Source organism: Parabacteroides johnsonii DSM 18315, assembly GCF_025151045.1.
In the GTDB taxonomy this organism is placed as follows: Bacteria; Bacteroidota; Bacteroidia; order Bacteroidales; family Tannerellaceae; genus Parabacteroides; species Parabacteroides johnsonii.
In genome coordinates this window covers 922,743-980,413 of the sequence record NZ_CP102285.1, presented here as the reverse complement: position 1 = coordinate 980,413, position 57,671 = coordinate 922,743, and the positions used below count along the sequence as shown (strand labels likewise).

31 protein-coding genes and 1 pseudogene (1 of these 32 only partly in view) are annotated in these 57,671 nt (G+C 40.5%); 11 read left to right on the top strand and 21 right to left on the bottom strand.

The annotated features are described in order from the left end of the window. Positions 1 to 424 precede the first annotated feature (424 nt). The 17 genes from NQ564_RS04075 to NQ564_RS03995 all read right to left on the bottom strand — a co-directional run bounded on the left by NQ564_RS04075 (position 425) and on the right by NQ564_RS03995 (position 35,814). Positions 425 to 2,230, bottom strand: coding sequence for a glycoside hydrolase family 88/105 protein (locus NQ564_RS04075; RefSeq protein ID WP_008147692.1), 1,806 nt, complete (start codon positions 2,228 to 2,230; stop codon positions 425 to 427). 38 nt (positions 2,231 to 2,268) lie between these two features. Beyond that, positions 2,269 to 5,856 (bottom strand): glycosyl hydrolase family 28-related protein, encoded by a 3,588-nt coding sequence (locus tag NQ564_RS04070; RefSeq protein ID WP_129649813.1) that lies wholly within the window; start codon positions 5,854 to 5,856, stop codon positions 2,269 to 2,271. 137 nt (positions 5,857 to 5,993) lie between these two features. Continuing rightward, positions 5,994 to 6,899, bottom strand: coding sequence for a hypothetical protein (locus tag NQ564_RS04065; RefSeq protein ID WP_008147680.1), 906 nt, complete (start codon positions 6,897 to 6,899; stop codon positions 5,994 to 5,996). Between the two features lie 5 nt (positions 6,900 to 6,904). Continuing rightward, complete coding sequence (locus tag NQ564_RS04060; protein WP_129649811.1) at positions 6,905 to 8,422, bottom strand: SGNH/GDSL hydrolase family protein; 1,518 nt, start codon at positions 8,420 to 8,422, stop codon at positions 6,905 to 6,907. Positions 8,423 to 8,430: 8 nt separating this feature from the next. Next, on the bottom strand, positions 8,431 to 10,854 hold the full coding sequence (locus NQ564_RS04055; RefSeq protein WP_165352358.1) for a right-handed parallel beta-helix repeat-containing protein: 2,424 nt from the start codon (positions 10,852 to 10,854) through the stop codon (positions 8,431 to 8,433). An 11-nt stretch (positions 10,855 to 10,865) separates the two neighbouring features. Beyond that, positions 10,866 to 14,765: a hypothetical protein gene (locus NQ564_RS04050; protein ID WP_129649807.1), complete on the bottom strand. Its 3,900-nt coding sequence runs from the start codon at positions 14,763 to 14,765 to the stop codon at positions 10,866 to 10,868. Between the two features lie 75 nt (positions 14,766 to 14,840). After that, entirely contained in the window at positions 14,841 to 16,598 is a 1,758-nt protein-coding gene (locus NQ564_RS04045) for a right-handed parallel beta-helix repeat-containing protein (protein WP_008158342.1), read from the bottom strand. Between the two features lie 49 nt (positions 16,599 to 16,647). Beyond that, the gene (locus NQ564_RS04040; RefSeq protein WP_087375494.1) at positions 16,648 to 17,877 is read right to left on the bottom strand and encodes an MFS transporter; all 1,230 of its coding nucleotides are present in this window, start codon (positions 17,875 to 17,877) and stop codon (positions 16,648 to 16,650) included. A gap of 6 nt (positions 17,878 to 17,883) precedes the next feature. Continuing rightward, positions 17,884 to 18,933, bottom strand: coding sequence for a glycoside hydrolase family 130 protein (locus tag NQ564_RS04035; RefSeq protein ID WP_021862614.1), 1,050 nt, complete (start codon positions 18,931 to 18,933; stop codon positions 17,884 to 17,886). Positions 18,934 to 19,039: 106 nt separating this feature from the next. Next, complete coding sequence (locus NQ564_RS04030; RefSeq protein WP_021862613.1) at positions 19,040 to 21,349, bottom strand: GH92 family glycosyl hydrolase; 2,310 nt, start codon at positions 21,347 to 21,349, stop codon at positions 19,040 to 19,042. A gap of 137 nt (positions 21,350 to 21,486) precedes the next feature. After that, a complete protein-coding gene (locus NQ564_RS04025) occupies positions 21,487 to 22,941 on the bottom strand; it encodes a hypothetical protein (RefSeq protein WP_129649805.1) in 1,455 nt (484 codons plus the stop codon). Positions 22,942 to 22,952: 11 nt separating this feature from the next. Next, positions 22,953 to 24,620, bottom strand: a complete 1,668-nt coding sequence (locus NQ564_RS04020; RefSeq protein WP_008147650.1) for a RagB/SusD family nutrient uptake outer membrane protein — start codon at positions 24,618 to 24,620, stop codon at positions 22,953 to 22,955. A 12-nt stretch (positions 24,621 to 24,632) separates the two neighbouring features. Next, entirely contained in the window at positions 24,633 to 28,013 is a 3,381-nt protein-coding gene (locus NQ564_RS04015) for a TonB-dependent receptor (protein ID WP_157632031.1), read from the bottom strand. Positions 28,014 to 28,316: 303 nt separating this feature from the next. Then, on the bottom strand, positions 28,317 to 29,306 hold the full coding sequence (locus NQ564_RS04010) for a FecR family protein (protein WP_008147646.1): 990 nt from the start codon (positions 29,304 to 29,306) through the stop codon (positions 28,317 to 28,319). 54 nt (positions 29,307 to 29,360) lie between these two features. Then, positions 29,361 to 29,951 carry an RNA polymerase sigma factor gene (locus NQ564_RS04005; RefSeq protein WP_008147644.1) on the bottom strand — a complete coding sequence of 197 codons (591 nt, stop codon included), beginning with the start codon at positions 29,949 to 29,951 and terminating at the stop codon, positions 29,361 to 29,363. A gap of 65 nt (positions 29,952 to 30,016) precedes the next feature. Continuing rightward, complete coding sequence (locus tag NQ564_RS04000; protein WP_204246130.1) at positions 30,017 to 33,763, bottom strand: beta-galactosidase small subunit-related protein; 3,747 nt, start codon at positions 33,761 to 33,763, stop codon at positions 30,017 to 30,019. Between the two features lie 98 nt (positions 33,764 to 33,861). Beyond that, on the bottom strand, positions 33,862 to 35,814 hold the full coding sequence (locus NQ564_RS03995) for an alpha-L-arabinofuranosidase C-terminal domain-containing protein (protein ID WP_008147640.1): 1,953 nt from the start codon (positions 35,812 to 35,814) through the stop codon (positions 33,862 to 33,864). Positions 35,815 to 36,003: 189 nt separating this feature from the next. Here NQ564_RS03995 and NQ564_RS03990 point away from each other — a divergent pair, with 189 nt between their 5' ends. The 10 genes from NQ564_RS03990 (at position 36,004) to NQ564_RS03945 (ending at position 48,917) form a co-directional block, all read left to right on the top strand. Then, positions 36,004 to 37,083, top strand: a complete 1,080-nt coding sequence (locus NQ564_RS03990) for an aldose epimerase family protein (RefSeq protein WP_008147637.1) — start codon at positions 36,004 to 36,006, stop codon at positions 37,081 to 37,083. 50 nt (positions 37,084 to 37,133) lie between these two features. Continuing rightward, a complete protein-coding gene (locus NQ564_RS03985) occupies positions 37,134 to 38,417 on the top strand; it encodes an MFS transporter (RefSeq protein ID WP_087375495.1) in 1,284 nt (427 codons plus the stop codon). Positions 38,418 to 38,517: 100 nt separating this feature from the next. Beyond that, on the top strand, positions 38,518 to 39,663 hold the full coding sequence (galK, locus tag NQ564_RS03980) for a galactokinase (RefSeq protein ID WP_021862415.1): 1,146 nt from the start codon (positions 38,518 to 38,520) through the stop codon (positions 39,661 to 39,663). Positions 39,664 to 39,690: 27 nt separating this feature from the next. Further along, positions 39,691 to 40,383, top strand: a complete 693-nt coding sequence (locus tag NQ564_RS03975) for an NUDIX hydrolase (protein ID WP_008147630.1) — start codon at positions 39,691 to 39,693, stop codon at positions 40,381 to 40,383. Positions 40,384 to 40,609: 226 nt separating this feature from the next. Next, a complete protein-coding gene (locus NQ564_RS03970) occupies positions 40,610 to 41,296 on the top strand; it encodes an L-ribulose-5-phosphate 4-epimerase (protein ID WP_008147626.1) in 687 nt (228 codons plus the stop codon). Positions 41,297 to 41,330: 34 nt separating this feature from the next. Next, complete coding sequence (gene araA / locus NQ564_RS03965; protein ID WP_008147625.1) at positions 41,331 to 42,842, top strand: L-arabinose isomerase; 1,512 nt, start codon at positions 41,331 to 41,333, stop codon at positions 42,840 to 42,842. Between the two features lie 3 nt (positions 42,843 to 42,845). Beyond that, a complete protein-coding gene (locus NQ564_RS03960) occupies positions 42,846 to 44,525 on the top strand; it encodes a ribulokinase (RefSeq protein WP_008147623.1) in 1,680 nt (559 codons plus the stop codon). Between the two features lie 58 nt (positions 44,526 to 44,583). Continuing rightward, positions 44,584 to 46,611, top strand: coding sequence for a transketolase family protein (locus NQ564_RS03955; protein WP_008147622.1), 2,028 nt, complete (start codon positions 44,584 to 44,586; stop codon positions 46,609 to 46,611). A 98-nt stretch (positions 46,612 to 46,709) separates the two neighbouring features. Further along, a complete protein-coding gene (gene rpiB / locus NQ564_RS03950) occupies positions 46,710 to 47,141 on the top strand; it encodes a ribose 5-phosphate isomerase B (protein WP_008147620.1) in 432 nt (143 codons plus the stop codon). A gap of 99 nt (positions 47,142 to 47,240) precedes the next feature. Further along, the gene (locus NQ564_RS03945) at positions 47,241 to 48,917 is read left to right on the top strand and encodes a sodium:solute symporter (RefSeq protein WP_008158411.1); all 1,677 of its coding nucleotides are present in this window, start codon (positions 47,241 to 47,243) and stop codon (positions 48,915 to 48,917) included. Positions 48,918 to 49,147: 230 nt separating this feature from the next. Here NQ564_RS03945 and NQ564_RS19440 read toward each other — a convergent pair. The 4 genes and pseudogenes from NQ564_RS19440 to NQ564_RS03925 all read right to left on the bottom strand — a co-directional run. Next, positions 49,148 to 49,374: pseudogene (locus NQ564_RS19440) on the bottom strand (IS30 family transposase); the annotation flags it as partial. A 313-nt stretch (positions 49,375 to 49,687) separates the two neighbouring features. After that, the gene (locus NQ564_RS03935) at positions 49,688 to 51,247 is read right to left on the bottom strand and encodes a DUF7824 domain-containing protein (RefSeq protein ID WP_008147611.1); all 1,560 of its coding nucleotides are present in this window, start codon (positions 51,245 to 51,247) and stop codon (positions 49,688 to 49,690) included. A gap of 51 nt (positions 51,248 to 51,298) precedes the next feature. Continuing rightward, complete coding sequence (locus NQ564_RS03930; RefSeq protein WP_008147610.1) at positions 51,299 to 53,119, bottom strand: helix-turn-helix domain-containing protein; 1,821 nt, start codon at positions 53,117 to 53,119, stop codon at positions 51,299 to 51,301. A gap of 158 nt (positions 53,120 to 53,277) precedes the next feature. After that, a complete protein-coding gene (locus tag NQ564_RS03925; RefSeq protein ID WP_008147609.1) occupies positions 53,278 to 53,484 on the bottom strand; it encodes a hypothetical protein in 207 nt (68 codons plus the stop codon). 719 nt (positions 53,485 to 54,203) lie between these two features. On the opposite strand from NQ564_RS03925, the gene NQ564_RS03920 reads away from it, so the two are divergent. Then, a protein-coding gene (locus NQ564_RS03920) for a LamG-like jellyroll fold domain-containing protein (protein ID WP_129649801.1) crosses the window boundary here: on the top strand, positions 54,204 to 57,671 show its 5' end (the start). The gene runs 6,102 nt beyond the window's last position; the window shows 3,468 of its 9,570 coding nt (coding positions 1-3,468); its start codon is at positions 54,204 to 54,206; the stop codon falls past the right edge of the window.

Here is a 57,671-nt window from a genome sequence, read left to right as displayed (position 1 = left end):
AATCTCTGGAATAACCGCAGAAAATAGAGGATATATCACTAAATATACCCGTATGTAGGGTGTTTGAAGAGGCATAAGAGAACAGATAAAAAAATAGGATAATGCAAAGAAAAGTGGATTTGTGAAGTAGTACGGCTACCAAATCGTTATTGCTGTTTCTCAAACACTTCGTTAAAAAATCATTTATCAAACGGTCATAATCATAAGCATCCAATAAAGTACATATTGTAGATTCATAAAAATAGAAAACTCTTTTGATCAATTTTGTGCTTATTGAGAAGGGATACAAAAACCAACCAATACACAGCACACTGATCATCAATAATTTGACTTATTTTTATATTATTTACTGAATATCCCTAATATTTAGCCTACGATAAGCTCCAATCTTCTTATAGAATTGTTTAAAGATTTAACAACTACTTTATTTTTCTACTAATTTATGGATTTCCATTGCAGCAAAAAGAACAGCGAAAAGACCATGCGTATCATCTTCATAAAAAGGACGATTTATATAATAATTAACATCGTCTGTACACATAGTCCCATAACAGATATTATAAACAGTCCCATTTTTATCAATTTGCGTCTTAATTGCATTCCAGGCTTTTTCCACTACGGGTTGATAAATCTTACGATCCAGCCATTTTTCACGGATACCTCTAGCCATAGCCATTACAAAAATTGCTGTCCCGGAAACCTCATCACGTGATTCCGGATAATCCACTACATTCGGCCAAAAGCCCCGCTCATTCTGATAACGAATTAAAGACTTAGCATGTTTACGAAAATGTTTTAATATTTCCCTATAGTGTGGATGATTTTCAGGCAAATACAATAATACTTCGCTCATAGCCCACATTCCCCAACCATTTGCACGAGACCAATGAGGCATCTTTTTATCACTATCTGAATAACGAGCATGTACATATAAATCAGCAGTCTCATCCCAAACAATCTTATTGAAGTCTAATATTTGGTTGGCAGCATCATTAAAATAATACTCCCGATCTGCATCTGTATTTGAAAACAAAGCAGCTTGAATCAAAAAAGGAATCCCCATAAACATATCATCCACCCAAGTTGTATATTTTTGAGGTGTCACACGAGTAAAAAGACTGTAACCGGGCAAACGAATCTGTTTTTCCTTAGCATAAACCAACATACTATCAATAAACGAAAGATATTCAGCCCGATTTACAAAAGAAGCTTCCTTCCGCAAGCGATAAATAAAAGGGAGAGACGGAGCCAATTTAAAATCGAGTAATGGGGTATTAGTAAGTAGTCCGTTCGGCACATTATCTTTCCCCAATACATTCTTTTCATACGAAATAAAAGGAACACTTCTCAACTGAAAATCACAAAATTCATCAGCATATTTACCATACTTCGTTTTTCCCGTCATCTCTGATAAAACCTTCATAGCCCAAGCCAAACCACCATTATGGTAATTCCAATGATAATTAGTACCCCAAGGCTTAGAGTCAATCAAATTTCCTATTATATCAATTTTAGGTATTGTCCAAGTAACCGGTCCTTTCAAACCGGCATACATAAATCCAAACTCTTGATTTTTCTCAGGAGGATATATGGGGTTTAACCCTTTTTCACCCGAAAAAGGGCCGATTATCAACCAATTTGTTACAGAAGCAATCGATTTATCCACCTGTTCCATCCGATTCAGTCCAATTTCAGGATAATCCTGTTCCTCAACCACAGCTCCTTTCATCGTAGGAGGTTGTAAATAAACTTGCCATTTTTCACATCTGCCAACTGATTTGATGAGAAGAGTATTTATTCCTTTTTTCAACTTCAAGGCAACACGAAAAGGCAACTCGATGCTACGTTCTTCATATAAAAACACCAATTCACGACACCCCTCTTTCCGATACACCTCCTGTCCATTTAACCAAATCATACAAGCGTCATTATGACCTAGTTGGACAATAAATTCTCTATCTTCCTGAGTGGTTAGTTGCGTATAAGCATACGCAACTGCCGGTCTTCCAACCGTATAATTACGACCAAAATCGACCTTCTGAATACCATTAAATATATTACTATTGCTTTCCAGTTCCAGCTTATAAGCAAATGGTGTTTCCTTCACCAATCTATCTCCAATCAAACAAGCCACATCCAAGGCACACATAGAAGAATCTATTTTTTCCTTCGAAACACATGGAATGCTCAAACTTGCAAAGAGTAAAAAAAGAGCCAATCGTACTTTCATAATTGTCCAACAAAAATTTAAAACATAAAAATATTCTATCAATTTGAATACCAAATCATATTACTTGAAACAGAAACCGGACGATTATCAGAAACCGTTCCGTAAAACTCAACAGCATTCTTCCCTAAATTTTGAAGAGGAATTAAAACCTCATAGTGATTTTTCTTTATACATTTAGCTGATACGGTCATCCATTTACGCTTAGTCGGAACTTCTCCCACAAAAGCATAATTAACTGTTGCTTGCCTTATTGGAGTATCGCTATCAACGACAAATGATACACAAACAAAAGATGTTCCTCTTTTTTCAGCCTTGATCGTCTTAATCTTAGGGAATCGCTTTCCATTTCCTTTCAAATAATAATCAAAATAAACTTCTTCCATTTCTGTCCAACCAGGTGAGCTTTCCTTCTTGTTTTCCGTTCCTCCAGGTAAGTCTATTTTATGACTGACATTTTGTGAGAAAACATGGTTAACGGGAGCCGAAATATGCTGAAGTGTATTTTTTACAGCTTGAGGATAAAACCAATTATCATTTGTTGCCGCTGCTATAAAAAATGGATTCTGAATACAATAAGCTCGCCTACCGGCATCCAGCCATCTCAACCAAGTAGCTTTATGGAAAGGATCCATTGTATCTAACTCCTTCAAAAATACCGTACTTGCATCATAAAATCCGGAACCAAAAACAGAAAAAGATGCAGCCACAGAAGAACCGGCAAGCCCAGAAATCATAGTTGTCAAATATCCTCCCCATGAAATTCCAACAACACCAATTTTATCAGGAATAACATCCGGTTGCTCTTTTAACAAATAAAGACCTTGTAAAGAGGCTAAAACTGCATCAAAAATTGTACTTGAAGTAATATCCGGTTTAACAATAAAACGATTCTCACCATACTTCAAATTATTCCATGGCCCCTTACTATTCGGGGTATTATCAGTATTGGCAACTCCCGGTTCATCCACCGTTACCACCACATATCCCTTGGTTGCCCATTTTTTTGCTTTTTCCACTTCTGCAGCACCCCCGCCTCCATGTAGTACCAATAATCCGGGATAACGACCGGGACGTTCCGGACGAGCAATGGCAGCAAAGATTTTTGTCGAATCTATCCCTGTATTTGTTTTATACTCACGAGAATTAAATACCACTTTATCAATAATCACTCCATTTTGTACTTCTGAACCTAAATGCATATGCAAAGACGGAGATTTACCCAAATAGGGAGCAAAAGGATCTACCTCTTTTACCTCCGATGTCTTAAATAGTCGAGCTGAATTTCCATCTTCTATAATAATATTGGTCAACCGACCTGCATTTTTATCCATAGGATCTTTAATTACGGTCTGCGTAACTCCTCGTTCGCTAAGCCGATAAGCATAATCCATATTAATGGATGTATTTCCATCAAATACAGTTCCGACAATACCCTTCACATGATTTAAAGCATCCATTGTCGTAGAGCGAACTTCATTCCAATAGCCTTCTCCGGGAATAAACGAACTCACGTTCGGACGAGAAGAAATAATCGTATTCCGACGAAATTCAATTCCCAAACTACCAATACCGGTCAAAGTGTCATTTTTTTGAATTGCCAACACAGAACAGATTGCTGCCGGTCGTTTTTTACCGGTTCTTATAACCGTATTTCCTTCCACAACAGCATTCCACATCAAATTATAACGACCAACCTCGACCCGCTGATCCGATCGCAAATAAATCCCCTCTGAATTATTCAACTGATTTTCAACAATTGCAATATCAGTTCCTCCACAATAGAACCAAATACCACGATTATTTTCCTTCAAAATATTGCCCTTCACCAACCAATCTTCAGCAGACCAATTTGTAACAACATAATTACTACTTTCATCAGGAATCACCGCCCAAGGTCTTTCGATCCAAATGGTATGCTTATCATTCTTCTTTATCCGTCTCCACTGTCCAGCTCCTTTTCCTTTTATAATAGCGACAACGGAACAAGTCGAAAGATCAGAAGTACGAAGTTGATTCCAATTTTGTGTCCTATCTGTCACTGAAAATTCAGAAGCCTTTTCTACTCTCCCTAACGACTGACCTATAGGATTGCCTCCTTGGCTCAAAATTGTTTCCCCCATATTACGATCCACAATAGAATCCCCCTCCACATCCAATAGGTTATTCATAACAACCATATCTTTTGAAAAGTCAATATTAAAACCACCTGTTTCTCCCTTAAAAGCCTGTAAGTCACCCATTCGAGTAATATGATTATTTTCTATAATCCCATTAAAACTATTACTGAAGCCAAAACGTCCGGCACTGTAAAATACACGATTATTACGGATCACAAAATTAGTAGATCCATCGCAATGCCACATCCAAGGCCAAGTTATATTTGCATAACTTCTGAAATTACAATTTGCAATTAACATCTTATCCACATATCCCCATGAAATACCCCATGCAACAGACAAATCAAAATGACAATTAACTGCAAAAAAACAAGATCCGGAAGCCCCTTTCGCCTTATTTAACGGACAAATCGTTTTCATACTATGCCGCCACAGTCCAGATTCATTTACATTCTGAACCTTTAAATCAGACAGTCCGCTCAATTTAGTATGCAAAGGCCATAAAAAAGCGACTCCCTCATTGGTATAATCCGGCCATCCTCCAACACCAATCGGATCGGGATAAGAAGGAGGAATACCAAAACCATACTGAATAATAGTCTGCTCAGGCCCCTCACCTTTCAGCACAACATTAGAGCGCATAACAAGTCCGCAGCCTTTATCGAAAACTAACTTATAAACCCCGGCAGGTAAGTAGACTACTCCTCCCCCTGCTGCATGAGCCTTATCTATTGCATCTTGTAGTGAAATCCGATCATTAGATATCCCATCTCCTTTTGCCAAATGCTTTAATCGAGAATCCGTTCGCACATTATAGACATTTTTATAAAAAACAAAATCACTGCCCCAAGGTACTTGTAAAGAAAAAGGATCTTCGCTTTTTTCACGGGCAAACAAACGTTCTTCCGCCAGAGAATTTCCATAAGCACCTCCGGCTCCATTATTCACCATTACTTGATAGTGAGTTCCTGCTTCTAAATCAAAAGGAGCTTGAACCGTCAACACATAAGGTTCAGCCTTCACCACAACAGCCTGATGCTGCTGCTTCGAATTCGGATGAATAAAAGTCACAATAGGTTTACATCCCGGTAATGACAAATTTCTACCAAAAATACGAAACACATAACCCGGCATTACTTCTTCAAATTCTATAGTCACCGCTCTACTCCTGTTTAAAAAAAACGGTTCACTATACAGCTCTCCTTCTTTAACCCAAACAGCGATTAAGACGTTTTTCCTGTAACTCATCTCTAATGGAAAAACACCGGTCACACAGCCTTCATCCGCACTAATCATTTTAATCGGGAATGAAGGAGATAATGAGTTTTCATTGCCTTTAACTACAGTTCCCCATAATTCAACATTTTTACTCCACCCACTTCCCTGAACATTAAAAGCATCACCCGGCAGAGCGGTTTCATTATGATTAAAAACCATTGGCTTTTGCTGTGCATATATTCCATTCAAAACAGAAAGCAGCAACAATAACAAAAAATTGATCTTATACATATTTTCTCATTTTACATAATAAACACGACAATAACACAAATACTCCATATTTATTTTATTACCATAAAAACCGTTTCGTTAAATACTACTCTAAGGATTGTTCCTCACTAAAAAAGAAACCCGCCAATCTGAATAAATCATTTTTCACCATTAACCAGCCTCCTAACGTAAGATAGAACATTCTTTCGCTCATCATCCGTTTCGATTTTGTTTTGTCTCTCTCGCAAAAACCAACAGACTTTCCAAACAATAGTATCTTTGGGAGACAGAGAAACGTACTCTCCTTGAATTTCCAATTCCATATAAGTTCTATTCTTATGAATATACAATTCCACCTCCGTTTCTCCTGGCGCTTCTTGCTCATAGCTAATATCAGGATATCGTTTGATAAACAGTAAACTATTTGTTTGATGAGCCAACCACCCTTCCTTCCCATTATAAAATAGTTTCTGATGATCATTAACCAACAACGGGGCAAAATAAAACCAAACTATGCCTTCATGCTTAATAATATTCAATTTAGACTGTCTCTTCCCTCCGGCTGGTCCTTCAGGAAAAAAAGTAATCCCCCCGGCAGGCACACGGGTCACTTCCCAGGGAGCATACTTTAAGATTATATCGGATTCATTTATAATTTTATATTCAATGACAAATGACGTATCTCCAACTACCGAATGAATCGTTTTTTCAATCTTACATTTCATTAAATCGTCAACCCCACTACTTAACATCAATGAATTGTTTTCAATTCGTACCGAATATCTGCCACGATCCAAAATAGCAGGTGGAGGCCACCCCCAATCCTGAGGACTTACCCAAAGAGTTGAACCATAATTGATAGGATTTATACTATCTTGCAACAACAATTCATGCCGATTACTCTTTAACGACACAATCCGTCCCCCACAACCTGCATCAATCAACATTTTTTGTCCATTCAAGGTTATCTCATAATACGATCCCGAAAGTTTCTCTATCGAAACTTGAGAAAACATATTGAGAGCATGACCAAGCAAAAATAATATCCAACCTATCCGTTTCATAAAAACTATTTCAAAGGTGGTTGATGTACTTCTATCGCCTCAATAGGTACAAGACCATCACCAATCGGGACTATTTCCAATGTATGGGCAGAATTAGTCAACCCTTGAACAATCGTTGTCTTGTAAACTACTTTTTCATCCTCAATTATAGGAGATTTATAAATATCCACAAAAAGAGGCTCTACTTTCCAAGTCGCCTCAAAGCCCGGCTTGGTGACATTTTTAAAAACTGCTTTAATTTTAGCAAACATAAAATCTTCCATTTGAATTACAACTCTCCCTGATTTTGAAACAAAAGAACGGTCACTGGTTCCGGAACCGTCAAAACCTGTTTTAGAGCCATACACATCGAATGACCAAACTGTTGAATCAGAATTTACTGCTGTAACTTTCAACATCCAGGTTTCCGGAATCAAAGCTGATTTATGTTCAATTCGACGAACAAGAGGGAACCAAGTTCCGGGTCCTGCACTTGGCCGAGTAATTGTATATAATGATTTATTTTGAGAAACAGGTTTACCGTCAATAAAAATACGCGCAGATCCCCTTTTCTTTCCTGGCGGCAATATTCCCGCGACAATATCTACCCGACTGCCCTCAAAATCCAAACGCAATTTCCCTTTTTCACCACAAGCAACCCCATTTTCTATTTTCCAAGGTTCACCTATAAACCGAATCGGATTATCTGCATTTACATCTGACGCCGTATTCACATAATAACTACGAACCATCTTATACCAATCGCTTGGATATAAAGTGTTCACTTGTATATGACGACCTATCAACTGAGCCATCAACCAATTCCCATTTCGATTAGGATGTGTGTTATCACGTAAAAGATCTTTCACCTGTAAATTATTTTCTGTCAAATATCGACTCCAATTTCTAGTAACATTCACTAATTCACAATTATATTTATTCGCTATAAATTGCAAATAGTTATATGAAGAAGGATTGTACTTAATCACATCCTGACTCCCATTAATATGATGATTCATTAAAATGATATCAGCTGTAGTATATCTACGAACATTACTAAAAAAGGTTTCCAATTCTCCATGTTTTTCACCTCCATAAACATGAAATATTATCAAATCAGGACAAGCACGATAAACATCATGAACCGCAGGCCTTATCAACTGTTCACCACCAAAACCTCCGATAGAACGATTTTCAACCCGTATATTTGCATACGGAAATTTTTGCTCTAAATATTCCCGTATATTATCTGTAAAACTTTTACTACCTGTGATAGACTGACCATAAATCAGTACAAAAACAGGTTGTTTTCGTTCAGGGCTGCTTGTCGCTAATAATGTAGATGAACGCATTAAACGGGCACCGAATAAATCCTCATTCTCCTCTGCAACCAACAAAGGCATATTTATTTTAGGAGGATTGTTTTGTTCATACTTTTTTAACTGTTGCAACTCTGCTTGTTCCTGAGATAATACTTTTTGAGCATTAACATTACTCCCTCCCCATAACAGACCACAAAGAATTCCACAAAATACTTTTTTCATATTCATATTCATTTTATATCCGTAACTATATATTTTGCTCCCATTTTTTGTTTTTTATCGATCAAATCAAATATAGGATTCGGCACATTTTCCAGCTGATTCTTTTTTATTATTACATGATGAGTTCCCTTCCCTATAATGAAAGCATTATCTGTATTGATCGCGTTATTATATTCCCAAACACTCCCTAAAATACCCGGTACATTCACCCCGATCTTTGAATTTCCAGCGGCTTGTTCTCCCATATAATTCAAAAAGCCTTCTGCCTTAATCGGACTGTTCGTCACATTTGGAATATAAGCTTTCACCGTATTCCGACGAACAACCACTCCCAATGCTCCAATACCAAATAAATCTTGATCCTTTTCCACTGCTAATAACAAACTTACAAAAGCAGCCCTTCTTCCATCCGTATCTACACACTGATTTCCCGAAACGACCGTATTCCATAAGAGGTTATATCTTTTTTTAGCCATCCGCTGGTCTGCTCTTAAATAAATTCCACTTGAATTTGTAAGTTTATTTCCAACAATAGCTATATCATTGCCTCCACAATACATCATAATTCCCTGATGATTGTCTTTCAGCATATTATCTTTTACTAACAACTGATAAGCAGACCATTGGTTAATAATATAATGGCTCCCTTTGTCCGGAATCACATCCCATGGTCTATCCACTGTCAGAACAGTGTCATTATTATGAATAATTGTACGCCACTGACCGGCACCTTTTCCAGAGACAATTGCTACCATATAATTTGTGGGATGAACAGCATATTGCCAGGCAGTACTTACTCGATCTGTAAAATCCTGCCATTCTTGTTTGCTATCCTTTATTGTTATAGCTGTAGCTTCACTAACTGTTCCCAACGTCATCTGATTGGGATCACCGCCTTGGCTTAAGATTGTTTCTCCTTGATTACGAGCAAGTATTGGATGCCCTTTAACCAAAAAGGAATTATTTAAAATTATCATATCAGTAACATAATCCATATTCAATCCACCAGTTTCTCCCTTGGCTTGATAATCCCCGTTACGAACAAAAACATTATTTTCAAAAAGGGCATGATGACATCCATTCACTCCAAATCTCCCTGCATTATAAAAATAATGATTATCACGAACAATCATATTATATGAATTTTTAAAATCCCATGGCCAAGTACGTGTTGGAGCATTTATACCTCTAACATCAACCGTCATACTTTTAAATTCAGAATTAGATACCAATAGTTTATCTATATTCACCAAAGTCAATCCCCACCCATTACTAAAATCAAAATAGCAATTCTTAACAAAGACCTTTTCACCTCCTTCCGGCATATTTTTCACTGTATGCAGAAAATGACCGCACTCATTCACATTTACAAATGACAAATCAGACAATCCACATGTTGAAATAAATCCCGGAAAAACCAGCCCCATTCCTTCCAAACGACAATCCGGCCAGCCTAATGGCCAACCATACTTTCCCTTAACTCGTTCAGTTGAAAAAGGTTTGCCATATCCATACTTTATAATCGTCTTTTCTTTTCCTGCACCACGTAAAACGACACGCGATTGCATCAATATTCCACACCCGGATTCATATTCGATTTTATAACTGCCTGCCGGTAAATAAACAACACCACCACCTTGAGAAGCAGCCATGTCTATAGCCTTTTGAATGGCCTTTTGATCATTTGTCACTCCATCCCCCATTGCTTTTAACTGCAAACGTTTATCAGTCTTCACATTGTAAACATTTTTCGCAAAATCAAAATCTCCTCCCCAAGGCACTTCCAACCTTAATAAATCATCTTTCTTTTCACGCACAAAAAGAGATTCTTCAAACACAGACTCCCCCATTTCCCCACCGGCTCCATTATTCACATAAAGTTTATAACTTTCACCTACTTTCAAGTTTTCAGGAGTCGTCAACTCAGCAATATTGTCATCAATGCTTTTCATCGTGACATTATACGAAACACCGAATTTATCAACCAGCCGAGCCATAGTATTAAAATCGCCAATCTTCATATTACTCCCAAAAACTCTAAACCTACATCCAGGCATAACTTCGTCAAATTCTGCTGTCTTAACGCGGGCCTTATTAATAAAAACTGGAGAACTCCATACATCATTATTTACGACCCAAATAGCATAAACCCCTGTCTGCTCTGCTTCAGGAATCTGCACTGCAATATAAATATCAGACTGAGTTAATGCCATTAATTCCTTAGAAGGCTTAACTTCTGTTCCTTCATTATTCAATAAAGCATACCAAATTTTTGATTTTTCACCAAATCCATACCCCTGCAAACCGATGGTTTCACCCGGTTCAGCTGATTCTGTATAATTAAAAATAAAAGGAACTTCATCCCCTTTTACAGAACAAATCACCAATAAATTTATTATGAAAAACAATTTCATTAATCTAAACAGTCTCATAACTTTCATATTTATTCAGGATATGTTAACATTTTCATTTTTTCTTCCATAAATGGATTATATTCTATATACCCATTTTCTTGGCTTTCAGGATCACGCCTAAATTTATCACCAGGTACAGGATCCCAGTTCAAAAAACAATCAGGATCAGTACTCAAAATAATACTTTTATCACTTTCTTTATTTCCATTTTTTGCTGTTACACACAATTCATAAATTTCTTTATTTGAAAATTCCATCCTAAACCGTCGTGCACTACCCCTATACACACAATCAAAATGATCAGCACCACGCTTCCGACAATAAAGCACATATTGATCAGCACCCAGCACCTGCCCCCAAGTGACTTCTAATATTCCTTTCTCCAATGTTAACCTTAATCCCTCCGGAGCATGAGCCTTTTCTTTTGAAAAATAGATTGGATAATCACCAGAAGCTTCCCCTATACCACCTTGAGCCTCTGCTACCACACGAGCATGTATCTTACTATTTTGCTTTTGATTGATTATTTTACAATCGATAGATGTTATATTTTTTTTATACAATGCCCACGTTTTTCCATAATCAGAACTTAACCATACTTGATAAGAGGTTGCTCCTGGTACTTTCTCCCAATATAGTTCGCACCAACTATCTCCACTGATACTTTTTGTTATACACGTTGTCCCAGGTATCGCTCCTTCATCTGTCAACAACCAATCATAATTTCCCGCATCCAAGGCAAATAAATATGTACGGTCACCTATCTTCTGCGGATAAGCTTGCAATCCATTCAAATAAAAACCATAAGAAGCATCCAATTCTTCATCCAATACCATTTTTAACAATGCAGGCCGGATTAATTGTATTTTACCTCTATATTTACCATCCACAACTTCTAAACTTACACCATTATTACAATATTTATCATCAAGCATAATCGTAATACCCGGAACCGATATCTGTTTACCATTAAACAATGCAGCCTGATAATGCTCTTTCAATTTTTTACGTATAAATCCCGATGTCCCATCAAACTTGACTCCATTCTTATTATAAAGGATAGGACTACCGCTTCTGAACACCCAATCCTTTTGACCTCCCGGATGATTTACCAAACAAACATTATCGTTATATTGCACATTTAAATCCAATCGATGAGATACAAATGTCAGAAAATCACCTTTTCCTTCAAACCTCATTCCTTTTGTTTCAGGAGTTGATTTATCCTTATGATAAGGACTCGATGAATGAACCACATCCACTTTCGTTCCTTTACAGCCCGGAGTCAATTGTTTGATAAAAGGAAATTCATCGTTGATTCCAACAAACCAAGAGAAACAACCTTCCACTTCAGAACTTGCCACATCATCAAATACTACAATATAATCGTTGTCAGCCATCAATACACTACGAGAGTTATAATGGCTTCGAACTTCTTCATTTGCCAATATAGAAGCAAACTGAGCAAAGCCAAAGTCAAACAATGGTTCTGTCAAATCATTACGTCCTATACTCCTATAACTCCCTAATCCCCTATAAATTCCTTCCTTTCTCACACCGAAATTAGTAGCGCGCTCAACATCACCAAAAGGTCCATCGCCTACATCTTCCGTTCCATTATGGCTATACCTTTTTCCATTTGCATAATAATAGATAATACCATTTCCTCCCTTACCGGCTCTTCCCCAACGATAATTAGGCCCGTCATCTATCTGCTGTAAATTAACATACATCTCATCTTTTTCTCCATAATTTTTTCTAAGAACAAACCCATATCCTGTAAATTTGTCAGAATGCAAACGAGGATTGGTTCCTTTTTCATACGTACGTTCATTCTTTGATGCTATAGCCCAATAATCTGCCTCTTTACGTGACTCAAAACGCATATCATCAGGGTGAGTTTCCCAAAAAATATGTTCTGCTAAAAGAGGATCATAATATTTCAACTCCTGTCCAAACGTATTTAATAAATCCGGAATATTCGGTTTTCTCGAATGAGCACCTTGAGGAGGTATCGCTCTCCTTCCTCCCAATTCAAGAAGAGGAGATGTCAATGTGTTCAACAACCAGTTGCCATAAGCAGAAACGTTGGGATGCAACATCCTATTTTTACCATCATAATAATGATGAAGCAAAAATGATGTTTTCAAAGTAGGGCGTAAAAAAGCCCACGTATAGCAAGATAAATTTTCTGTAGAACGCCCTCCTTTTGCATTCCAAGTATCGACATCCGGTCTTATATGATATCGCATATTTAATTCCATAGATTTATCAAAATGATCAGCAAATAACTTTGCTTCAGGATGATCCGGATATAAAAAGGCTACAGCACCAGCAATTGCTTTTAAATCTCCTAAAAAATTCGGATGTCCACTCAACATTGTTCTCATCGGCATCAAAGCTTCATCCATAAAAACATAATTCATAAATAAATAATATGCTCTTGCCTGTTTATAATCAACTTTGGAAAACTGACTTTCCGATACCTCCAACAAAGGAGTCAATGTCTCTAAGTATTCTCTTGCTCCAACCGGTGTTGGTCCGAAACTTCGCTCTCCGGCAGTAGCCATTTCCTTCACATTCCGCTTTAACCGTTCCAAAACTCCTTTAGGATTAGGCTTCAACTGATGCAGACTCATCTTTTGATAAAAAGGCTGATGCGTTGAATAGTCAGAATCATAATCCAATATCCAGTCCTTCGTCTTATTGAGAGAAATCCATCCATACCAACGACGTAAATAATCTATATAGACCAATGGTTTATTGGTCTGATTAACAATTTCTCTATCCTTTTGATGAGCGTATAAAGCAATAGAGGTAGAACGAGTTCCCTCTACTAATGGATACTTCCAATAAAACTGTCCGTTTTTATAATAATATTCGACAGAAAGGTATTCTTTACTCCCCCACAACGGATAAGATGGATCTTTCCATTTTTCAAAATCATTAATATAAATTCCAATCGATTGATCTGTTTTTTCACTCCAAAACGCCGCAGTATGTAATCTCCACCAAGTCATCCAATTATGGTACGAAGACAATCGAAACGGAAGCATTCCATCTTCTTTATTCCGCTGATCTACATTTGTTTTTGGATGGCTATCTCCATCTTTTTTCAGCGACAAGCCCTCAATCGGCTCCCACTGATAATTTGTATATCCTTTTCCTTCTTTATTTATTTGCGAAGCACGAGTTGGACAATAACGAATTTCCGGTTTAAAATTGTTCCAATCAAGAATCAATGACAATTGGTCATCCTTATTGAACCCCACCATCGATTCATCCATTTCAACATAATCCATTCCGTCAATTAAACGTAGCCTCAAGTCATATTTCTTGGATCCTTCAAAACAAAAACGAAAATGATATTCCCAAAACACATCCCCATCTATTGTTTTCATAACTTGATAATCGGTTAAATTCTCCCTTTCTGGTAATAATAAATTACCCAACCACATTGTATTATTCCCTAATTTTACAATAATAGCACGATCATCCGATGATAATTTTTTATTAATTTCCAAACGTACCTGTCCATTTGAAACAACGTCTGAAAACGCTGATGATCTTATTTTTAAATGACTTGAATTTGTTGATAACGGTTTATCCCCTCTAAGAACTAATTGAAATTTTCTTGTTGTCCCTGAAGGTAAATCTGACAAAAAACATAAAGTAGCTTTACTTATCAAACCTTTATCCATTTCCAAATCAGTCAACTGATAAGAAATTGATTTTCCTGTTTCATCTATTAATTCAAAACTTTTCGGATCACTGACCCGTGCATTAGCAATGTCTACTTTATAACGTAATAAAGTAATCGGCCACTTCATTTCCGAAATATTTAAATAGTCCTTCAATTCTATTGATATTTTATCCTCATTCCATTTATACCATTTTGTTGAAGCCGAAGCAAATAAGGGAATAAACATAAAGAAAACGAACATTAATCTTATCATCCTGCCACACCACATATGATTTCTATTTTTAATTAATTCATACCGTTATCACTCCATAAAGTTGGAAATCACCACACCAACCCGACCTCTAAAACCAGCTATTTCCTTCACCTCACTGTCTTGAGAATTATTATTAACCAGTATATTATCCCGAGTTGTTGCATTCCCTGCACATTGCTCTTTTATTCGATCCACCGTGTCTAAATCTGTAAATACATTATCCTGTACTCGGATATATCCACTATTATTATCTAAAAACACACCATTGACTGGAAAATTATCAGCCCATTCACATCGTCCAAAATCATGCATCCAATTTTCTTTTATACAAGTTCCAGGTTGCAACGCCAACGTATAAATGGCTCCTCCATCATCATGAAGCTGCATCACATGATGAATGTTGTTACGCCGTATGATATTATCTCGCATGACAGAAATATTGTCCCCAAAATGATTCCCCAACTGAATACCCGTATATCGTCCATAACAAATTTCATTATACTGAATAACCGTCTTTGCCACATAGCTGGCTATTATTCCCATCCCATTCGTATAATGCATTCCAACATTCTCTATCAAATTATCCTCAATCACAATCTTTTCACACACATTTGATTTTGGCTGTAATCCTTTTCTATAAGTATCTATTACAAGTCCATTCGCACTTATTTGATCAAAATGAGAATGAATGACACAACTATTTTTCACCCCACTGACAAATACAGCTCCATTATCACCTGCTCCAACAAACTGGCAATGAGAAATTTGAATCTCATTGGCAAACTCTACTTCCAAAATACCTCTTTCCATTTCTCCGGTATATCCTCTCCCTTGTACCCCCTGTGTTCCTATTATCCCGATTGAAGAAGGAAGTAACCAATTCGAATATCCTAATTTTATATTCCGAATATGAATATTCTCTATCGGTTTTTCTTTCGTCCCCATGATCCTCAACACACAATCCAAAACAGGATAAACAACATTTAAAGAATCTATTTTTTTATTCTTAGGAGGATAATAATACAACATAGATGATTGGCTATCAAAAAACCACTCTCTTTCTTGATCTAAATAATTATAGGCATTTTCAAAATAGTAAGGTTTACCGGAAGCCAACATTTTAGCATAAGTCAACTCAAACAGATGTTTACATGCGTTTTTTTCAGGTTTAATGACAAAATTATGATCATTTGAAAAAAAAGAATCTATTCTAAACCGACTCTGATACCAATGATGATTAATCACCATCTCTGATCCAACAGTCAAGGCCATGTTTTCCATATCACTACTAAGAACAGAAACAGTCTGTTCCTTTTCATCAAAACCAACAACCCTATTATAAGGAGAGTAATCTTCTTCATTTGTACGATTTGGGAAACGAGCACGTATTTCCATTTTATCATTTACATACAATTGTCTGAAATTTACTCCACTTGGAAGTGCTGCCTTATAAACTCCATTTTTAACTTGTTTCCATTGAGAAACTGTTTTCCCTCCGGACAAAACAGCAACCTCAGAAGAACTACCCGCAAAAGTCAATGTATCAATATGACTGTTTTTTTCATTTGAAGTTATCAGCAATGGCTCATTTAGTTCATAAACTCCCCCCAATAGATAAACCACCAAATGATCACATTGCTTATTTATCGATGCCAATCGATAACCTATTTTTGCAATATTTCCCGGAGACACACGAGTGTACTCATCACCGTTTCCACTGGGAGATACAAATAAAGTATCCCTCCCATAAACAATAGATGTTTGTAAAAACATCACACAAAAAAGACTAAATAACTTTATATTCATGGTATTCATATTATTAACAATAAATTTCACTTCACAATAGATCTATCTGTCAGTCAACCTCATTTTCTATTTTCTTTAGTATATTTTTAACCATCCAATACGTAATCGCTTGCAACAAAGTCACAATTGGCAATGTAACCATTAAAGCTGCATTATCAGAAACACAAAAAGCCAATACGATAAAAGAGCCACAACCGAACACCCTTCCGATGTACAAACCACATTCATGATTGAAAATATAAGAGTACTCACTTCTATCCTCTTTTTCAGACAAATAATCTATTACCTGCATCTGAATAGGGAAATAAGCCATATCAAACAATGGACGAGCCACAATCATGCACAACAAAAAGAATAAGACCGAATAATAATTAAAAACCAACGAGTTAGTCAATGCTCCTATAAAGAAAAGCCAAACAGCCACAAAATACACAACCAGCCGTCTGTTCGGTTTCAAATTACGCCCTATCACATACATCATTAAAGCCGTAACCAACGAACTGATACTTTGCACGATGCCCAACTCTCCCTCCTCTCCGACCAATTTCATAATCAACATTGCCGGTGCAGTGACAATAAACCCTTGTACCAAACCCTTACCCCATGCGACAAGCAACATTTTATACCATACCGGTTCAAAACGTAAATACACAAATTTTGAAGAAGTAGGTTTCTCATAATCTCCTCTGCAAATAATCAAAGAAGCAATAATTGCCAAAAACATTACTACATAAATGACAAACTCGTACGCCTTATTTATATTGCCTATCCAAGAATAATCTGTCGCATTTGAAATAAACAGCCCTACAATAACAGGTACGACAACAAACGTCAAAGTATTAAAAAAAGTCTCAACTCCATAATAATAATTTCGATTCTCATCTGTTGTACTAACAATCACCAAATAGTCTCGGTTAGACCAGAAAAAGCCGAAAGACATCCCCATCACTAATCCGGCAACAGCTATTCCTTGTATATGCAATTCTGGTAATGATATCATAATCAGCATAGAGAAACCACTTAACAACATCCCGAAAGAATATAGATAATTCGGTTTGATCCACTTTAGCAAAAAACCATTCAACCAAAAAGTAATCGGTATACCGGAATAAACCATCAATTGATACAAAACGACACGCCCCGCTTCGGATGAGTTCCGCATAATATATGCTGCCACAAAAATATCCACAACAGGCAAAACAAAAGCATATATCAAAGATGTAATCAACAATATGCGAGTATTGTGAGGCTGGCTTAAAAACAATTTTAACTCTTTCATATGAATTCAATATGACTCTAAACTATCCAATATAGCTTGTATGGAAGCTGTTGCTTTACAAATCACTTCATCAGAAGCACCGTAATAAATGGTAATTGTATCTCCATCTACCACATGCCCGTTAGTAAAAATGACATCACTAAAAAATCCTACTTTTTCATAATCCGCCTCAGGAACCATCAAAGGATCTTTAGAACGCGCCAACACTTTCGAGGGCTCACTTAAACTCAATAAAAGTCCTCCCAAACAATAACGATTACGCTGGTCCGCACCATGATAAATAACCAACCATCCCTTTTCTGTCTTAATCGGAGCAGCACCAGCACCAATTCGAGCACTATCCCACATCTCAGGTCGTGTTGTTGCCACACATTGATGATTTCCCCAATGCAATAAATCTTCAGACTCTGCCAACCAAATATAATTTCCACCTATTTCCGGACTGCTTGGACGATGTAAAAGGAAATAACGCCCCTCTATTTTTTCATCAAACAATGTACAATCCTTATTGTGCGGAGGCAATATGAGTCCCATATCCGTAAAGTGTACCCAATCCTTTGTCATCTTCATTGCAACACAAACTCCCATCGGTGAAACAGACGTAAAGGTAAGATAATACTTTCCTTCCAAAAATGTCACACGGCAATCCTCTATTCCAAAAGTTGAATAATCATCTTTTCCATATATACCCGGATAATCAGCATCTTCATAAAAATTAATACCATCATCACTAAACATGGGCTGCAAATAAGACAATGTCGTCAAATAATTATCACCTTTATAAGTTAAGACACGAGGGTCTGATAAATCCAAATTTTTATCATCTGTTGCAATGTCCATTATATGAAAACCTCTATCTCCTGCAGTCAATATCGAAACAAAACCAGGCTTCGGTAATGGTCGAACCGCCACTCTAAGCAATAAACCAATTCTATCTTTATAAACAAAAACTCCAGGATTCAACAGACACATAATCTCTATAGATGAATCTGATAATTGTAAGTTTCCAGGGGTTAATATCGGATTCTCTGAATATCTTTTTATAATACTTTTCATAAATCACTAAATACTTAAATTACTAAATACCTTTATCTTTGTGCAGATAATTTCAAATCCACATTAAATATAGATCCAATCTTAACGAAATAATTTATAACATTTATCATCTATGCGATAGATATCCCCACTCTTTATTAGGTATAGAATCCATATTTAAAATCAAAATGCCACCTTTTGTAAAATCATCATGAAAAAACCAATAAGTATTATGAACATTTCCATTCAATTTAGCAGATTGGATATATATATTTTCAGACGAATTATTATTTGTAATAATTTCAAATTGATTACCTCTATAATAGTCTGGGTTCAACTTTATCACAATTCTATCAAATATAGGAGATGTTATTTCATAAACTGGTTTTTCAGCAGCACCACCGTCAACTTCGAATAAACCGATTGCCATCAAGACTCCCAATGCCCCCATTTGTCCCTGATCTTCATCATCTTCATATCCTCCATAGGGAGTGATGTCACCATAGGCGTCTTTCACTTTACGTACCCATTTTTGAGTCAGCCACGGATAACCAGCATGATTAAACAAATGTGCCATTCCTGTTCCGGGCTGATTTGTATAAGCAGTCCATGTCGTATAATACCGATCATGTTTAAAACCATTTTTCTCTCCTTCCACAAATTGTCGGTTCAATCGCTCAACATAGGCATCTTTTCCTCCAAATAACCCTATCAACCCTTGCATGTCATGGGGAACAAAATGTGTATAAACAGCCCCATTTGCCTCCGTAAATCCAAACTCAGAACCAATGGGTTTAAACTCTTTACACCAACTTCCATCTATTTCCCGTGGTTGCATATATTTATTTTCCGGATTCCAAACATTTCTATAGTTCTGGGATCGTCTCATAAACAACTCATAATCGGACCATTTTCCAAAATTAGCTGCAAGCTGTGCTAAACACCAATCCTGATAAGCGTATTCCAACGTCATCGCACAGCCATCTTTGTGCCCGCCTTTACCTCTAATGCGTTCCGGTATCCATCCTTGCCGAACATAATAATCCATCCCCCCTCCAAACGCAGGACTTTCATGCTCGTACCCTGCATGATCACGAATACCTCCAACAAAAGCATTTTTCCGAAGTCCTTCATAGGCTTTTACCACATTATAATTGCGAATTCCTTTATTATAAGCTGTTGCAAAAAAAGAGGCTGCTGGATCTCCGATCATCACATAAGTATAATTTCCCCCAGAAGGCCCACGTGGTATCAATCCCCCATTTTCATACATGCTCACCATCGTATTGCAAAAACCGTCCATCACCTCCGGATAAACCATTGACCAAAGAATATTAAGAGACCAATGACTCCCCCATAACGCATCAAAATTATAATGAGGCCAAGGATTTCCTCTTTTGTCCAAAGGAGCTTGACGGGTCACAGGGGTATCACCTGTCGTATCTAAATATTTTCCATCTACGTCACTCACAATCCGGCGTCCTAACAAAGCATGCCACAAATCCGTATAAAATTTTATCTTTTGCTTTTCAGAACCACCTTTCACACGAATCTTTCCCAATTCCCTGTCCCACTCGTCAAACGATTCTTTTTTCACACGATCAAAATCCCAATCACATAACTCGGCATCCATATTTTTTCGTGCCTGTTCCGGACTATTATAGGAAATAGCCACTTTTAATATGATTTTCTCTCTTTCACGTGTTTCAAATCGGGCAAAAACTCCTATATCTTTTCCGGAAATTTCTGTCAATTCATCCAATACCGTACTATCTCTCCATCCTCCAAAAGCACTCATTCTTTTATTAAAACGAGCAACAAAATAGATTGGGGTCGCTTTAGGTCTTCTACCGGTAGGAGCCATCAGTGACATACCTTCTATTTCACAATCATTTATTTTTTTAACAAAAGAAGAATCCATATCTGCATGGGCAAGAAATGCACCTGTATCAAATAAAACATAAGCCTGATCACTTTCAGGAAAAGTATACCGATGCATACCGACTCGACATGTTGAAGTTAATTCCGCCCACACATCATAATCTTCTAAATATAATTTATGATATCCGGGAACTGCAATTTCTCCTTTATGGCTAAAAGATGATTTGTAAGCCTCCATACCCAAATGCCCTTTGAAATCTCCAACAGTCGGCATTACAGGTATACCCGACAATTGCCAAGCATGCACATGACTGAAACAACGGACATATGTACTATCAAACATATATCCTGATTTCCATGATCCATCCACATTTGTATCAGGACTTAAATTTACCATTCCAAAGGGTCTGCTTGCAGACGAAAAGAAAAACCAACGACTTTTATGGGTATCAATAAAAGGATTTACATACTCAGCAGGGGATTTCTCTATTTGCACATGTCCTTGACACGAAATTAAGAAAAAAGGGAAAAACAAAAGACAAAGTTTCATCATCATATGACATGAGGTCTTTAATTATTGAACATAACAATCCTATAGCACTCGATTGTAGAAAATAAGTTAGTGGCATTTATACCACTAACTTATTAGAAATAGAAATACAAACAAGTACTTATTATTGGTCGCACTATTTTTCAATTATTATAAATGAACCAAGCCGTAGCCTTGCAGTTCTTAGTCGAAGTCACTCGAACCCAACGAGCTGAAAAAACTTCAGGGAATTCATAATGACAATATTCTCCTGGCCCAACATTCAAAGTCTTATATGATTTAAATTCACCATTCCCTACAACATCGACTTCAATGTTAAATGAAACCGGCTCTTTTTTATCATGCCACAAATGGAATGACTTTTTTGTAAAACCATACATCAGATAAGGATCTGAAGGCATTCCTGCAATGACATCGTCATTGGACCAAACACCACCTTCTCCGGTTGGTTTACCCCATGACCATAAATCGTCCGTTTTTCCAAACCAAAGGCCTGCTTGAGGCTGACCGGCAAGAGGATTTCCATCAGCAGGACCAAATTTCATCGGAGTTGCCTGATTTCCTCCCATCACCAGCATGCCTTTCCACGAACAATAATCCGGAATTATACGTAAATGGGAACAAACTGGACGAATCGCCCATAACTGATCAGCATACAAATGGAATCCTATTTCATAAAAAAGTCCGTGGCAATCCATCATTGCACGTTCCGTTTCAACTTCACGGATACGAAACCATTCCGTACAACTTGTTTCATCAAAAGTTTTACTGGCTTTCGGCAATCGATAACGTTTCCATTCTTTTATTTTCGGGATGAAAACTTTCATAATCGCCGAAGCATTATCCCATCCAGTAGCAATAATAGGTGCTCCAAAATGCGATGCACTCCATACCTCAGTAAATGGTTTTTCTTCTAAAACAGTCCAATTTTTTCCGTCCCATTCTGCTAAACGCCCAGCTTTCCATTCTTCATTATAATCTTTCACCGAATAGCTATTGTTACACACTACTACTTTTCCATGACGAGTAAAACCAGATTTAAAATGAGGCTTGGATCCTTTTGGCTCTTTCAACTCATCACACAAATTAAAAAGTAGTTTGGTTTCCAACGTATGCACATCTACTTCAAAGAATTGACCTTCCATTGCCAAAAAATAAACTTTATTAGCAGGATCTGTCAAATGAGCCATAGTTGCAGCTAAACGATGATTTATAACACCTTCAATAGTCCTTACATTTCCATTATGGTCAATAATGTGAGGTCCGATTATCAATTGATTCGTAGGTCCATGCAAAAAACGATTTGCATACGTACCAACAACGCTCTCCGGCCTTTTCCGGATCTCCATTTTATCATTTATTTCATATAAACCTGTTCCGGAACCTGTTCCACTAAAATGGGCAACATATGTTATCACCCACAAACGATTGGCCCAAGGAAACAAGGCTCCTGTTCCAGCTTCTGTTCTTGGAGTCTGATCTGCCACCATTGCCAAATGAGGGTAAACACCACTTACATTTGTTTTATCTTGAGCATATAACTTCAACGTATTCACAAACAAACAAGCAGAAACAATCAACAATATACAGTTCTTCATCTTTCTGAAATTCATTGATATTTGTCATTCAAATTCACCTCATCATCCGGTATAGACCAATACCAAGAAGAATAAGGAGGAGCAACCTGTGAATTCAATTTACTGTCACCTGCAGGAATTGTCATTTGAGTTCCCATCATGAAATCTACAGTCCACCCTTCTCCAGTCATCTCACGTAGATACTCTCGATAAATCACCTCGTGATTAACATTTGAAGCAGTATAAATATCCTGATTTTGAGGATTAGCCCGATTCCAAACAATATTCAGATCATCTGCAGCTCCCTGTAAATCATTACTATTCCATCTTAACCAAGCACGCAGCAAATAAATATCAGCCAATCTAATAAGTGGGAATTTAGAAAATTTTCCATAAGGCTTTGCTCCACGGAAAAATTTATCAATATATACATGAGGTGTCTTAACCATCGAATGACCAGCCAAAGATTCAGTCGTTATATACTCAGGATCTCCTTTTTTAATACCTTCTTTATAAGGTAACATTAAATGATATACCTGTTGATATCGTAAATCAGCTTCAGCTTCTGGAGTAATCGTATAATCTCCATTCATAGGATCTTTCATCCATCCCATCTCTTTTAATGAAGTATAAGCGATACCAAAACCGTTCCACGAACTGATAACCGTACCTTCATTATTCCCCGGAAGGCTTTCTAATTCATCTCCATTCGAATCTCGAAAACGCAATCCCATAACCATTCCACAATACATATAATTATTATGGTTTTCAAACTTTCCATCTAAAAAGCCACTATTAAATTCCCAAATAGATTCCTTCGGGACATCTTGTGCTTTTTCTTTATTAAATGGATCTTTTGGAGCTTCTAATTTATAAGTTCCTGTCGACTCCGCATAATTAATAACAGCATCAAATTCAGCTTTTGCTTCGGCATACTTTCCCATAAGAAAATAGACCTTCCCCAATAAAGAGGTAGCAACCCACTTGTTAGCACGCCCGCACTCATATCCAGAAACATTATTCCAAGAAGTTAATGTAAATTGATCCGGCAAATTTTCTTTAGCATACTTTAAATCACGAATAATCAAATCATAAACTTCTTCAACCGTACCCAATTCTTCGTGATAAACATCTTCTTTTGAATAAGCAGCACTCTCTTTCAGAGGGATAATCTTCTGATTATTTTCACCATTGTGATTATAAGGAGCCGCAAAAATACGAATTAGACTAAAATAAGAAAACGCACGACAAAAATGATATTCAGCAACTTGTCTTGTATAATTATGGATAAAATCATCACTTCTCGTATCCAAGTTAAAAGGGTTCCCATTTCCATCTCGATCAACATCAAGAGCTAAATTACATTTAGTTATTACATTATAATAAGTTCTCCAAATTGTAGTCATTCTCCCCAATTTTTCATCAAAACTTCTGTAAAAATATTTTTCTCCATCCAATCCTGGAGTATTACCATCCATCAAAGAAGCTGTTCCGGAGGTCAAAAAATCAATATACTGAGGGAAACCTCTTCCGGCATCTGTCCATTGTAAACTTACATAAGCAGAAGAAAGTCCCTGCTCATATGTTGCAGTCGTTGTCCATTGTGTTTCCTGAGGTCTTTTTAACTCAAAAAAATCATCACATGAACAAAAGTTTAATAATCCAACACAAGCTAATATAGTCAAATACTTACTTTTCATATTTCAATTAAATTATAGGTTCAACGAAAGTCCAAAGTTCACTGTACGCGGAATTGGCAAATCCTGCTGGGTTTCCGGATCCAATCCATCATAACCTGTTATTGTAAACAAATTTGTTACACCAACATAAAACCTTACATTGCTCAATCTTATAGCATTCAATACAGATTTAGGCAAAGTATACCCCAATTGCAAATTCCTCAAACGGATATAATCTCCTCTTTGGAGGAAACGAGTTGTTTGGCCAACACTACCATAAGCAACTGTCTTTTCACTATAATTACCATCATTATCATAATGGTAATTATTCCCAGATACCAATTGTGGATATTTGGCATTATCACCTGCTTTTTCCCATGTATTACCCACCATATCTTTAACAGTATTGCACTCACTGCTCATTTGTGTCCCAGTAGTATATAAGCTATTTAACAACCAATGTCCTCCAGCAAAACTAAACATAACATTCAAATCAAAATTTCTATAATAAAATGTATTACTCAAACCTCCATAGAATTTAGGAAGAGGTGTTTTTCCATGTTGAATCATTTTATTATTAGAAACGTTATTGTTTGTCATAGGAATGATCTTCCCTGTAGAAGTCGTTTCATAAGCTTTATCCCAAACATCTTTATCTCTCTGTTCTATCATATAGATACCCTTCTCAGAATCCACTCCTACATTACTTGCCAAGTAATAAGTATTAAGGGCTTCTCCTTCTTTACGAATGCTGGTTGATTCTTCTTTTCCTTTTCCTTGCTCTGCTGCATTCAACGTAAGAATTTTATTCTTATTAGTACTGATATTAAAATCAGTTTTCCAAGTAAAATTCCTATTTTCAATATTTACAGAAGAAACATTAAATTCAAATCCCCAATTCTTTAAGTCCCCGACATTCTCGTATATTTGATTCGTGTCAAATCCAACAGAAGGTTGAACATTTCCTAACAAAATCAAGTCTGAAACTTTCTGAGTGTAATATGCAAAAGAACCGTTGATTCTATTATTTAATATTCCAAAGTCAAAACCTAAATCAAGATTTGCAGTTGTTTCCCATTTTAGGTCTTTACTACCCATTGGTCCAACAGTAGTAGCGCCATGCAAATAATCCACACCAAACACCTTATTTGTATTCAATCCCCAAGATAAATAAGTCATAGAATTAGAAACAGCAGTATTTCCTGTTATACCATAACTACCTCTCAATTTTAGCATATTCAACCATTCCCAATCTTTCATAAAATCTTCTTCCGTCATAATCCAACCTGCTCCAAAAGCATAGAAGTTAGCCCAACGATTATCTTTACTAAATGCGGAATGGCCATCTCTACGAACACTTGCATTCAATAAATATCGATCCATTAGCTTATAATTTACGCGAGCGAAAAGCCCCATGAGGTAGGCATCTCCTCCACGACGTCCTCCCATTGAATTCATCGTAAGCGGATTAATCAGTTCTGGATATACTGTTTGCAAATCCTGTCCTTCAGCATAACGAGTATATGACCAATTTCGTGAGGCCTCAGCTCCAATCGTTACGTCCAAAAAATGTACTTCACTAAACGTCCTATTATAATTAACATATGCATCATAATTTATATTAGACTTTGTGACCGACTGTTCAAAAGCTCTTGATACAAATGGTGCAGTAGGAGCTAATAATGATGACTGCCAAAAGGTACTATTATTTACAATTAAATCAACACCAGCTTCTCCTTTTATCATTAATCCTTTCAGAGGTGTATTCCATTGTAAATAAGCATTTCCCAATGTTCTATATTGATCAACATCATTACGTGTTAAATTTCGATCAGAAAAAGCAGCCATATTATAGCCACTATTTACAGCCCAATATCCAGTTTGTGAATTTTCATCATAAACTTTATACCAAGGTAAAGTATAGCGCCAATTGGCCCATCCCCCATTACCTTTTCCTTGAGAAGATTTCACTCCGTTAGTTTTCAAATAAATAAAATTGGCATTAACTCCCATCTCCACCGAGTTAAGAGGTTTAAAGTTAAAGCTAAACCGACCTGTAAAACGCTTAAAATCATTATTTTTAATCAAACCTTTTTCATCACGATAATTAGCCGAAAACATCACTCCGCCAGTTTCAAATCCTTTATTTGCAGTCAAACTAAACTGATGAAAATAAGCATCTTGAGTTAATGCTTTCAAATGATCGGTATTAGTCGCAATTGCTTCTTCACGTGTCATATCAGGGCGTTCTCCCCAAAATTGAGTTGCCATAATCTGAGTAGGATCGGTCGGAACATTGCCAGCATTAGCTTGCGCTTTATCCATCATTTTCCACCAAGTGGGAGAATCTACAAAAATATCATTCTGAGAGAACGGTATTTTGGATACTCCTCCATCATAACTCAACTTAACACCTGTCAGTTTTCCTTTATTAGATTTCGTTGTCACCAATATTACACCCCCGGCAGCTCTACTACCATAAATAGCAGTTGCTGCAGCATCTTTTAAAACCTCTATTGATTCTATATCATTTGGATTAATCATTGAAATCGGAGAAATTCCTTTCACTCCATTCTGGGTATGTTCACTGGATCCCGTATGGATAGGCATACCATCTATAATCCATAGCGGATCCGTACTTAAATTAATCGAATTCAAACCACGAATCTTTATTTGTGGAGCAGAACCCGGATGGCCACTATTATTGGTTACCATCATACCACTGGACATTCCTTGTAAACTTTCAGCTAAATTTGTAGATGGAATTTTTACTATATCGTCACTACTTATCTTAGAAATTGAGCCGACAACATCACGCCTTTTCGTCGTACCATATCCGACAACAACGACTTCTTCCAGCATTTCGGTATCTTCTGTTAAAAGAATATTTAAGAAGGTTTGTTTTCCTACAGACACTTCTGTGGATTTATACCCTATATAAGAAATTTGCAAAGTCACATTTTTCGGAACTTCCAGACTGAATTTACCATCCATATCTGTCATGTTTCCAATCGTCGTACCTTTAACTACAACATTTGCTCCGACAATAGCTTCTCCTTCTTTGTCTTTTACAACACCAGTAATTTCCCTTTTCTCCTGCTGCTGAATTGTACGCTCATATTTCTTATCAAACAAATAGATTTTTCCATTTTTCACTTCATAACCCATATTTGTTTCTGCAACAAGAAGATCCAATACATGATTTACTTCTGCATCTTCCACATGAATACTCACCCGATGATCCAAATTTACGACCTGTTTACTATAAGCGACATTAAGTCCCGTCTGTTTCGTTATTACCGACAGAACCTTTTCCATTTTCACATTATTAAATGTGACTGAAACCTTTTGAGCCGCAGCTTTTGCTGTAAAGCTCATAAAAGAAATAAGCATGAAAAGAAATGAAAGTTTCATGGTATTTGGGATTTTCTCAATTAATATTAAAAGGCCTCGCCTTTTTAGGCATTGATATTTTTTTTGCATATATTTGAAACTGTTTTTAAGTATTAGAAATTAATTTGAATTTCAGTACAATCCGATAACCGGAGATGTGGGGCATTTCCGGTTATTTTTTTAAGTCATATTTACCATAAGCATTCTATTTAAGTTCAACAATGATATCATCCTTCAAAATAGGAAGAAGATATCGTTTCCAATCTCCATATATATAATAGACACATATAAAGGAAAAAAGGATGAGCCTTATCACGACTTTTTTTATTTTTTCATCGAAACATGTATTTTTCCATCCTGATCTGTAAAACGAACTGGAGAGATTTTTTCCAACTCTTCCAATATCTGATGAATCTGCTTTTTTGAAGATGCCAATGTATAACTATAGTGGTAAGTAGACAGATCGTCAATGACAAATTCCACATCATACCAGCGTGATAATACCTCAATCACCTCTTCCAACGGAGTATTATCAAAAACAATCTGATTTTTTCTCCAAGCCAAATTATTAACTAAATTTTCAGGACTAGAAATCTTGCAAGTATTTGTCTTCCGATTATAAATAGCTTGATCTCCTGGATTCAAATGAGCAATCTGCTGAGAAAAAGAGGAGATCGATACACGACCAGTTTCCAACATCACATATATTTCTGAATCTTCCGGATAAGCCTTCACATCAAATGTAGTTCCCAATACTTTGACATCTAAATCACCCAAACTCACAATAAACGAACGTTTCCTGTTTGGAGAAACTTCAAAAAAAGCTTCGCCTTCCAAATAAACTTTTCTTTCCGATAACCCAAACTTTCGAGGATACTTAATTCGACTTTCTGAATTTATATAAGCTTTTGTTCCATCTTGAAAAACAATCAATGTACGTTCTCCTTTAGGAACATATACCTCTTCCACATCAGAATTACCCAACAAATCAATATTCCTATCAAGATACCATAATTGTCCGACAAATAACACAAATGGGATCAAAATAGCGGCCACACGAAACAAAGTGCGTCTACGACGCTGCCAACGAACCATTGACATAATCCGATCATACATTTCTTCAGACGGTATTTGCACATCTATATAATGTTCTTCCGTTCCTGGTAAAACATTTTTTTCATCTTCCATAATCAGATTCTCCAAATAGGTACGTCCTTCCGATGTGGTAAACCAACGAATGACTTCTTTTGCTTCTTCTTTAGAAGCCGCATTTCTAAGTACTTTGTCTATAGTATGTTTATCAGGCATTTTCATCTTTTATCAGATTGTTTTTATTAATAGACACATAAAAATGAAATTAGTATGATTTCAAGATAACCAAAATGAGTAAATCATAAACAATAATTTATTAAAATGCTCACGTAACATTTTAACAGCCTGTGCATAATGAGTCTTAACAGTCGGGACTGATATTCCCATTTTATTGGCAATTTCCAAATTCGATAAATTACCTCTTAGCTTATACAAGCATACCTGCTTTTTTTGTTCCGGCAAACCATTTATTGCCCGGTAGAGTTGTTCCTCTATCTCCTTTTTCTCTATATTATCCAACAAATCATCTTCATACTCCACTTTCTCCTGAGCTAATTCATAGTTTTTTTCCATAGCCATATAGTTATTACGAATCTCATTTAATAAATGATTTTTCAGCATAGTATATAAATAATTCCTTAAATTCATATTTATAATTAATACAGAACGAGACTCCCACAACCTATAAAAAATCTGTTGCACAGAATCCTTTGCCGAACAATCATTCTTTAGATATTTATAAGCCACAACATACAATAATTTATGATAGCGCTGATAAATAATCGTGAATGCCTGCTCGTCACCCTTGCCCAACAAGGCTAACAAATATTCATCTGAAAAACAATCACAAGATCCAGATCCTCCCATAAAAACAGGTTTCTTATGCAAACTAAAAAATATAATTACATTCTGCAAGTTGAATACATCCAGTACTACAAACCAACTAATCGTATCTTCATTTTACGTTCATACAATCGAGGCATAACACGGTATGAATTCAAAATTGATCGAGCGGTACAACCAACTCCCGATGTTGCATAATCAAGATTCAATGTCGTACCATCTTGTTCTTGTAACTGATATGTATATACCGCTTTTGTCAAGTTATCCGTAGAATAAGGATATGCGTTAAAATTAAACCATTGATCCATACTAAACTCCAACCCCATTCCCTGACAATCCGTCATCCGTAACCAACGATTATCAGTTCGAAGACCATAATCTTGTGGCAATAAATAAGGCTCATACATTTTTTTCACTGTAGTTGAATAAACTCCGATTTTATAGCCGGTTTTTCGATCTGGATAGTTTTCCTGAGGACCACGCCCATACCATTCCACCCGATCTAAACATTTATCTAATATCATAGTCAAACCTATACGAGGTAACCATAATGGCATACAACCTTGAGGTAATGCAGAATGCTTTAATGTTAGCTCACCATCTGGAGATATCATAAAAACATAACGATTCTCAAAGCCATTAATTACACTACCACTTATATACAAATCACGCTGGCTGACAGATATATCTCCCATAATAGTCATATCCCGAACATAAACATAAACATTTCCAGCTTGCTCAAAAGCTTGTACAGACATAGGATGTGATACTAACTTATCAATACCCAAAGAATAAAATTCTGTAGCGACCTGATAACCATAACCTTCTTGCCAGTTCATTGTTCGAGCATTCCTCGCATTCCATCCATCCACCTCATTAGCCAAGGGGGCACGCCAAAGATTGAATTTCAGAGGAGATTTCAATAATTCCTTTCCCTTTAGAACGATAGAAGACAACGCTCCACTCTTCTTACAAAAAGTATAAGAGAAATCCTTTCCTTTAACAATTATAAGCTGATCTGTTTCGTAATTAACAAGTGAATCTTTTTTCTTTTTTTCCTCGCATAGTTGTTTAAACCATGGTAATTCCAACTGATCCCAAGCTACTTCATGACCAGCAGAAGCCCATATTTCATCATTCTTTAAAACTGAACTGATCGTAATCCTATATTCTTTTCCAGGAATAATCATAGGCTTGTGATAAGGTATTCTTACCTGTTTCTTTGTCAATGGGGCTACTTGCAAGTCTATTATTCCTTCTTCTATCACATCTCCATCAGCTTCAAGGAACCAACGAGTTTGGTAATGTGAAGCATCCAAAAAATGATTCCGGTTCCACACCTCTACCCAACCTTGTTCTGCATCAATTAAAGAGATAGACAAGGGTTGTACACTTTTTTTCATTTGCCACATTTCCGGTTGAACTTTTCGATTTGGCCAAATACAACCATAAGTACGAGCACCTATACCATAACTAAAGAAAGAACCACAATCAATTAAATTTTCAAAATCAAGCCAAAGCACAGCTTTCGTCTTATCATAACAGTCCGGGGAAACTGCTTCAGTAAAAATTCCTACATTATCTATCTGCGCATCACAAATATACACATTTGTTTCCTGACCATGTATTTCTCCATTACGACCTATATTTACCGGGAATGGAAAATTTTTAATTTTACCCGTTGCAGACGAAGTCCCAATTTTCTTTCCATCAATATATACAGCCATTTCTCGACCGTCATAAACACCACACAACTTATGCCAATTGTATTCCCAATCAGTTGGTAAAGGAATCCTCAATATATGGTGTTTATCGGTATATATATAGAAATCAAGCGAATCTTTACCCCTTTGCTGTAACCCAAATTGATAACTACCTTTTGTAAGAAAAGAGCCACAACTGCTAATTAATTTTCGAGGATAGACATCCATTGTTAAAGTCAATTCATTACTTTCAATCTCAACATTCGACTGTCTATATACTTCAACCCATTGATCATGCCCGTTAAGATCAAGAGCATTACCGTCAACAGCTTTTACCAATTGAGTATTACCCATCAAATGAACAGGAGTTGAAAAAAGGGATTTATCTTCTATTTTCCGAATACGTTCCGTCAATCCAGGACTGACAAAATCCCATATCGCCCCCCCCATCAGACGAGGATGCGCATAAACCACTCGCCAATAATCATCCAAGCCACCACCACCATTACCTGCTACCGAGAGATATTCATCCATAAACGAAGGTCGTCTGTCATTTTTATCTGGTATAATCCCAGTCTGCATTTCCAATTCAATAGGAAGCGGATAGCGCGGGCCAATAATTTCTTCAGCAGGATGAGCATACGCATTTCCTCCATACATCCAATAGCGAGTATGATCATATTTACGTCCTTCTTTAATAGCTTCTGTAATATTAAATCCTTCACCGCTCTCATTCCCTGCACTCCAGAAAAGAACACAAGGATAGTTTCGGTCACGCAACACCATTTGTCTCACACGTTCACGGTACATTTCTGTATATTCTTTCTGTTTAGAGACAAACTCTGTAGCATGCGATTCTGTCCCGGCTTCATCTATAACAAACAGGCCATATTCATTTGCAAGTTCCAAATAACGGCTTACCGGAGGATAGTGTGATGTACGTACTGCATTAAAATTAAACTGCTTCAATATTTCAAAATCTTTACGAATTGTTTCTTCATTCATCACATGTCCTAATTCAGGATGCTGCATATGTGAATTTTGCGCATTTACTTTAAGCGGCACACCATTCAAATAAAATGTTTCTCCTCGGATTTCGGTTTCCTTAAACCCTATTTTTGTCCGAATAATATCAGTAGTTTTCCCCCCTGCGGTCTGCAATTTCATTTCCAACGTATAAAGATTAGGTGTTTCGGAGGTCCATTTCTTAGGTTGGGTTATCTGCTCTGAAAATATTACCTGCTTTCTCCTCTCTCTATTCATCACAAAAGGATCACTTATCATTTCTTTCACCAATTTACGATTGGCATCCAACAAATTAGCTTTAATACGATATTTTTCAGATAAAGTAGTTGTGTATTTTTTCACATCAATAGCAAGGTGCAATACAGCATTAGTATAGTTATCATCTAAATCAGTTACAACATACCAATCGAACAGACGTACAGAAGGAGTGGCATAAATCCATACATCATCGAATATTCCAGCCAAACGCCAATAATCTTGTCCTTCAAGATAGTATCCATCAGAATATTTAACTACATGAACAGCAATTGTATTCTTACCCTGACGCAAATATTTGGTAATATTATATTCCGCAGGTTCTTGTGCACCTTCGTTATAACCAACTTCTTCACCATTGATCCAAACAAAAGAGGCGGAAGCTACTTTTTCCATTCGTAAAAAGACCTGATCACCTTTCCAAGAAGAAGGTAATGTAAATGTACGACGATATGCTCCAGTAGGATTATACTCACGAGGGACGAAAGGGGGATTCGCTTTAAAAGGTGCTTGGACATTACGAAATAATCGATCTCCATAACCTTCCATTTCCCAATTAGACGGAACTTTAATTTTCTCCCAATCCCAATCGTTATAGTTTATTTTGTAAAAGTCAGCAGGTATATTCTCAGGTACATCACTATATAAAAACTTCCATTCTCCATTAAGAGACAGATGTTTTTGGGGAATATGATAAGATCTTCCTTCTTCTTGATTCAATTCAAAAACAGACGTATTCTCTATAAAGTCATACAAATTATCCAAATAATTCACTCCTTGAGAATAAACAGAAGCAGCACACGTCAATCCCAAAAACACATTTATTATACGAAACACATTAGGTAACTTCATTTCCATTAGAATTTAAAACCTTCACTTACAAAATTATGAATTATTCTCATTTTGCAGGTCTTGATGTAGGGAAAAACACTTTCGATACATCATTCATTTCATAATTTGATACGATAAACAGAGAAACTAAGCGGTTTCAAGTTCACATCCATTTGCGGAGCCTCCATCTCGATATCGGAAACGACCGGGACTACCGCCGAAGGATTGCACAACGTGTTTTTGGCTTCCAGGTCGGAAGAATGGAGCAATGTAAGCATCCCTTTATGCTTACCGGCCGAAAGACCGTTCAAGTTCAACTTGATCCTCTTGTTACAGATTCCCGTATTGGCGACTTTGATGATTAGTTCGTTCGAATGCTTATCGACTGCCGCAGTGGCATACAAATCCTGCTGTCCGGTGACCGGTTCGTCCTGCATGGTCAGCGGAACGACATTTGTACCGGCATTATGACCGTATAGCTGCTGCACATAATAGTTAGGAGTCTTTACCAACGAAAGGTTGTCGAACCAGATCAGATCCGGACGCCACTGCCAAGCGTCTACATGAGCAAAAAGCGGGGCATACGTGCATAAGTGCACCACATCCGCATTCCGTTCAAAACCTGTCATAAAGGCGGCTTCGCACAAGGCGGTCAGGAAACTGTTCTCGCGATTGGCCGGATGGCAGGCATATTCGCCGGCAAAAACTTTCGGTCCTTGGCGGTCATACGAATCATAGCGCTTGGCTCCGTTCAAGAACCATTCGGGAGACCGGTAGAAATGTTCGTCCACCAAATCCACTTTCAGACGCTTCATCTCCGGCCAAAGGAAATTGAAATCCTCGCCTTCCGATTGCGGACCGGAACTACCGATGATTTTTATCTCCGGATATCTGGCACGGATCGCCTTGATAAACGGTTCGAGACGTTCGGGATAAAGCGGCCCCCACTGTTCGTTGCCGATGGCAATGAGTTTCAGGTTGAAAGGAGCCGGATGTCCCATATCGGCACGTATCTTTCCCCATTTGCTGGTTACCGGACCGTTGGCAAACTCGATCAGGTCGAGGGCATCGTCTATATAAGGTTGCAACTTGTCCACCGGGCAATTCTCGTTCGGATCCTGGTTCTCATACTGACAAGAAAGGCCGCAATTCAACACGGGAAGCGGTTCTGCCCCGATATCTTCGCTCAACTGGAAATATTCGAAAAAGCCCAGGCCGTAAGACTGGTAATAATCCGGGAATTTCTTATGTGAGAATGTATAGTTCCAACGGTTGATGTTGATCGGACGATTCTCGACCGGACCGATCGTGTTTTTCCACTGGTAACGAGTAGCTTTGTTCGTACCCTCCACGATGCAACCGCCGGGAAAGCGGAAGACACCCGGTTTCAGATCTTTCAATGCCTGTGCCAAATCGGCACGCATACCGTTCGGACGGTTATTGAATGTCTTTTGCGGAAACAGTGAAATGTGTTCGAGATCGACAGTTCCTTTCGTCGCCATCGTGATACGCAGACGGGAACGGGCCTCCGTCACTCCCGGTGTCAGGACAACCGTATATTTCTTCCATTCCTTGCCACTCACCTCGATCTCTTTTTGTTCGTACAGGTCGTTCCGGCTGTCCACCAAGTTGATACGCAACTTAACCGGCATACCGGACTGGGTACGGGCATATAAAGAGAAGTCGTACTTCTCCCCTTCCCGGATACCGATTCCTTTGAAGCCTTCATTGTCAAGGCCGGTTCCGGTCAGTTCCTTTTCATAAGAAAGGCGGACATAATGCGGGTTACGATCAAAACAAGGATTCTTGGTCTGTACACTGACATTTCCGAACGGCATCCAGCCTCCGAAAGGGTTTTCAAACTCGAAAGAACGGTTCTTGATAAGTTCGGCATACAGGCCTCCATCGGCACCGAAATTGATATCTTCAAAAAAGATCCCGTACATGGTCGACTGGATAGGTGCACCTGTTTTCTGTACATCTATTTTAAACTCATTACTTTGTGCCATTAAACCGACAGCACCCATGCTAAATAGACATAGGGAAATGGCTTTTTTCATACTTTTTGTCATAGGTATGTGTTTTTCCGTGAATACAAAGATTATTTAGTCGCAAATATACACTAATAATTTCGATAGAAGGGAGACAAATCATTCATTTTAGCAGACAAAAAGCCGTTTTATGCTATAAAACATCTTTAAAGTAGTACATGAATACAAAGAAGAGAGTAATTTTACACACAATTTTGAAACTATATTTACATGAAGAACGAAAGCACGCTGTCTGGCTTGACTGTAGCTAATTTCAGCAAGCAAATAGATGGCAAGGAGACGATGCTGTGCATCCTTACAAATAACAAAGGAGCAGAACTTACCATTACCAACTACGGTGCAAAAATTGTATCGCTTATGGTACCGGATCGGTCCGGAAAGTTAACCGATGTAGTGACAGGACACAATTCTATAGACGAATACCTGGTATCCGAAGAACCTTATTTCGGAGCTATTTGCGGACGATATGGCAACCGTATCGCAGGTGGAAAATTCACATTGGATGGTGTTGTGTACGATAAATTGGCTATCAACAACGGGCCGAACAGCCTGCATGGAGGTTTGAAAGGCTTCAATTCCGTAGTCTGGGATCTGAACAAGATCGACGGCCAGACGGTAGAGCTGAAATATACGTCTGCCGATGGTGAAGAAGGTTTCCCCGGAAAACTGGATACAACGGTTACTTATCATCTTTCCGATGACAATGAGGTCGTAATCATGTACCATGCGGTAACAGACAAACCGACCGTCCTGAACCTGACCAATCACTCCTACTTCAACCTCTCCGGCCAGGGTGATCCTTCTGTATATGATCACAAACTGACAATCAATGCGGATTACTATCTGCCGACCGACGAGACGGCTATTCCTTACGGTCCGAAGGAAAAAGTGGAAGGAACCCCGATGGATTTCCGCACTCCACACGAAGTAGGCGAACGTATCGATGAAGATTTCGAAGCACTGAATTTCGGAAAAGGTTATGACCATACATATATATTAAACAAAAAAGAAGAAAACGAACTGTCGTTCTGCGCCCGTTGCGTATCACCCAAAACCGGCATCGTAATGGAATGCTACACGACACAGCCGGGCGTACAATTATACACAGGCAACTGGATGACGGGCAATTTTGTCGGCAAGAACGGACAACGCTATCCGGCACGTGCCGCCCTCTGTCTGGAAACACAGCATTATCCCGATAGCCCGAACAAACCGGAATATCCGTCTACCGTCCTGCGGCCGGGCGAAACATTCCAAAGCAAGACAATCTACAAATTCACAGTAGAATAAAGCCTATTCAATCGATCTAAATAATTAATAATCTAAATATCTAAAAAGAAATGGAGTCAACTAAACAAAAAAATTATGTATTACCTATAGCGATGATGTTCGCATTGTTCGCTATGATCTCTTTCGTTACAGGTCTGCCTCAACCTTTCGGGGCTATTGTTCAAAATGAATTCGGAGCATCCAATTTTGAGGCTACTTTAGGCTTCTTTGCAAACTTTATCGCATATGCTTTCATGGGTATTCCGGCAGGTATGCTTTTACAGAAGATCGGCTATAAGAAAACAGCACTGATCGCAATCGTAGTCGGTTTTGTAGGTGTCGGCATTCAAGTTCTTTCCTCTAAAATGGGATTTGCCACTTATGTTGCTGGTGCATTTGTTTCCGGTTTCTCCATGTGTATGTTGAATACAGTCGTAAACCCGATGTTGAATACATTAGGTGGTGGCGGTAAGAAAGGTAATCAGTTAATCCAGATGGGTGGTTCGTTGAACTCGGTATCAGCTACCATCGTTCCGGTTTTGGTCGGTTATCTGATGGGAACCGTCGTTGAAGAACGTACAATCGCTAAAGCATTACCGGCTCTGTACATTGCAATGGCCATCTTTGCCGTGGCATTCCTGGTATTATTCATCATGAATATCCCGGAACCAAGTCTGGCAAAAGCAAACAACAATGCAAAAAACGAACACAGCCCGCTTGCATTCCGCCACTTCAAATTAGGTGCATTAGCTATCTTCGTATATGTTGGTATTGAGGTCGGTATTCCTCACTTCGCAGGTCTGTTCATGATGACACCCGAAGCCGGAGGAGGTCTGGCAATCGACTCAACAATTGCCGGTTCGGTAGTCGGCACCTATTGGTTCCTGATGTTAATCGGACGTCTGGTTGGTGCTTCTTTAGGAGGTAAATTCACAAGTAAGGCTATGCTTACAGTAGCATCGGGTGTCGGTATCCTGTTCATTATCCTTGCCTTTATCTGTCCGATCACTACAATGGTTAGTATGCCGGTATTCAAAAGTGATATTTCATTCGGTGTAGCACAAGTTCCTATCAGCATCATGTTTATGGCGCTTTGCGGTCTTTGTACTTCTATTATGTGGGGGGGTATCTTTAACTTGGCTGTCGAAGGTCTGGGTAAATATACGGAAGCAGCTTCTGGTATCTTCATGGTATTGGTTTGCGGTGGTGGTATTTTACCGCTGATTCAGGGTCAAATCGCTGACATGTCCGGATTTATGACCAGCTATGTAGTTATTCTGATCGCGCTGGCTTATCTGTTGTTCTATGCTTTGGTTGGTTGCAAGAACGTAAACAAGAATATCCCGGTTGAATAAAAAACAAGTGTAACTATATGATTGAAGAAATTATCTAACTATATTTGTAGTCGGATAATTTCTTCAATTGTTTAATAACCTAATTAAAAACAAATCTATCATGAGACAAAAAATCAGAAATAAATTTCAGGAGTTATTCTCAATAGAAGGTAGCGTATATGCATCTCCAGGCCGTATTAACCTGATTGGCGAACATACCGATTATAACGGCGGTTTCGTATTTCCAGGGGCTATCGACAAAGGCATGATTGCCGAAATCAGACCGAACGGAACAGGTAAAGTCCGTGCTTTCTCTGTTGACCTGAACGACTACGCCGAATTCGGTCTGAACGAAGAAGACGCTCCGAAAGCAAGCTGGGCAAGGTATATTTTCGGTGTTTGCCGCGAAACCATCAAACGTGGCGGACAGATCCAAGGATTCGATACCGTGTTTGCAGGTGATGTACCTCTGGGTGCAGGTATGTCCTCTTCTGCTGCATTGGAAAGTACTTATGCATTTGCTCTAAATGACTTGTTCTCTCTGAACATCGATAAATTTGAATTAGCTAAGATCGGCCAGTCTACGGAGCATAACTATTGTGGTGTAAACTGCGGTATTATGGACCAGTTCGCTTCCGTATTCGGAAAAGAAGGCAGTTTGATCCGCCTGGATTGCCGTTCACTCGAATATAAATATTTCCCATTCCATCCGGTCGGTTACAAATTGGTTTTGCTGGATTCAGTCGTTAAGCACGAACTGGCATCTTCGGCTTACAACAAACGTCGCCAGTCTTGCGAAAGCGCCGCCGCCGCAATCCGCCGCAATCATCCGGAAGTCGAATTCCTGCGTGATGCGACAATGGATATGCTGAACGAAGTTAAAGGCGACATTAGTGCTGAAGATTATATGCGTGCCGAATATGTGATCGAAGAAGTACAACGCGTACTCGACGTTTGCGACGCTTTAGAAAAAGACGACTATGAAACCGTAGGCAAGAAGATGTACGAAACACATCACGGCATGAGCAAATTGTACGAAGTCAGCTGCGAAGAATTGGACTTTCTGAACGATGTTGCCAAGAAATGCGGTGTAACCGGTTCACGTGTAATGGGTGGAGGCTTCGGCGGTTGTACAATCAACCTGGTGAAAGAAGAAAAATACGATGCATTCGTAAAAGAAGCATTCGAATCTTACACTGCTAAATTCGGTCACGAACCTAAGTTGTATAATGTAGTAATCAGCGACGGCGCACGCAAACTCGCATAATAAATTAATTATAATTCCATAAAAATCATGACAGCCGCTTTTTATCAGAACGAAACCAAATTTTACGTTGCAGTAGATTGTATCATACTCGGATTCGATCAAAAAGAGCTCAATGTTTTACTTTATAAACGTAAATTTGAACCCATGATGGGACAATGGTCTCTGATGGGCGGTTTTATCAAAGCAGGTGAAAGTATCGAGGAAGCCGCGTCACGCGTGCTCACCGACTGTACCGGCATCGATAATCTTTTTATGGAACAGGTAGGTGCTTACGGAGATGTTACCCGCGACCTTGGAGAGCGGGTGATCTCCGTAGCATACTATTCACTCATCAATATGAACGATTTCAGTGCCGAGACACTGGAAGAACACAATGCGGTCTGGACCAAGATCAGCGAGATCCCGCAACTTATTTTCGACCATAACAAAATGATCACCGATACATTGGCCCGCCTCCGTCGGAAAGCGGCTACCCGCCCGGTCGGATTCAATCTTCTTCCCGAAAAATTCACGTTACCGCAATTACAAAGCCTGTATGAAGCGATCTACCAGACCCAACTGGACAAGCGTAACTTCCGCAAAAAACTGAATGCGATGGATATTCTGGAAAAGTTGGATGAAAAGGACAAGAAAGGTTCCAAAAGAGGGGCTTTCTATTATATGTTCAACAAAGAAAAATACGATCATCTACTGGAACAAGGGTTCTATTTTTCCTTATAGGAAAAGATATCGGATATTTTTTCAGTTCCATTCAGATGAAACTATAATTCCACGGGCATGGAACAGACATCTTATGACCATGAAACTGAAATTCCATGCCGGAGGAATAAAAGCAAAAACAAAGGTAGCTATGTTGTAGAACATAGCTTTTTTTGTACACCCACTACACTAAAGTGTTACTTTTACACCCGAACACATACAAACCACAAATAAACAAGTAATAAGTATGGTTGAAGAGTTAAAAGAAAAGGTTTTTAAAGCCAATCTGGATTTGGTAAAACACGGATTGGTCATTTTTACCTGGGGAAACGTAAGTGCCATAGACCGAAAAAAAGGCCTGATCGTAATCAAACCTTCCGGAGTTTCTTACGAAACAATGAAAACCAGCGACATGGTGGTGCTCGACTTGGACGGGAATGTTATGGAAGGTAACCTCAAACCGTCATCAGATACTCCTACCCACTTGGTCCTGTACAAGGCATTCCCGGAAATCGGGGGAATTGTACACACACACTCTACATATGCAACATCTTGGGCGCAGGCCGGATGCGACATCCCGAATATCGGTACGACACATGCCGATTATTTCAGTGATGCGATACCCTGTACCCGCCCGATGACGAAGGAAGAAATTGAAGGTGATTATGAGAAAGAGACCGGCAATGTGATCGTCGAACGCTTTAAAGAACTGAATCCGGTACACATTCCGGGAGTCCTAGTGGGAAATCACGGTCCATTCGCATGGGGTAAGGATGCGGCAGGAGCTGTCTACAACGCAGTCGTAATGGAACAGGTGGCCAAGATGGCGTATATCTCGTACGGCATCAATCCCCAATTGACCATGAACAAATATCTTATCACAAAACATTTCGAGCGCAAACACGGCCCAAATGCTTATTACGGACAAAAATAAAAAATAAATAACATAACAATTAAATCAATAAACCATGACAAATTTTAAAGATCTTGAAGTATGGTTCGTAACGGGAGCACAGCTTCTGTACGGAGGCGATGCGGTAATCCAGGTGGACGCTCATTCCAATGAAATGGTAAAAGGATTAAACGAATCCGGGAACTTGCCTGTAAACGTAGTCTACAAAGGGACTGTCAACTCAGCAAAAGAGGTAACGGCTGCATTTAAAGCCGCTAACAACGATGACAAATGTATCGGTGTTATAACCTGGATGCACACCTTCTCTCCAGCCAAAATGTGGATCCACGGTCTGCAGGAATTGAAAAAACCATTGCTTCATTTCCATACCCAGTTTAACAAAGAGATACCTTGGGAAACGATGGATATGGACTTTATGAACCTGAACCAGTCCGCTCACGGAGACCGCGAATTCGGCCATATGGTGAGCCGGATGCGTAAAAACCGTAAAGTCGTGGTAGGACATTGGCAAGACCCGAAAGCACAAGCCAAGATCGCAGTCTGGATGCGCGTAGCAGCAGCCTGGGCCGATGCACAGGACATGCTGATCATCCGTTTCGGCGACCAGATGAATAATGTAGCCGTTACAGACGGTGACAAGGTGGAAGCCGAGCTGAAATTGGGCTACCATGTCGATTACTGTCCGGTAAATGACCTAATGGAATACTACGACACGGTAGAAGACAAAGACATAGAGGAACTTGTCGGACAATATTTCGCCGAGTACGATCATGTGCCCGAACTGGAAGATAAAAAGACGGAAGCCTACACAAAAGTATGGAACTCGGCAAAAGCCGAAATCGCCATCCGCCGTATCCTGAAAGACAAAGGGGCAAAAGCCTTTACAACCAATTTTGACGACCTTGGCAATTTCGACCAGATTCCGGGCCTGGCATCACAACGCCTGATGGCGGAAGGCTATGGCTTCGGCGCCGAAGGAGACTGGAAAACAGCAGCCCTATACCGCACCATGTGGTTCATGAGCCAGGGAATGCCGAATGGTTGCTCCTTCCTCGAAGATTACACTTTGAATTTCGATGGCGAAAAGAGTGCAATCCTCCAGGCACATATGCTGGAAGTTTGCCCCCTGATCTCCGAACATAAGCCAAAGCTGGAGGTACACCGTTTGAGCATCGGTATAGACAGTGAAACAGCCCGCCTCGTATTCACCAGCAAACCGGGTGAAGGCGTTGCTGCCACAATCGTCGACATGGGAAACCGTTTCCGCCTGATCGTGAACAAAGTGGATTGCATCAAAAGCAAGCCGCTGCCCAACCTTCCAGTTGCCAGCGCACTCTGGATTCCACAACCGAACTTGGAGATCGGTGCTGCTGCCTGGATACTGGCCGGAGGAACCCATCATACGAGTTTTTCCTACGACCTGACAGTGGAATATATGGAAGACTATGCCGATATCGCCGGTATCGAACTGGTGGTGATCGATAAGGATACGACCATTTCCAGCTTCAAGAAAGAATTGCAGTACAACGATTTGTATTACATGTTGAACCGAGCATTACAGGCTTAAGTCATGGCAAACGAAAAGTATGTTATAGGCCTGGACTACGGTAGCGACTCCTGTCGCGCCGTAGTCGTAGATGCTGCAACAGGTCACGAAATAGCTTCAGCTGTCAAGTACTATTCCCGCTGGATGGAAGGGAAATACTGCGATCCCACAAAAAACCAGTACCGCCAGCATCCGTTGGATTACATAGAAGGGTTGGAAGCCACAGTAAAGGATGCACTCGCACAATGCCCTGACGGGACAGCCCCGAACGTGGTCGGCATTGCTTTCGATACGACCGGAAGCACGCCTGTCCTGACCGACAAGAGTGGTACTCCCCTCGCCTTATTACCCGAATATGCTGAAAACCCGAATGCGATGTTCGTCCTTTGGAAAGACCATACCGCCATCCGGGAAGCCGCCGAGATCAACGAACTAGCGAAACGCTGGGGTATCGATTACACCGCTTATGAAGGTGGCATCTACTCTTCCGAATGGGTATGGGCCAAGATGGCGCATGTCCTCCGCATAGACGACAGTGTCTGCAAGGAGGCCTATGCATGGATCGAGCATTGTGACTGGCTGCCAGCCCTTATTACCGGAAAAACCAAACCGGAAGAGGTGTACCGCAGCCGTTGTGCAGCCGGACATAAAGCCATGTGGTCGGAAAAATGGGGTGGATTGCCAACCGAAGAATTCCTGACCTCACTCGAACCGAAGTTGGCCGGTTTCCGTAGTCATCTGTTTGAGAAAACTTATACCAGCGATGTGAAAGTAGGCACATTGACGCCGGAATGGGCGGAACGCCTCGGCTTAACAACCGGCGTAGCAGTTTCAGTCGGTGCGTTCGACTGCCATATGGGAGCTGTCGGTGCCGAGATCACTCCTCGTACATTCGTGCGCGTGATCGGTACATCGACCTGCGACATTATGGTTTCATCTTACGAAGAAATGGGCGAAAAACTTGTTCCCGGCATCTGCGGCCAGGTAGACGGTTCCGTTATCCCTGGTATGATCGGATTAGAAGCCGGACAATCCGGTTTCGGCGATATTTATGCCTGGTTCAAGCGCGTATTGGCATGGCCACTTGAAAACATCTTGAGCCAGAGCACCCTAGTCGACGAAGATACAAAAGCCAGGCTGATCGAGGAAACAGCAGACAAGATCATCCCCGCCCTGTCCGAAGAAGCAGCCAAAGTGCCAGTAAACGAAAGTACAATCTTAGCAGTAGACTGGATGAACGGCCGCCGCACACCCGATGCCAGCCAACTGGTGAAAGGTACGATTACCGGCCTCAACCTGGCAAGCTCTGCTCCGCTTATCTTCCGGGCCCTGGTGGAAGCGACAGCGTTCGGCTCAAAAGCCATCGTCGATCGTTTCCTGGAAAACGGCATAAAGATCGAGAGCGTAATCGGAATCGGTGGCATTTCATTGAAATCCCCGTTCGTCATGCAGACTTTGGCAGATGTGTTGGACATGCCGATCAAAGTAGCCAAAGCAGAACAGGCTTGCGCTTTCGGAGCCTCCATGTTCGCAGCCGTAGCTGCTGGTATATATACCAAAATCGAGGATGCACAGCAGGCTATGGGACAAGGTTTTGCAAAAGAATACCAACCGAATCACGAAAATCACCTGGCGTATCTTGCTCTCTATGAGAAATATCGGAAATTAGGAAACTTTACCGAAAATGAATTGTTTCATGGATAGGATGGTCATTACGAAGAGATTGCCTATCTTTGCAAAAAAATAAAAATAATTCATCACAATGAACGATATTAATTTAATGAACAAAGCAGCGGACAACATCCGTATCCTGGCTGCGTCTATGGTAGAAAAAGCGAAATCCGGTCACCCCGGTGGTGCAATGGGTGGTGCAGACTTTGTGAACGTACTGTTTTCAGAGTTCCTCGTGTATGATCCCAAGAATCCCACATGGGAAGGCAGAGACCGCTATTTTCAGGATCCGGGACACATGTCTCCGATGCTTTATTCAGTACTCGCCCTCACAGGCAAATTCACGATCGATGAGCTGAAAGAGTTCCGCCAGTGGGGTAGCGTGACGCCGGGACATCCCGAAGTCAACGTGATGCGTGGTATAGAAAATACATCCGGTCCGTTGGGACAAGGCCACACTTACGCCGTAGGTGCTGCTATCGCCGCCAAGTTCCTGAAAGCACGCCTGGGTGACGTCATGAATCAGACGATTTATACATATATTTCCGACGGTGGCATTCAAGAAGAGATTTCCCAGGGAGCCGGACGTATTGCCGGTACGCTGGGACTGGACAATCTGATTATGTTCTACGATGCCAACAACATCCAGCTTTCCACAACCGTAGGTGAAGTAACTACAGAAAACGTAGCCATGAAATACGAAGCATGGGGTTGGAAAGTCATCACAATCAACGGAAACGATGTGACGGAAATCCGCCGGGCATTGACCGAAGCGAAAGCCGAAACATCCCGTCCTACCCTGATTATCGGCAACACGATCATGGGTAAGGGTGCCGTGGGTGCTGACAAGAGCAGCTACGAAAACAAAGTGTCCACACACGGACAACCTCTTTCAGCAGCCGGCGTCTCTATCACAGATACTATTCGGAATTTAGGAGGAAACCCAGATGATCCATTCCAGATCTTCCCCGAAGTTGCGGAACTGTATGCTAAACGTGCCAAAGAACTGGAAGTAATCGTTGCAGAACGCTATGCCGCCAAAGCAGAATGGGCGAAAGCCAATCCGGAACTGGCTGCCAAGATGGAACTGTGGTTCTCAGGTAAAGCACCTGTCATTGACTGGAAGGCTATTGAACAGAAACCGAACCAGGCAACCCGTACAGCTTCGGCAACCGTCTTAGGTCTGTTGGCAACCCAAGTGGAAAACATGATCGTTTCTTCTGCCGACCTTTCCAACTCGGACAAGACCGACGGCTTCTTGAAGAAGACACATGCATTCGTGAAAGGCGATTTCAGCGGTGCATTCCTTCAGGCTGGCGTAGCCGAGCTAACGATGGCTTGCGTATGTATTGGCATGTCACTCCACGGAGGTGTAATCGTGGCTTGCGGTACGTTCTTCGTATTCTCTGACTATATGAAACCAGCAATCCGAATGGCAGCCTTGATGGAACAGCCTGTTAAGTTCGTCTGGTCGCACGATGCTTTCCGCGTAGGCGAAGACGGACCGACACACGAACCAGTCGAACAGGAAGCGCAGATCCGTCTGATGGAAAAACTGAAGAACCACAAGGGACACAACTCCATGTTGGTACTTCGCCCGGCAGACGTGACCGAAACGACAATTGCCTGGAAGATGGCTATGGAAAACACAGCTACTCCGACAGCTTTGATTCTTTCCCGTCAGAACATCACAGACCTGCCCGCAAAGGGAAATCGTTACGACGAAGCTTTGCAGGCTGAAAAGGGTGCTTATATTGTAGAAGGTGATGAAAACCCTGATGTAATTATGGTCGCTTCCGGTTCGGAAGTCTCCACATTGGAGGAAGGAGCAGCATTGCTTCGCGCCGACGATATCAAGGTTCGCATCGTATCTGTTCCGTCTGAAGGTTTATTCCGCAGCCAGAGCAAAGAATATCAGGAGTCTGTCATTCCGACAGGAAGCAAGGTATTCGGACTTACAGCCGGCCTACCAGTCAACCTGGAAGGGTTGGTTGGTGCCAACGGCAAGGTTTGGGGACTCGAATCATTTGGTTTCTCCGCTCCGTACAAGGTACTGGATGAAAAACTTGGCTTCACGGGCCAGAACGTATACAATCAGGTAAAAGAATTATTGAACTAATAGATTTATGATTTATAATTTATGATTCATGATTTACCAACTATTCATAAATCATAAATTATAAATCATAAATCTCCAAACTCCTCTAACAGATAAATATGAAAACATTAGGTTTATGTAGTGACCACGCAGGGTACGAACTAAAAGAATTCGTAAAACAAATACTCAACTCGAAAGGGTTAACCTATAAAGATTTCGGAACCTGCTCGACAGAAAGTTGTGATTATCCCGATTACGCCCATCCGCTTGCCGAAGCTGTAGAAGCGGGCGAAGTATATCCCGGAATAGCGATCTGCGGATCTGGAAACGGAATAGCCATGACACTCAATAAACATCAGGGAATACGGGCCGCTCTATGCTGGCAGGAAGAGATAGCACGTCTCGCACGCGAGCACAACGATGCCAACGTACTTGTAATGCCCGGCAGATTTATCAGTCAAGAGGAAGCTACTCACACGGTCGAAGCCTTTCTAAACACCTCGTTCGAAGGCGGTCGACATCAGCGCAGGATTGACAAAATCCCTTTGTGAAATTAAGAATTAAAAATTATGAAGTAAAAAATGCAGGACCGTACTCCTTACTTCATAATTTTTAATTTTTAGTTCCCTAAAATCATGTAAAACACTATTATGGCAACATTAGACTTCATTGTAATAGGGCTATTCGCTTTAGCTCTAATCGGGATTATTATATGGGTACTTAAACAAAAACAAAACAACTCTGCTGACTATTTCCTTGGTGGCCGTGATGCTACCTGGCTCGCCATCGGCGCCTCCATTTTCGCGTCCAATATCGGCTCGGAACATCTTATCGGACTGGCAGGAGCAGGGGCTTCCAGCGGTATGGCGATGGCCCATTGGGAAATCCAGGGATGGATGATATTGATCCTTGGGTGGGTATTCGTTCCTTTCTATACGCGCAGTATGGTGTATACAATGCCGGAGTTTCTAGAGAGACGATATAACCCGCAATCCCGTACCATTCTTTCCTTCATCTCATTAATTAGTTATGTATTGACAAAAGTAGCCGTTACGGTTTATGCCGGCGGGTTAGTATTCCAACAAGTTTTTGGCATTAAGGAACTATGGGGAATCGACTTCTTTTGGATTGCGGCGATCGGACTGGTCTTATTAACCGCTCTTTATACGATTGTAGGAGGAATGAAATCCGTTCTTTACACATCCGTACTCCAGACCCCTATCCTACTGTTGGGTTCGCTGATTATCCTCGTGCTCGGCTTTAAAGCATTAGGTGGCTGGGACGAAATGATGACAGCCTGCAAATCCGTCGTCGTAAACGACTACGGCGATACCATGACGCAATTGATCCGTGACAACCGTGATCCGCAATATCCATGGCTCGGTGCACTGATCGGTTCTTCCATCATCGGTTTCTGGTACTGGTGTACTGACCAATACATCGTACAGCGAGTCCTTTCAGGCAAAGATATGAAACAGGCCCGCCGTGGCGCCATCTTCGGGGCATACCTAAAGCTACTTCCGGTATTCCTCTTCCTGATTCCGGGAATGATCGCTTTTGCATTGAGTAAAAACGGAGTGATTATCAATGGCGAAGTATTCAAGCTATCTATTCCGGATGCAGCCTTCCCGACACTGGTAGCGAAATTGCTTCCGGCAGGCGTGAAAGGACTTGTCGTCTGCGGTATTCTGGCAGCCCTTATGAGTTCACTGGCATCTCTGTTCAATTCGTCAGCTATGTTGTTCACAATCGACTTTTATAAACGTTTCAGACCTGAAACGCCCGAAAAGAAACTAGTTGTAATCGGCCAGATCGCAACAGTCGTAATCGTGATCCTGGGTATACTCTGGATTCCGATTATGCGCAGTGTCGGGGATGTCCTCTATAATTATCTTCAAGACGTACAATCCGTACTGTCACCAGGTATCGCCGCCGCTTTCCTGTTGGGTATTTGTTGGAAACGAACTTCCGCCCAAGGAGGCATGTGGGGGATGCTGGCTGGTATCATCATCGGTATTACCCGCCTGGGAGCCAAAGTTTATTACAGCAATGCGGTCGACGCATCCGACAACCTGTTCAAAGCCTTGTTCTATGATATGAACTGGCTGTTCTTCTGCGGATGGATGTTCCTCTTCTGCATCATCCTGACAATTGTTGTCAGCCTTTGCACAAAAGCACCCGAAGCTGGAAAAATACAAGGTCTGGTATTTGGAACAGCAACACCGGAAGAGCGGGCGGCCACACGTGCAAGCTGGAATCATTGGGATGTGATCCATTCCGTAATCATCTTGGGTATTACAGCTGCATTCTACTGGTATTTCTGGTAAGGTAGAGTCAACTGCAAGTGTAATTATAGTCATAAAAATGAAATTCATCCAAAAATCGTCATTATTAAAAGAAAAATCAATAAAGATTTGCAAACTTTAAAACAATCGTTTACATTGTGCATATCAAAACCCTAACTATGAAAAGAAACCGAAACCTTGACAGCAAAAACAAAAAGAATTATTGACCAAAGCCAGGCTATGATTAGTAAGGCTTTTTGTACGGGTGGTATTTATATCACCCGTTTTTGTTGCTCCCATTTCTCGAAAAAATACTCTTTGGGGCTTCTGAAGCCCAGCTTTTCCCGAGGTCTACAGTTGATCTTCTTCTGGAGCAATAACTGTCCGTAAAATAGACGGTAGCTCTTAATTTTTTCTCTATGAGTTCATGGCAGGCAAACTCGCCGCCGTTATCCGTCGTTATGGTCTTAACGCCTTTGCCCCTATAAGGGAACAGAAGGCAATAGTTAATCCTAAGGAGACTTCGGTCTCCTTTTTTATTGTATTGCTAATTGATTCTACGCTCTCAGGGGCTATGCGCCCCCTGCCGCTGGGGCAAACCCGTAGTGTTTTTTTCATGGGGAACACACTGCGAAGTTACACTTCTAAGTTGATATTCCCACTACAATGAAAGTTTAAATAACGGATAGAGAGAACACTAAAAACTTTGATTCCGAGCCATGCGTTTTCACAAAATTATCCTCCGAAGTCGGATAATTCAGCCCCCTGAAAGGGCAAGGCATTTAGAGTTACTCAAATCGTTTCGGGTAACTCTAATACAAAGATTCTATTATCTCTGTCAATTTGCTGTTTTTCTTCCATGTCTCAAGCAAAGAAAGAAGCGGGGCGTATGTTATCTTCGGCCAGTTGTTGACTGTCTGAAGCTCCGCAAAAACCTCCAGTAAGCGCTTTAAATCCTTCACTGGGCTTTCCGGCAGGCAAGATAAAAAAGAGACAAACAGCACAGACAGTTCTTTGTTATGAAAAGACGATCTATTTATCAGCATCTCAACAACCAAACCTGAAATTCTCTGTGCAGGAGCCCATTCCAACGATTGAATCTTACCCAACACTCGGCCTAAAGCCACATTGTCTATCAGGTCTTTTTCCACAAGCTCCCCCCAAAGATCCGCCGCACACAAACGAACAGGGCGATCGATACTCAACAGACACACTGCCAGATATGTCAAAGCCATTCCCCCTCTCCACTCCAAATCAAGTTCGCGCAAAGTCTCAAGGGCAACCAGGTTAAGCCTTGCCAGTTCCAAATCGTTCCAATACGCATCCCTTACGCGATCCCGCACCAATAAGGCCAACCAAATCCGAGGTGCATTCGGAGAAAGCAACAAAAACCTCTTAAGATCCTTTTCCCTCAAAGGTATCTTCCAAAAAGTCTCCACCAAAAGCGGAATACGGGAACAAGGCCGATAAGTCATATATAAGGCATAACCTCCAAACCTCCATTTGATCGCAACATTTTTGCTTGCCGGAGGAATCAACTGCAAGATACGATCGACTTTTCCAAACGGCTTTTCGAAAATAAATACGTCGCAGGGAATATCTCCCGTCAGATAGGCCCGGTTCACAGCAGAATAAGGAAAATCCTCGAACTCGTCATAGATGGTATCAGGGCTTTTGACCAAAGCAGCAGTCATCCAAACAGCCTGAAACGTAAAAGACCCCTTAGGACGTGCCTCCGGCTTGAACAGGAAAAGCAACAACTCGCGATATTCGCCCGCCAGCGCTTGTTCGACTGACCGGACAGCCTCGTCCGTATCATCCAATGCCACACGCGAAAGTGCAATTTGAAAGTCCAGACTATCCGGTTTGATACCCTTTTTCTGATATTCCGACAACCGGGAGACAAGCACGGACGGATCGATCCAAGCCGGACGGTGGGTCGGTGTCGAGAGCAAAGGCAACGTATTATAATCTTTTATCCGGTTAAAAGCTAACTTCACAAGATCCAGATAGGGTTTATAGTCCTGATAAAGTTGTTGTTTTGCTCCTTTGGCACGCTTTTCCGCCCCGGAAAGCATTTCGGCATAATCAAGCAGAAAAGATGCGGTAAGCTTATCCAACCCTCCTGTCTCGCTTTCCGGCATTTCCATTACAGTTCCTGCCCATTCGAAAACCGACATCATACGTTTCACATCATCCGATTTTATAAACGGGTGCAAACGGACCAGAGAAGCCAACAGCAAATCAAGATAAAAACTCTCCTGTTCTTCCGTCAACCGGCCCATAAAAGAGACCAAACCGTCTACATCCGCCACATCCGGAAGACGCCTACCTTCCAGTATAAGCGGTTCTTTTTCCATCCTGTCCATCATTCAGATCCTATTTTCGGACAAATATAAACAGAAAACCGGACAAACCCCTCATCATTTCAAGGTCTTCCTATACTCGGCCGGAGTCATTCCGTATTTTTCCCGGAAGATACGCTGATAAGTACGCACGTTATTGAAACCCGAATCGATAGCGACCGCCTCGACCGTATAATTTTCGAAATCTTTCAACAAGACAAGCGAGTATTCAAGTCTCAAGCTATTGATATAACCATTGAAATTTTCCCCGGCAAAAGCTTGCAACAGCGGGGATATGCGGTTTTTACCAACAGGAGTTAGCCGGAGGATCATATCTCTCGTCAGATCTGGATTCAAGAACAACTGTTCACCACGGATTTTCAAATCCAATTCTTCAAAATATTTCCTGTCGCCATCATCCGGTTCCACTTTCACCGCTTCGGCTTCCCGATCGTTCCCGATCCCGCCATCCACATCAAAGGTAACAGGTTCTTCCTCCATATCTTCCAACTGACGAATCCGTTCACGTGCAACTTGCAGTTCACTACGGTAAGAAAGATAAAGATCGATCTGCTGCGCCATCAGTTTGTTTTTACGGTCTACAATCCGGGAATGGCGAACGATCAAAATAAAGATGACACCGACCAAAGCAAGTACCCCGGCCACGACAGAGGTCACCACCCTGTGCCATCTCAACTCTTCCACCTGCAACTCGATCTGCCGTTCCTTTTCACGCGTATCCAAAAGAGTTGCCATCTCGAGTGCATGATTTTCATTGTTCCTATGGTTCAAACTATCGGTCAGGGCCAAAGCGGTTTTATAGTAGACTACCGACTCCTCTTTTTTTCCCGAACGCAGGTAAGCATCCGCCAAAACCAAACAGGCCTCCTTACGCCGTACACTGATACTATCTTCATACAGGGCAACATCTGTCAAGGGAAGTGCTTTCTCGATCAGCTTGCCATACTGCCGCATATCTTCGTAATAATCGATCTCCAGCCGGATCATCTCCGGATCACTGTCTACCAACGGATTTTCCCGCATCTTCGCGAACCATTCCCTACCTTTTCCTGCCTGTCCCAGCAACACATAGAGGTTTGCCAACCTACCGTCCACCACCCCCTCTCTGGAAAGAAAGGCCTTCTCCGGTATCTGCAGTGGATAGGCTCCGCCTTTCAGGGGACGCAGCCTTTCGACACACGCCTGCATCTCACAAACTGCCTCAAGTGCTTCCTCCAGCTTTCCATCTTCACACAACCATTCCGACAAATTTTGGTAATAGAGGTAAAGTTTCATCTCGTCTGACACAACAGGCTGCCCCATTCCCCGTTTCCTTTCGATCTGTTGGCGGCAAAACTGCAACGCCTCCTCCATAGCCTTATAGGCCTCTTCCGGATTTCCCATAGCCCGATAGACACGGGCGATAGCCCAATAAGAATTATGATTGTTATCCTTTTGTTTGCCAGCCCGGTCGATTACATCAATCATAGAACGTGCATACCGGATCGCCTCCTCATACTCGCCGGTGGCAATCATCGACTCCACCAAGTTCTTGCACATATTGAAATAATACTGCGTGTTGTTACGCACCGAATCGTCTTCCAATACCAATTTACCCCATTTCACCGCCACACGTTCCATATTCTTGGCAGAACCGTATATCTGGGCACGTGTCCAATTGATCTGATAAGTCGGGAGCAATTTCCGTTCCTCGGCCACATCCAACATATACAACGCCTTGTCCGGGTCCGACAAGACAGTCTTCCGGATCTCCCCGACTGTCAGCAAACTATCCGGTATATCATCATAAGCAGGTGTGCAATGCACCTGCTTAATGTTCTTACCCGGTAAGAACAAGCAAATCAGCAACAGGAATAGAGTATTGTAGAACTTCACCATGTATTTGTTTTTAGGGGGGCAAACTTACTACAAAAAAGTTATATTCAGAAACATTACTTCAATACAAAAACTCCAGTACCCACAACGGAAGCTGGTTGACGGCAAACATTTCGCATGCCATACCGACTTTGACCAGTTGCAGACAGCACGCCTCCTCTTCATCCGCCACGCATACGAATCAGCTCGTCGATAAGATCCCGGAGTTTGCGGTTTTTAAACCTAACCGTATATTTATGTTTCATGACCAACAGAAAGACAATATCAACCAAAACCAGGATCACGACTACAAGCAACAGGATCTCTCCTGCATCGAGCGTGATTGTTTCGGGGAAATTTCCATCTGCTGTTATCCGTATAAAATTCATGATTAATTAATTAAAGGGTTGCATAACAAACCACAAAAAAAACATTTCTTTCATTTCCCTGCAAACCAATCCACCAGTAAGATATCACAATTTGTCACAAGTTTATGACAAATTGTCCTCAAGGTTAAAAATCAAGCGCTACCACACATTCGAGGGAGTATTTATCGCCTATAGGGACTATTTGTCATAGTCATTCCGAATCCATCCCCGACCTTTATGCCGCAATTCTAACCCGCCGGTATAAGCCGGTCAAATCGCAATATCCACAAGACGAAGTCCGGCCATTCCGCCGACATTCGGAAAACCTCCGGGCTTCGTCTTTTTCCAGACAATAACAGTTTGACATTCTGACAAGGAAAAAGGGGTATTCAATGTCGAGAAGAAACGTTAAAAAATATTACCCGCTATAGTAATTCCAAAAAGATGGGGTAGTAATCCGATTTACATGGGATAGTAGTATCATTTTGACAGAACGAAATTTTTAATTTATACAATATATAATATGCTAAACACACACAAAGATTGGATGGCCGGCAAGAGTGCGACGGTTAATAATAAGGATGATTTGATTCAGCTAATCAAATGGCGATCTGTAGTAACTGTAATCGCATTTGCGATAAAACCGATGCTGAAAACTGCGGACAATGCTCATCTAAGTACAAAAGATGTACTGTTTGAACAAAACAAAGATTAACAAAAGAACAACAAACGTAATAAATATGAATTTATTAATAAAAAATCTAAAATCGACAATATTGCTTGTTTTAGACCGATACCGGTCTAAAATCGGCATTTGGCTGCTGGGAATGGTACTGCTGGGGATAGGACAGCAGGCTGAGGCGGCAGACTGGAATCTGACGAAAAAAAGCAATTACGTTGTTACAGATCATCCTCAAGATGGATATGTGACATTCAAGATTATCTTTTATGATGATGACGGAGATAACGAATATGTAAAACCTGGAGACGGACATCTATATGTCAATGGTACAGAAATCATGACATACGGCTCCCCAACTACAGGTGTGGATGTGCCTGTAGCAAGAGCAAATGTAACCCTGCACAAAGGCTATTTCGAATTCAAGAGTAAAGATGGCACAGAAACAGCTGAAGGAGGAGACCACTGGTATGAATTTAACCGCGATGGGAAGTATATCACCTATATGACCTTCGACTGGTACTATCCGAAAGATTATGAGGGGGTAGATATGAAGTTCAAGGTAGATGTAGATATTACGGTAAACAACCAAAAGGATCAGGAGTTCAATGATGAAATAGGTTCCGCTAAAGGCCGTTCATTCAACAATCCAACATTAACTCCCCCGCAACTTTCCAGTAACAACCCTGGAAAATATGAATTAAGTTACTCGATACCAAACAATCCGATCAATATTTGGAATTCTGAAGATAGTAAAACTATTAGTTCCACTAACACAAGTGGCACGCTGCTCGCAGATATTGATGACACATCAAGGGAGTATGATTTCCAAGTTCAATACAAACTGAACAAAAAATATAATAGTAAATGGTACTCAACCAAACAGACCATACCAGCTTTCCAACAAGCCATCGGCTTCGATGCTATGGATGTGGAAGGCGGTAACACCAAGTTGACCTGGAAAATCAACAACAAGGATAAAAACTGTCAAGTAGGAGACAAATTCGAAATCCAACGTGCGAACAACCCAGATTTCAATCCGTCGACGCTGGTGGGTTCTATCGATTTCTCAATAAACAGAGAGGTCTACGAAATGCTTGATGAAAGTGGCAATCAGAATGCCAACGGGAAACAATACTACCGCATCCGCCGTAACAAGCAACAATCATGGGGATGGAATATCAGCGAAGAGGACACCATCACCAAGAACATTTCCCATCGGAAAGTCGTTTCCGCCACTGCCGAACGCTTCGATTGGCCTAACGGGCAGAACAAAGCTCGAATTACTTGGAAATTAAACGAATTGAAGAACAAGAAGGATAGTCTTAATGCCGTATGGAGCAAAGATTCCAAAATTATGATCAAACGTACCATGAACAACGGGATGGGAAGTATTACTCATACCCTCCTGACGGCAGGAGACACAACGAAAACGGAATATATCGATGAGTTGAACACCATGTGTACGGAATACAGCTATGCCGTCTACGTACAACCCGGCAACAGCAATTTTGAAATACAATCCGAAATCCCGGCTCAACTGAGTGGTGAGCCGATTGTCCCGACCGTATTGGGGCAGATTGAGACGCTCACCGCCTCCAAAGGTTACTACCCCGGTTACACACAGCTCAACTGGACGACTGACGGCAAGGCTGTCGATAAGTTCTACATCTTCCGCCGCATCTACAAGCAAGGGCAGGACAAAGATGCCAACTGGGAAAATATCGATATGAAAGAGGGTGGAGCTACAAAAAACTATGTTCATACAGACGAGAAAGGACATCCTGGCTACATCTATGAATACCGAGTCGCTGCCGTAACAATCTGTGCAGGCAAAGAGGTGAGCAACAACTCCCCTATCGACCGTGGTTTCCGCAGCCCAACCGGTATAGTCAGCGGTAAGATTACCTTTGCCTACGGCGATGCCGCCCCCGGCGTGGTCGTGAGACTCACCGGCACAGACATCCAAGCGGGACATAGCTTGCAGTTCGACGGCAGCAGTACGGTACAGACGAAAGAGAAGATGGAACAACCAGAAAACTTCACCGTACAGGTATTCGTCCGTCCCGAATCAGCAGGACAGAATGCCACAATCGTCAACAGTAGCGTTTATCGCTTAAGTTTGCAAGATGGAAAACCGGCATTCAGCGCTAACAATGGTACAACATGGGTGACCGCCCCAGAAGCCCTCAAGGTCGGTAGTTTTACAAGTCTGACAGCCGTCTATTCGACCACCGGTAGCTGGACACTCTATATTGATACCATCCAAAAGGTTTCACAAAACCCTGCCACCCGCCCGGCTCCTACTCCGTCCATAGTAACGCTCGGAAAAGGCTTCAAAGGACATATCGATGAAGTGCGCCTTTGGGATAAGACAATGGAGTTGGATGAAATCAAGAGTACCTACGACCGCGTGTTAAACGGTAACGAGACAGGATTGAAAGCCTATTGGCGCTTCGATGAGGGTGTGACAGATGAATGTTACGACATCTCCTATACCGCTTCGACCTACAATGCCAATCACTGTACGATTAGCAACGCCATAGTCAGTGACGTGGTACCAAACTCCAACCAGTTAGGTTTGAAAAGCGTGACCGGAACAGACGGCGTATTCACCGTCACCGGTATCCCCTACGAAGGGAATGGCTCAACCTACACTCTGACTCCCTCCTATCCGAACCATACGTTCAACCCGAGTTCCAAGACTGTCACCATAGGAAGCACAACTTCTTCAATCTCCGGTCAAGACTTTACAGACAACTCAGCCATCAAGATTGACGGTTATGTATTCTACGAAAACAGTACTATTCCAGTACAAAATGCCATGTTCAAAATCAACGGGGAATTAGCCACCAGTGGCGACGGCAGTCTGATAAGGAGTAACGATAAGGGCAAGTTTGAGTTCAGCGTCCCTATCGGCCGTCAGCGTGTCGAGGTCGTGAAAGACAATCACGTCTTTAAAAACGACGGTGTGCTGATCAACGAGAACAGCGAAGCAGGCGAATATATCAATTTCGAACAGCCGATGAGCGACCTCCGCTTTTGGGATCAGACGAAAGTAAAACTGCTCGGTCGCGTGGCTGGTGGTACAGTCGAGAGAGACAAACCGCTTGGCTTCTCGCTTTCGAAAAACAACCTCGGCGACAACATCTGCCTGAAACTGACTTTGGAAGAATACCCCTCTGCCGAGATGAATACCAATCCGGAAGATAGCTTGATGGTCCATTACAACAGTAAGCACTCCAATAATGTGGAATACCAAAAACAGCAGATCCTAATCCATGCGGACAAAAAGACCGGTGAGTTCATCGTTTGGCTCTATCCTGAAAAATACAAAGTGGAAGAGGTACATGTGGACGGTTGGGACAACCTTATAAACGGAAAAAACGAGACACTCACGTTGGATAACTGCTTTGAGGGGGAAATTTCCGAATACACCGACGAGGAGGGAACAACCCACCGCTACGCTTACAACTCTGAGTTCAATTACAACCACCGAGTCAATCCCTCACTGACCTACGTGCAATTG

Coding starts and splice junctions, on each gene's coding strand:
- NQ564_RS04075 (WP_008147692.1), bottom strand. CDS start 2,230: ATGAAAGTACGATTGGCTCTTTTTTTACTCTTTGCAAGTTTGAGCATT.
- NQ564_RS04070 (WP_129649813.1), bottom strand. CDS start 5,856: ATGTATAAGATCAATTTTTTGTTATTGTTGCTGCTTTCTGTTTTGAAT.
- NQ564_RS04065 (WP_008147680.1), bottom strand. CDS start 6,899: ATGAAACGGATAGGTTGGATATTATTTTTGCTTGGTCATGCTCTCAAT.
- NQ564_RS04060 (WP_129649811.1), bottom strand. CDS start 8,422: ATGAAAAAAGTATTTTGTGGAATTCTTTGTGGTCTGTTATGGGGAGGG.
- NQ564_RS04055 (WP_165352358.1), bottom strand. CDS start 10,854: ATGAGACTGTTTAGATTAATGAAATTGTTTTTCATAATAAATTTATTG.
- NQ564_RS04050 (WP_129649807.1), bottom strand. CDS start 14,765: ATGTTTATTCCCTTATTTGCTTCGGCTTCAACAAAATGGTATAAATGG.
- NQ564_RS04045 (WP_008158342.1), bottom strand. CDS start 16,598: ATGAATATAAAGTTATTTAGTCTTTTTTGTGTGATGTTTTTACAAACA.
- NQ564_RS04040 (WP_087375494.1), bottom strand. CDS start 17,877: ATGAAAGAGTTAAAATTGTTTTTAAGCCAGCCTCACAATACTCGCATA.
- NQ564_RS04035 (WP_021862614.1), bottom strand. CDS start 18,933: ATGAAAAGTATTATAAAAAGATATTCAGAGAATCCGATATTAACCCCT.
- NQ564_RS04030 (WP_021862613.1), bottom strand. CDS start 21,349: ATGATGATGAAACTTTGTCTTTTGTTTTTCCCTTTTTTCTTAATTTCG.
- NQ564_RS04025 (WP_129649805.1), bottom strand. CDS start 22,941: ATGAAGAACTGTATATTGTTGATTGTTTCTGCTTGTTTGTTTGTGAAT.
- NQ564_RS04020 (WP_008147650.1), bottom strand. CDS start 24,620: ATGAAAAGTAAGTATTTGACTATATTAGCTTGTGTTGGATTATTAAAC.
- NQ564_RS04015 (WP_157632031.1), bottom strand. CDS start 28,013: ATGAAACTTTCATTTCTTTTCATGCTTATTTCTTTTATGAGCTTTACA.
- NQ564_RS04010 (WP_008147646.1), bottom strand. CDS start 29,306: ATGAAAATGCCTGATAAACATACTATAGACAAAGTACTTAGAAATGCG.
- NQ564_RS04005 (WP_008147644.1), bottom strand. CDS start 29,951: ATGGGAGGATCTGGATCTTGTGATTGTTTTTCAGATGAATATTTGTTA.
- NQ564_RS04000 (WP_204246130.1), bottom strand. CDS start 33,763: ATGAAGTTACCTAATGTGTTTCGTATAATAAATGTGTTTTTGGGATTG.
- NQ564_RS03995 (WP_008147640.1), bottom strand. CDS start 35,814: ATGACAAAAAGTATGAAAAAAGCCATTTCCCTATGTCTATTTAGCATG.
- NQ564_RS03990 (WP_008147637.1), top strand. CDS start 36,004: ATGAAGAACGAAAGCACGCTGTCTGGCTTGACTGTAGCTAATTTCAGC.
- NQ564_RS03985 (WP_087375495.1), top strand. CDS start 37,134: ATGGAGTCAACTAAACAAAAAAATTATGTATTACCTATAGCGATGATG.
- galK (WP_021862415.1), top strand. CDS start 38,518: ATGAGACAAAAAATCAGAAATAAATTTCAGGAGTTATTCTCAATAGAA.
- NQ564_RS03975 (WP_008147630.1), top strand. CDS start 39,691: ATGACAGCCGCTTTTTATCAGAACGAAACCAAATTTTACGTTGCAGTA.
- NQ564_RS03970 (WP_008147626.1), top strand. CDS start 40,610: ATGGTTGAAGAGTTAAAAGAAAAGGTTTTTAAAGCCAATCTGGATTTG.
- araA (WP_008147625.1), top strand. CDS start 41,331: ATGACAAATTTTAAAGATCTTGAAGTATGGTTCGTAACGGGAGCACAG.
- NQ564_RS03960 (WP_008147623.1), top strand. CDS start 42,846: ATGGCAAACGAAAAGTATGTTATAGGCCTGGACTACGGTAGCGACTCC.
- NQ564_RS03955 (WP_008147622.1), top strand. CDS start 44,584: ATGAACGATATTAATTTAATGAACAAAGCAGCGGACAACATCCGTATC.
- rpiB (WP_008147620.1), top strand. CDS start 46,710: ATGAAAACATTAGGTTTATGTAGTGACCACGCAGGGTACGAACTAAAA.
- NQ564_RS03945 (WP_008158411.1), top strand. CDS start 47,241: ATGGCAACATTAGACTTCATTGTAATAGGGCTATTCGCTTTAGCTCTA.
- NQ564_RS03935 (WP_008147611.1), bottom strand. CDS start 51,247: ATGATGGACAGGATGGAAAAAGAACCGCTTATACTGGAAGGTAGGCGT.
- NQ564_RS03930 (WP_008147610.1), bottom strand. CDS start 53,119: ATGGTGAAGTTCTACAATACTCTATTCCTGTTGCTGATTTGCTTGTTC.
- NQ564_RS03925 (WP_008147609.1), bottom strand. CDS start 53,484: ATGAATTTTATACGGATAACAGCAGATGGAAATTTCCCCGAAACAATC.